The sequence below is a fragment of the Neorhizobium sp. JUb45 genome (genome assembly GCF_004343585.1).
Taxonomy (GTDB): domain Bacteria; phylum Pseudomonadota; class Alphaproteobacteria; order Rhizobiales; family Rhizobiaceae; genus Neorhizobium.
Window position 1 is genome coordinate 57,672 of record NZ_SLYW01000009.1, and the last position, 57,671, is coordinate 115,342.

Annotated in this window: 42 protein-coding genes and 2 pseudogenes (1 of these 44 only partly in view); 31 read left to right on the forward strand and 13 right to left on the reverse strand. The window is 57.3% G+C overall.

Annotated elements, in window-relative coordinates:
* Positions 1–157 carry the 5' portion of a hypothetical protein gene (locus EDF70_RS24505; RefSeq protein ID WP_132279023.1) on the reverse strand. It extends 89 nt beyond the left edge of the window, so the window shows 157 of its 246 coding nt (coding positions 1–157); the start codon lies at positions 155–157; the stop codon falls past the left edge of the window.
* Positions 158–613: 456 nt separating this feature from the next.
* On the opposite strand from EDF70_RS24505, the gene EDF70_RS24515 reads away from it, so the two are divergent.
* From EDF70_RS24515 to EDF70_RS24525, 3 genes are all read left to right on the forward strand, one after another.
* A complete protein-coding gene (locus EDF70_RS24515; RefSeq protein WP_132279026.1) occupies positions 614–1,081 on the forward strand; it encodes an Hsp20 family protein in 468 nt (155 codons plus the stop codon).
* Positions 1,082–1,151: 70 nt separating this feature from the next.
* Positions 1,152–1,529 carry a DUF982 domain-containing protein gene (locus EDF70_RS24520; RefSeq protein WP_245519331.1) on the forward strand — a complete coding sequence of 126 codons (378 nt, stop codon included), beginning with the start codon at positions 1,152–1,154 and terminating at the stop codon, positions 1,527–1,529.
* 101 nt (positions 1,530–1,630) lie between these two features.
* Complete coding sequence (locus EDF70_RS24525) at positions 1,631–2,914, forward strand: sensor domain-containing diguanylate cyclase (protein WP_132279029.1); 1,284 nt, start codon at positions 1,631–1,633, stop codon at positions 2,912–2,914.
* 300 nt (positions 2,915–3,214) lie between these two features.
* Here EDF70_RS24525 and EDF70_RS24530 read toward each other — a convergent pair whose 3' ends face one another.
* Positions 3,215–3,451, reverse strand: a complete 237-nt coding sequence (locus tag EDF70_RS24530) for a hypothetical protein (RefSeq protein ID WP_132279032.1) — start codon at positions 3,449–3,451, stop codon at positions 3,215–3,217.
* Between the two features lie 380 nt (positions 3,452–3,831).
* Between EDF70_RS24530 and EDF70_RS24535 the strand changes: the two genes are divergently transcribed.
* Genes EDF70_RS24535 through ugpC form a run of 6 tightly spaced genes read left to right on the forward strand, consistent with a single transcriptional unit; the run spans position 3,832 to position 10,672 of the window.
* Positions 3,832–4,878 carry a LacI family DNA-binding transcriptional regulator gene (locus EDF70_RS24535; RefSeq protein WP_132279035.1) on the forward strand — a complete coding sequence of 349 codons (1,047 nt, stop codon included), beginning with the start codon at positions 3,832–3,834 and terminating at the stop codon, positions 4,876–4,878.
* Between the two features lie 26 nt (positions 4,879–4,904).
* Positions 4,905–6,506, forward strand: a complete 1,602-nt coding sequence (locus EDF70_RS24540) for an FAD-dependent oxidoreductase (protein ID WP_132279330.1) — start codon at positions 4,905–4,907, stop codon at positions 6,504–6,506.
* 36 nt (positions 6,507–6,542) lie between these two features.
* A complete protein-coding gene (locus tag EDF70_RS24545) occupies positions 6,543–7,814 on the forward strand; it encodes a sugar ABC transporter substrate-binding protein (RefSeq protein WP_132279038.1) in 1,272 nt (423 codons plus the stop codon).
* Between the two features lie 12 nt (positions 7,815–7,826).
* Complete coding sequence (locus EDF70_RS24550; RefSeq protein WP_132279041.1) at positions 7,827–8,759, forward strand: sugar ABC transporter permease; 933 nt, start codon at positions 7,827–7,829, stop codon at positions 8,757–8,759.
* Positions 8,749–9,591, forward strand: coding sequence for a carbohydrate ABC transporter permease (locus tag EDF70_RS24555; RefSeq protein ID WP_132279044.1), 843 nt, complete (start codon positions 8,749–8,751; stop codon positions 9,589–9,591). Before EDF70_RS24550 ends, EDF70_RS24555 begins: the two co-directional genes overlap by 11 nt.
* Before the next feature lie 16 nt (positions 9,592–9,607).
* Positions 9,608–10,672 carry a sn-glycerol-3-phosphate ABC transporter ATP-binding protein UgpC gene (gene ugpC / locus EDF70_RS24560; RefSeq protein WP_132279047.1) on the forward strand — a complete coding sequence of 355 codons (1,065 nt, stop codon included), beginning with the start codon at positions 9,608–9,610 and terminating at the stop codon, positions 10,670–10,672.
* Positions 10,673–10,821: 149 nt separating this feature from the next.
* Here ugpC and EDF70_RS24565 read toward each other — a convergent pair whose 3' ends face one another.
* The gene (locus EDF70_RS24565; RefSeq protein WP_132279050.1) at positions 10,822–11,835 is read right to left on the reverse strand and encodes a LacI family DNA-binding transcriptional regulator; all 1,014 of its coding nucleotides are present in this window, start codon (positions 11,833–11,835) and stop codon (positions 10,822–10,824) included.
* Positions 11,836–12,037: 202 nt separating this feature from the next.
* Between EDF70_RS24565 and EDF70_RS24570 the strand changes: the two genes are divergently transcribed.
* The 8 genes from EDF70_RS24570 to EDF70_RS24605 all read left to right on the forward strand — a co-directional run bounded on the left by EDF70_RS24570 (position 12,038) and on the right by EDF70_RS24605 (position 23,062).
* Positions 12,038–13,966, forward strand: coding sequence for an ABC transporter substrate-binding protein (locus EDF70_RS24570; protein WP_132279053.1), 1,929 nt, complete (start codon positions 12,038–12,040; stop codon positions 13,964–13,966).
* 103 nt (positions 13,967–14,069) lie between these two features.
* Positions 14,070–16,184: a family 10 glycosylhydrolase gene (locus EDF70_RS24575; protein WP_132279056.1), complete on the forward strand. Its 2,115-nt coding sequence runs from the start codon at positions 14,070–14,072 to the stop codon at positions 16,182–16,184.
* A 27-nt stretch (positions 16,185–16,211) separates the two neighbouring features.
* On the forward strand, positions 16,212–17,198 hold the full coding sequence (locus EDF70_RS24580) for an ABC transporter permease (protein ID WP_132279059.1): 987 nt from the start codon (positions 16,212–16,214) through the stop codon (positions 17,196–17,198).
* A 10-nt stretch (positions 17,199–17,208) separates the two neighbouring features.
* Positions 17,209–18,384, forward strand: a complete 1,176-nt coding sequence (locus EDF70_RS24585) for an ABC transporter permease (RefSeq protein ID WP_132279062.1) — start codon at positions 17,209–17,211, stop codon at positions 18,382–18,384.
* Positions 18,385–18,395: 11 nt separating this feature from the next.
* Positions 18,396–20,108 carry an ABC transporter ATP-binding protein gene (locus tag EDF70_RS24590; protein WP_132279065.1) on the forward strand — a complete coding sequence of 571 codons (1,713 nt, stop codon included), beginning with the start codon at positions 18,396–18,398 and terminating at the stop codon, positions 20,106–20,108.
* A gap of 10 nt (positions 20,109–20,118) precedes the next feature.
* Entirely contained in the window at positions 20,119–20,895 is a 777-nt protein-coding gene (gene otnI, locus EDF70_RS24595; RefSeq protein ID WP_132279068.1) for a 2-oxo-tetronate isomerase, read from the forward strand.
* Between the two features lie 12 nt (positions 20,896–20,907).
* Entirely contained in the window at positions 20,908–21,759 is an 852-nt protein-coding gene (locus tag EDF70_RS24600) for a 2-hydroxy-3-oxopropionate reductase (protein ID WP_132279071.1), read from the forward strand.
* 40 nt (positions 21,760–21,799) lie between these two features.
* Entirely contained in the window at positions 21,800–23,062 is a 1,263-nt protein-coding gene (locus EDF70_RS24605; protein ID WP_132279074.1) for a glycerate kinase, read from the forward strand.
* A 113-nt stretch (positions 23,063–23,175) separates the two neighbouring features.
* On the opposite strand, the gene EDF70_RS24610 is transcribed toward EDF70_RS24605, so the two are convergent.
* Complete coding sequence (locus EDF70_RS24610) at positions 23,176–25,938, reverse strand: EAL domain-containing protein (RefSeq protein ID WP_132279077.1); 2,763 nt, start codon at positions 25,936–25,938, stop codon at positions 23,176–23,178.
* On the opposite strand from EDF70_RS24610, the gene EDF70_RS30735 reads away from it, so the two are divergent.
* A complete protein-coding gene (locus tag EDF70_RS30735; RefSeq protein ID WP_348639735.1) occupies positions 25,908–26,525 on the forward strand; it encodes a hypothetical protein in 618 nt (205 codons plus the stop codon). The genes EDF70_RS24610 and EDF70_RS30735 overlap by 31 nt on opposite strands.
* A 138-nt stretch (positions 26,526–26,663) precedes the next feature.
* Here the strand turns inward: EDF70_RS30735 and EDF70_RS30740 are convergent.
* Positions 26,664–27,137: pseudogene (locus tag EDF70_RS30740) on the reverse strand (FecR domain-containing protein); the annotation flags it as partial.
* A gap of 196 nt (positions 27,138–27,333) precedes the next feature.
* A complete protein-coding gene (locus EDF70_RS24620) occupies positions 27,334–27,555 on the reverse strand; it encodes a hypothetical protein (protein WP_132279083.1) in 222 nt (73 codons plus the stop codon).
* 345 nt (positions 27,556–27,900) lie between these two features.
* Between EDF70_RS24620 and EDF70_RS24625 the strand changes: the two genes are divergently transcribed.
* Positions 27,901–28,131, forward strand: a complete 231-nt coding sequence (locus tag EDF70_RS24625) for a CrpP-related protein (protein WP_132279086.1) — start codon at positions 27,901–27,903, stop codon at positions 28,129–28,131.
* A 1,347-nt stretch (positions 28,132–29,478) separates the two neighbouring features.
* On the opposite strand, the gene EDF70_RS24635 is transcribed toward EDF70_RS24625, so the two are convergent.
* Positions 29,479–29,874, reverse strand: coding sequence for a DUF1236 domain-containing protein (locus tag EDF70_RS24635; RefSeq protein ID WP_132279092.1), 396 nt, complete (start codon positions 29,872–29,874; stop codon positions 29,479–29,481).
* 384 nt (positions 29,875–30,258) lie between these two features.
* Here EDF70_RS24635 and EDF70_RS24640 point away from each other — a divergent pair, with 384 nt between their 5' ends.
* From EDF70_RS24640 to arsH, 5 genes are all read left to right on the forward strand, one after another.
* Positions 30,259–30,612, forward strand: a complete 354-nt coding sequence (locus tag EDF70_RS24640; protein ID WP_132279095.1) for a metalloregulator ArsR/SmtB family transcription factor — start codon at positions 30,259–30,261, stop codon at positions 30,610–30,612.
* Positions 30,606–31,049, forward strand: a complete 444-nt coding sequence (gene arsN2 / locus EDF70_RS24645; RefSeq protein WP_132279098.1) for an arsenic resistance N-acetyltransferase ArsN2 — start codon at positions 30,606–30,608, stop codon at positions 31,047–31,049. Before EDF70_RS24640 ends, arsN2 begins: the two co-directional genes overlap by 7 nt.
* 131 nt (positions 31,050–31,180) lie before the next feature.
* Positions 31,181–32,239: an ACR3 family arsenite efflux transporter gene (gene arsB / locus EDF70_RS24650; protein WP_132279333.1), complete on the forward strand. Its 1,059-nt coding sequence runs from the start codon at positions 31,181–31,183 to the stop codon at positions 32,237–32,239.
* A 2-nt stretch (positions 32,240–32,241) separates the two neighbouring features.
* Positions 32,242–32,667, forward strand: a complete 426-nt coding sequence (arsC, locus tag EDF70_RS24655) for an arsenate reductase (glutaredoxin) (RefSeq protein ID WP_132279101.1) — start codon at positions 32,242–32,244, stop codon at positions 32,665–32,667.
* Positions 32,594–33,370, forward strand: coding sequence for an arsenical resistance protein ArsH (gene arsH, locus EDF70_RS24660; RefSeq protein WP_165932126.1), 777 nt, complete (start codon positions 32,594–32,596; stop codon positions 33,368–33,370). Before arsC ends, arsH begins: the two co-directional genes overlap by 74 nt.
* Positions 33,371–33,381: 11 nt before the next feature.
* Here the strand turns inward: arsH and chrA are convergent, their stop codons facing one another.
* Positions 33,382–34,593, reverse strand: a complete 1,212-nt coding sequence (gene chrA / locus EDF70_RS24665; protein WP_132279104.1) for a chromate efflux transporter — start codon at positions 34,591–34,593, stop codon at positions 33,382–33,384.
* 1,577 nt (positions 34,594–36,170) lie between these two features.
* On the opposite strand from chrA, the gene EDF70_RS24670 reads away from it, so the two are divergent.
* The gene (locus EDF70_RS24670) at positions 36,171–36,368 is read left to right on the forward strand and encodes a CrpP-related protein (RefSeq protein WP_132279107.1); all 198 of its coding nucleotides are present in this window, start codon (positions 36,171–36,173) and stop codon (positions 36,366–36,368) included.
* A gap of 107 nt (positions 36,369–36,475) precedes the next feature.
* Here EDF70_RS24670 and EDF70_RS30430 read toward each other — a convergent pair.
* The 4 genes and pseudogenes from EDF70_RS30430 to EDF70_RS24690 all read right to left on the reverse strand — a co-directional run.
* Positions 36,476–36,601 (reverse strand): annotated as a pseudogene (locus tag EDF70_RS30430) (cold shock domain-containing protein); the annotation flags it as partial.
* A 454-nt stretch (positions 36,602–37,055) separates the two neighbouring features.
* Positions 37,056–37,370 (reverse strand): metalloregulator ArsR/SmtB family transcription factor, encoded by a 315-nt coding sequence (locus tag EDF70_RS24680; protein WP_132279113.1) that lies wholly within the window; start codon positions 37,368–37,370, stop codon positions 37,056–37,058.
* A gap of 206 nt (positions 37,371–37,576) precedes the next feature.
* The gene (locus EDF70_RS24685; protein ID WP_132279116.1) at positions 37,577–39,838 is read right to left on the reverse strand and encodes a methyl-accepting chemotaxis protein; all 2,262 of its coding nucleotides are present in this window, start codon (positions 39,836–39,838) and stop codon (positions 37,577–37,579) included.
* A 226-nt stretch (positions 39,839–40,064) separates the two neighbouring features.
* Positions 40,065–42,242: an EAL domain-containing protein gene (locus EDF70_RS24690; RefSeq protein ID WP_245519332.1), complete on the reverse strand. Its 2,178-nt coding sequence runs from the start codon at positions 42,240–42,242 to the stop codon at positions 40,065–40,067.
* 1,086 nt (positions 42,243–43,328) lie between these two features.
* Between EDF70_RS24690 and EDF70_RS24695 the strand changes: the two genes are divergently transcribed.
* The 4 genes from EDF70_RS24695 to EDF70_RS24710 all read left to right on the forward strand — a co-directional run bounded on the left by EDF70_RS24695 (position 43,329) and on the right by EDF70_RS24710 (position 46,671).
* A complete protein-coding gene (locus EDF70_RS24695) occupies positions 43,329–43,583 on the forward strand; it encodes a type II toxin-antitoxin system prevent-host-death family antitoxin (RefSeq protein WP_132279122.1) in 255 nt (84 codons plus the stop codon).
* Positions 43,580–44,002 carry a type II toxin-antitoxin system VapC family toxin gene (locus tag EDF70_RS24700; RefSeq protein WP_132279125.1) on the forward strand — a complete coding sequence of 141 codons (423 nt, stop codon included), beginning with the start codon at positions 43,580–43,582 and terminating at the stop codon, positions 44,000–44,002. The genes EDF70_RS24695 and EDF70_RS24700 overlap by 4 nt, the downstream gene beginning before the upstream one ends.
* Before the next feature lie 444 nt (positions 44,003–44,446).
* The gene (locus EDF70_RS24705; protein WP_132279339.1) at positions 44,447–44,938 is read left to right on the forward strand and encodes an invasion associated locus B family protein; all 492 of its coding nucleotides are present in this window, start codon (positions 44,447–44,449) and stop codon (positions 44,936–44,938) included.
* Positions 44,939–44,952: 14 nt separating this feature from the next.
* On the forward strand, positions 44,953–46,671 hold the full coding sequence (locus EDF70_RS24710; RefSeq protein WP_132279128.1) for a ShlB/FhaC/HecB family hemolysin secretion/activation protein: 1,719 nt from the start codon (positions 44,953–44,955) through the stop codon (positions 46,669–46,671).
* Positions 46,672–47,414: 743 nt separating this feature from the next.
* Here EDF70_RS24710 and EDF70_RS30435 read toward each other — a convergent pair.
* Positions 47,415–47,828: a hypothetical protein gene (locus EDF70_RS30435; protein ID WP_245519333.1), complete on the reverse strand. Its 414-nt coding sequence runs from the start codon at positions 47,826–47,828 to the stop codon at positions 47,415–47,417.
* Positions 47,829–48,083: 255 nt separating this feature from the next.
* On the opposite strand from EDF70_RS30435, the gene EDF70_RS24715 reads away from it, so the two are divergent.
* Together EDF70_RS24715 and EDF70_RS24720 are read left to right on the forward strand one after the other, a co-directional pair.
* A complete protein-coding gene (locus EDF70_RS24715) occupies positions 48,084–56,627 on the forward strand; it encodes a hemagglutinin repeat-containing protein (RefSeq protein ID WP_245519334.1) in 8,544 nt (2,847 codons plus the stop codon).
* A 29-nt stretch (positions 56,628–56,656) separates the two neighbouring features.
* Positions 56,657–57,430, forward strand: a complete 774-nt coding sequence (locus EDF70_RS24720) for a hypothetical protein (protein WP_132279134.1) — start codon at positions 56,657–56,659, stop codon at positions 57,428–57,430.
* The last annotated feature ends 241 nt before the right edge of the window (positions 57,431–57,671 follow it).

Sequence of the window (57,671 nt, forward strand, 5' to 3'; positions counted from 1 at the left end):
AAGCCCCCTTGATTTCGGCAACGGTGAAACCTTCGGCTCCAGCACTCTCTACCAAAACTTTCGCCTGGTCGCGGAAATCGGCCTTGTCATCATGCAAGCCTGGTGAGCGAATGATTTCCGGTACTCGATCATCTAGCCAATCGGCGATAGCAGCCATGTTCATTTCCTTTCCGAAAAAGGTCCCGTTGGGCGATGGAGTTTCAACAATGGTTTCCTATTGGCAGGTCAAGGCGCTAGACACTCATCGCAAATGCCGCAGCCATCTTCGTCCATCATGGAGCGCAGGCGCTGGCGACAACAACAAGCGCAGACAGACGTTTCGCACTCGGTGACATGCTCTGGCGGCAGAATTTCCATGTCAGAATCCGAAAATAGGTCGCTCGCTAAATCGTCCATCTCGATGCTCCCAAGTCGAGGATTGGACATCGAAATAGGATGGCTTTCGCGACGAACAAGATGCCAATAATTCACTCGAAAAATTTCTGCACGGGCTCTTGAACGGAGAAATCTGAGAAACCAAATCAATCGGCGCCGACGGCCCAATGAGGGGGTCGGTTGACCGGGGAAGCGGGTAGACCGCTTCCTTCCATGTTGCTTTACGGAGGATATGGTTATGAGAACTGAACTGGATTTCGCCCCGCTGTACCGCTCAAGCATTGGCTTCGACCGTGTGTTCAACCTGTTGAACAATACGCAGCGCCTGAATGCAATCGATACCTGGCCCGCCTATGACATCGTAAAGACCGGTGAGGACGACTATCGCATCACGATGGCTGTAGCCGGCTTCGGCGACGGCGATCTGGATATCACCCAGGAGCGCAATGTCCTTTTCGTCAAAGGCGGCAAAGCCGAAGAGCCCCAGGGCGAATATCTCCACCGCGGCATTGCTGGTCGTTCGTTCGAGCGGAAATTCGAACTCGCTGATCACGTCAGAGTCGAAGGCGCCGATCTCCGGCACGGCCTGCTGACGATTAGCTTGAAACGCGAGGTGCCGGAAGCGATGAAGCCACGCAAGATAGAGATCGGCGTTGCATCGTCTAGCGAGCCGCTTCGGTTGGAAACTGACCGTCAGGTTGCCTGAGCAAGAACCCGGAAATTGGGGGCATTCGCGAGATAGTCCTCAGGTGGTGATCGGGTAACGTACGACTAGAATGTCTCGTATCATCCATAGCATGGCCGGCCTCAGCAGGGCCGGCTTTCCCCTTACATGCAGAGCAAAGAAGGAGGTTCCAACGTTACTCGCTCTGTTCGACAAACCAATCTATGCGCAGCGCCGGTATTTCGTGCAGGAAATCACCGGGCTGGATGACGTGTTCGATTTCCTAGACGAGTGGCCGCAGGAGAAGCGCAACCTCGCCTATGAGACGCTCATTAGATATTGTCGCGAGGCCGCAAACGGTCGCTGGCCGATCAACGCGGTCCGCGAGAACTTTTGCGTATTTCTGAAACAGAATGGCAGGCTTGCCGAACTCGAAGATGTACCGGCGCATCTGCGGCTCGACAGACACGCCAAGCTCGGCGGACTGTAAATCGCCGGTCTAGCTTATGGGTGCCGGCACTAAACCGGCACCTTGATTATCGTCCTCTAAAGCACACCTAACGCGGTGAGGCTCTTGTCTTTGGAGGAAAGATGGTAGCGGAACCCTACACGGCCGATGATCCCGAAACCCGCCTGGCGCTTTTCGACTTCGCCTTCGAGAGCGCTCCTATAGGTATCGCTCTCGTAGACCTTGAGGGCCGCATCATTCGCGGCAACGCCGCCTTTGCCAAGCTGTTATCGCTTCCTCTTGATAAGGTGCTTGGGACGCATTTCAGGGATTTTACCTACCCGGACGATATCGAAGCAGACCTAATCCTGTTTCAGCAGGTATTGGAGGGGAGGCGGGACGGATACACGATCGAAAAGCGCTACCTGCGGCCTTTCGGAGAGATCGTGAACGTCCTGATCCACATCGCTGCGATGCGCGATCGTGCCGGTAAGGTCGTACGCTTCATCTCGCAGATCGAGGACATCACCCACCACAAGGAACACGAGCGTCAGCTCGCCGAGCGCGCAGCGCAGCTTGAGCTGGCGCTTGAAGCCGTGCGTGGGGGCTTCTGGCAGATGGATATTTTGACAGGCAAGTTCGAGACGTCAGATCGGCTGGCGCAGTTTATCGGTGGGCCGACGGCGGCGCGGCTCGACCTTGAGCGCTACATCAACCGGGTCAACGTAAATGACGGCGCCCAGGCCGATCTGACGCCGCTGATTGCCGGAAAGCTCGATCAGAATGTTGCCGAGTATCGTCTCGATACTGTTTACGGCGAACGCTGGATGCGCTGTGATCGACGGCTTCTGCGCGACGGAGATGGCCGGCCGATCAAAATTGCCGGAATGGCGATTGATTTTACCGAAGAGCGGCGCCGGATCGAGACGCTGGAAGAGACAGCGCGCACGGATGCCCTGACCGGGCTGTTGAACCGGCGCGGGTTGTCGATCGAGTTCGCAACTCTAAAATCTGCGGATGGCTTTGCCATTCTCGCGCTGGACCTCGATGGCTTCAAGCAGGTGAACGATGCTCACGGCCATGCGGTGGGAGATATTGTCCTGCAAACGACCGCTACGCGCCTGACGTCAGCCGTCAGAGACCGAGACCTAGTGGCGCGCACGGGCGGGGATGAATTTGTCGTGGTCGTCGCCGGTGATCGATCTGCAGGCCAGGCCGCTGCTGAACGCATTCTCGAGCGGATGAGGGAGCCTCTTCCGATCGACGATGGAACCGCCGATGTGCGCGTAAGCATCGGTGGGATCTGGACGGGCGAAAAGCGTGAAGTGACGGAGCTCCTGAAAGAGGCCGATGCGCTTCTGTACGAAGCTAAGGCGGCCGGAAAAGACGCCGTCAGGTTTCAGTCGGAATCCCGGCCACTGGGATAAATGGGATCAGTATCGAAACTAGGGATATCGATCTGTTCTGCATCAGTGACGGTCGGTTCCAATGCGACAGGGACAGACCGCGCTCGTTGTGCTCGACGGACTGTGAGGTCGTTGTATCGAGACCTCAGCTCAGAAATGTCATATTCGCCGTCGATCCAGAGCTCGACCCATCCCAGGAACTATGGGTCATCATCGATGGGCATTCCCCGCGCAATCGCTTTATCGCGAACCTGGTCGAAGATCGTCCGCCGTCTGTCGCTATCGATCGCCAATTTGCATCTCCGCCGATGTTGAAACGGTCTAGAGGAAGACCGCGACACCCTCCGTATTGACGACGTAGATGAATTCTTCCCAAGCCTCATGAGCGAAAGCGAAAGATTCATTCCAGTCAGTGACCTGGTCTTCTAGGCTGGTGACCTCCATCCGCCAATCATCACTACCTGAAGGACGGAAAATTTCCACATTCACTGTAATCCCGCCTTCAGTGTAGCGGCCGGAGAGTTCTGAGCGTTCGGATAGCGGCTGGTGCTGGTTCATTGGGTCACTAAAACTGTTGGTTCGTGGCCGATAATATGTTTTGCCGACGAGGTTGCAATACGGAAGGAAACGAAGACCGAGCTCGCCGTCTCGGCGAGGCAGTAATCAAGGTGTCGCGGGTTCGATACTCATCAAGACCGTAATAACCGGCCGATATTGGCGCGGCCGCGCCCACGCACAACGCGGTCCAGCAAAGAAGACGAACCAGAATCCTGCTCACGAAATAGCAGGCTTATTCCTTTCCCTTCATAACTTTCGCTGCAGGCGAGGCAATTAGATCTTTCACAATCACCTCTTGACAGACCGCACGGTTGTTGTGCTAATGCGCATTAGCTGCTAATACGTATTAGCGCATTCTCGGATGTTTGGGAGGGCATCACGTGACCGGCCACAAGCGACTAACTCAGAACGATATCGCTAAACTTGCCGGCGTCAGCCAGGCTACGGTTTCGCTTGTGCTCAACGGCGCGCCTACCGCGTTGGCACGTATCCCTGCCGAGACCCGCGAGCGCGTCCAAGGCGTCATCCGCACGACCGGTTATGTCGCCGACCCGATCGCGAGGCGGATGGCCAAGGGGCTGAACCGCATCCTCGGCGTCTTCACCTACGAGCCGGCTTTTCCGAGCGCGCAGGCCGACTTCTTCACGCCCTTCCTGCTCGGTATCGAGGAGGAGGCGCAGCAGCAGAACTACGATCTCCTGCTTCTGACGAGCGCCGGTGTCGGCAATAACCGCAAGATATTCTCCGAGAACAACCGGCTCCGCATCGCCGACGGCTGCCTCGTGCTCGGCCGCGAATTCGACCGCAAGGAACTCGCCCGGCTGGTGGCGGAGGATTACCCGTTCGTGGCGATCGGCCGTCGCGACGATGCCGGCGGGCCGGTTCCCTATGTCGGCGGCGACTATGCGGCCGGCACCCGGAAACTCGTCGAAAAGGCCGTTTCGCTCGGCCACTCGATGCTTGCCTATGTCGGTCCGGAAGGACCGGCGGAATCCATTGCCGATCGCTGGCGCGGTTTCGGTTCCGCGATGGGTGAGGGGCCGGAGCTTGCCCTGCATGTCGATGCCGTCAACCGGCCGGCCGGTGAGATCGTCGACGGGATCGTGTCGAGCGGTGCGACGGCCGCTTTCTTCATCGAGTTGGCGGATGCGGTGAGAGTCGAGGCTGAAGCGCGCGAGCGCGGGCTTTCCGTGCCGCGGGATTTCTCAATGGTCGTGCTTGGAAGCCATATCCGCGCCGGCCGCAGCCCGGTGCGTTTCACCTCCTACGAAATCCCGCGTGAGGAAATGGGACGGCAGGCAACGGCGATGCTGGTTAACCGGATCGAGACCGGCAGCGCCGGCAGCCAGATCCTCCTGACTTGTGGGCCCGTCGAGGGCGAAACACTGGGACCCTGTCCTTCGGGTCCAGCGAAGAAACGCCAATAGAGAACGGATGTAATGACGTGAAAGAGATGCGAGCAGATATTCTTGTCGTCGGCGGCGGACTTGGTGGCGTCGCGGCAGCACTTGGCGCGGCACGCGCAGGCAAGCGCGTCATCATGACGGAGGAATTCGACTGGATCGGCGGGCAGTTGACCAGTCAGGCCGTGCCGTCGGATGAACACACCTGGGTCGAGCAGTTTGGCATCACACGGTCCTACCGCAAACTGCGCAGTGGTGTCCGGCAATATTATCGCGACCACTATCCGCTGACCGAAGGCGCCCGCGCCTGGGGTGATCTCAATCCCGGCGGCGGCTGGGTGAGCCGCATCTGCGCCGAACCACGCGTCAGCCTGGCGGTGATGGAAAGCATGCTGATGCCTTATATCGGTGCCGGCCGGCTGACGGTGCTGAAACCCTATCGGCCGGTTGCCGCTGATGTCGAGGGCGATACGGTTCGCTCGATTACGGTTCGCCAGCGCGATACGGATGCCGAGATCGTCATTTCCGCCGACTACGTTCTCGACGCGACCGAACTCGGCGATCTTCTGCCGATGACGGGTACGGAATACGCAAAAGGCTTCGAGGCGCAGTCCGACACAGGCGAACCGAGTGCGCCGGCGGAAGCCCAGCCGGACAATGTTCAGGCGGTCTCAATCTGCTTTGCGATCGATCATGTCGATGGCGACCAGACGATCGACAAGCCGGAAAATTATGACTACTGGCGCAAGTACCAGCCGCATTTCTGGGGTGGGCCGCTGCTTGGCTTGACGGCGCCGCATCCGCGCACGCTGGAACATACGACACGCTCGTTCACGCCGAACCCGGATGATGATCCGCTTCTCGTCGATGCAGACCAGCGCAAGGGCGGTGGCGATGAGAACCTCTGGATTTTTCGCCGGATCGCAGCGCGCAAAAACTTTGCGCCTGGTTTCTACCAGTCCGACATCTGCCTCGTGAATTGGCCGATGATCGACTACATGGACGGCACGATTATCGACGTTCCGGACGAGGAAAAGGCGCGCCATCTGAAATCGGCGGCCGACCTTTCTTATTCCGTCTTCTACTGGCTGCAGACGGAAGCACCGCGTCTTGACGGGGGGCAGGGTTACCGCGGCCTGCGTCTGCGTGGTGATATCACCGGCACCGAACATGGCCTTGCCATGGCGCCCTATATCCGCGAAGGCCGGCGCATCAAGCCGGTAACTCGGATCGTTGAACAGGACCTGTCCTTTACAGTGCGCGGGGAAAAAGGCGCGATGCGTTATCGGGACAGTATCGGCGTCGGCATGTACCGCATCGACCTGCATCCCTCGACCGGCGGTGACAATTATGTCGACGTCCCGTCCTGCCCATTCGAGATCCCACTCGGTGCGTTGCTGCCGCAGCGAATGAAGAACCTCATCCCGGCCGGCAAGAATATCGGCACAACGCATATCACCAACGGTTGCTACCGCCTGCACCCTGTCGAATGGAACATCGGCGAAGTGGCCGGCATGCTGGCGGCGTGGTGCCTGGAGAAGGGGCTGACGCCACACCAAGTGCAGGAAGGCGACAGCCATCTGGCGGAATTCCAGGCGGCCTTGACCCGCGAAGGCATCGAAATCCGCTGGCCGGAGATCGCCGCCTACTGATTGTTGATCGAACCCATCTTTGGAGGAGGACTGGGAATGCTTTATCAAAGGACTTTGAAAACAACCGCCTGCGCGCTGGCGATCTTCGGATCGCTTGCGCTAGGCGGAACTGCCGAGGCGCAGGATGCGGTCAATCTTCGGATGACAATCTGGAGCGCCAATGAAGCACATCTGAAGCTGTTCAACGAGATCGCCGCGGGCTTCAAGAGGGATCATCCGAATGTCAGCGTCACTTACGAGTCGCTGCCGTTTGAGACTTACACGACGGCGCTGACGACCCAGATCGCCGGTGGCAACGCGCCCGACATGGCGTGGATCTTCGAGACTTCGGCCTATGACTTCGTCAAGTCGGGTGCACTTTACCCGCTGACCGATACTTTAAAGGCGGCAGAAGGCTATAATCTCGAAGAAGTCGGCACCGGGGCCACCGAACGCTGGACTGAAGACGGCAAGCTATACGCCTATCCGTTTTCGACTTCGCCGTTCGCCGTTTTCGTCAACAATGACCTGATCAAGGCTGCTGGCGCCAAAACACCGGCCGAGATGATCGCTGCAGGCGAATGGACTTGGGACAACGCGATCGGAACGGCCGCCGCCGTCGCCAAATCCGGCAAGGGTGGTCTGGTCGTACGCGACTTCAACTATCAGGCATGGCAATACCTTACCTCTGTGTGGAGCGGATGGGGCGCATCGCCCTGGAGCGAAGATGGCAAGACCTGCACCATGGCCGACAAGCCGATGGCGGATGCGCTGACCTTCATCCACGACGCAGTGTTCACCAAGAAGGCGATCCCCGGCCCGGGCGAGACAGTCGATTTTTTCGCCGGCAATGCGGCGATGACGATCACCCAGATCAGCCGCGCCTCGCTATTGCCTAAGGAGAAGGCGTTCAGCTGGGATCTCGTGCCGCTGCCGAAGGGCTCGGCAGGTGAATATGCGCTGATAGGCCAGGCGGGCATCGGCGTCATGCAATCGGGTAAGAATGCTGAAACGGCCGCCGAATTCGTCGCTTACATGACCAATCCGGAAAACTCGGCCAAGCTCAGCCAGTTCTTCCCATCTGCGCGCAAGTCGCTGCTGAATGCCGATATCCTGAAAAAGACCAATCCGTTGCTCAGTCAGGAGCAGATCGAAAAGGTCGTGATTTCAGGCATCGCCACCGGCAAGGTCATGCCCGGTCATACCGGCTTTGCTCAGATCCAGCAGATGGTTCGCTCCAATCTCGACGCCGTGTGGCGACCGGAGGCGGACGTGCCGGCTACTCTTCAGAAAATCTGCGGCCAGATCGGCCCGTTGCTGAAGCGCTGAAGGAGGTTGGTCATGGCTGTCGCGCAGGAAAACGCTCGTCCGGAAGGCCGTTCCTCATCGCCGTTCTGGACGATCGCGCGGCGCGACAGCCTCGCCGGCTTCCTCTTCATTGCACCACAACTGATCGGGATCGTTGTCTTTGTGCTGATCCCGCTCGGGCTGGTCTTCTGGTATTCGCTGCACGAGTGGAACGTGCTCGCGAATACCTTCACCTATACCGGTGCGCAGAATTACCGGATGCTGATGGAGGACGAGAACCTTCTCGAAGTGTTGGGCGCGACGGCGATCTTTTCCGCCGGGCTGGTGATCTTCAACCTGTCACTGGCCTTGCTGCTGGCCGTGCTGCTGAACCAGAAGCTCGCCGGCATCGCAGTCTTTCGCACCCTGTTCTTTTCTCCAGTCGTGGTCTCGTTGGTTGCCTGGACGATCGTCTGGGGCTTTCTCCTGCAGAAAAACGGCGGCATCAATGGCATGCTCCTGACGTTCGGCATCGAAGGGCCGAACTGGCTCAGGGAAGAGACGACCGCGATGATTTCGGTCATCGTCGTGCAGGTGTTCAAGAATGTCGGCCTGAACATGATCCTGTTCCTGGCTGCCTTGCAGGGCGTGCCGAAGGAACTCTACGAAGCAGCCCGGATTGACGGCGCGCCGGCCTTCAAGCAGTTCCGCCGCATCACCCTGCCACTGATCAGCCCGACGATCCTGCTGACCTCGATCATCACCATTGTTGGCTCGCTGCAGGTCTTTGCCCAGATCGCGGTGCTGACCCAGGGCGGGCCGGGTCTCTCGACGACGGTGCTGGTCTACTATCTCTACCAGCAGGCGTTTCAGTTTCACTTCTTCGGCTACGGCTCGACGCTGTCCATCCTGCTGTTTGCCATCGTCGCCATCCTGACATTCGCCCAGTGGCAGATGCGCAAGAGGATCGTCTTCTATGAGAGCTGATATTTCCCCGCGCACGAAGGTGGCGCTCTACGGAGTGATGTGCGTACTGCTCATCCCCTTCGTCTTTCCGACATGGTGGATGGTGACGTCGTCGCTCAAGCCGATAAGCGATATCTTCGCCTTCCCGCCGCAACTCGTGCCGCAAAGCTACGACTGGACGACTTATTCGAAGGTCTTCGAATTGCAGCCCTTTGTCCAGCAGTACTGGAACTCCGCCTATATCGCGGCGGTGGTGACCGTCGGCACGATGATCATCTCGTCCATGGCGGGTTATGCCTTTGCCCGGATCAGATTTCCTTACGCGAATGCGGTCTTCATGATCGTGCTGCTCGGCCTGCTGATCCCGTCCGAGGTGACGATTGTGCCGTTATTCCAGATGTTTCTGAAGGCCGGCATGGTCAACACTCACTGGCCGCTGATCCTCGTGCCGATCTTCGGCGCGCCCAGCGTATTCGCCACATTCGTCATGCGACAGTTCTTCGTGACGCTTCCGGCCGAACTGGAAGAGGCAGCCCGCGTCGATGGTCTCGGACGGTTCAAAATCTTCACCAGGATCGCCCTGCCGCTGGCAAAACCTGCGCTGGCCTCTGTTGCCATCTTCACCTTCCTGCATTCCTGGAACCTGTTCCTCGAACCTATCGTATTTCTTTCCAGCGCCGAGATGTTCACGCTGCCGCAGGCGCTTACCCAATACACGGATGCGTATGGTGGGCCGATGTGGAACATCCAGCTTGCAGCAGCCACCCTGACGGCGCTGCCCGTCCTCATCGTCTTCGTTATTGCCCAGAAGCAATTCGTCGAAGGCCTCGCCCATACTGGCCTCAAGGGCTGAACAACCGGATCATATCATGGCAGACGTCACCCTTTCCGATATCCGCAAGAGCTACGGCGCAGTAAAGACTATTCACGGCGTCGATCTCGACATCAAAAACGGCGAGTTCGTTGTGCTGGTCGGGCCGTCAGGCTGCGGTAAGTCCACACTTCTGAGAATGATCGCCGGTCTGGAAACAATCACCGGCGGTACCCTGAATATCGGCGATAGGGTCGTCAACGACCTCGACCCGAAGGACCGCGACATCGCCATGGTGTTCCAGTCCTATGCGCTTTACCCGCATATGACGGTTGCGACCAATATGGGCTTTTCGCTGGAGCACCGCGGTGCCAGCAAAGCCGAAATCACCGAGCGGGTGAATTGGGCGGCGGGCATATTGGGCCTTGGCAATCTTCTTGATCGTTATCCGCGCCAGCTCTCCGGCGGCCAGCGGCAGCGCGTCGCCATGGGCCGCGCAATCGTTCGCAATCCGCAGGTTTTCCTGTTCGACGAGCCGCTGTCGAACCTCGACGCGAAGTTGCGTGTCGTGATGCGCGGCGAGATCAAGGCACTGCATCAGAAGCTGAAGACGACCACTATCTACGTCACTCACGACCAGGTGGAGGCGATGACCATGGCCGACAGGATCGTCGTGCTGAACGGCGGCAGGGTAGAGCAGATCGGTGCGCCGCTTGATCTCTACGACCGTCCGGCCAACCAGTTCGTTGCGGGTTTCATCGGATCGCCGTCGATGAATTTTATCGAGGGCAAGATAACGGAGGCGGGCTTCCAAACATCGGGCGTGGTTTTGCCCCTGCCTAAGTCGATAAACACCGCAATGGGGCAGGCTGCCGTCTACGGCATTCGCCCCGAACACTTTCGATTGTCTGACCATCCCGGTCACGCGGGTGTTCCCGCCGAAATCGTGCTCATCGAGCCGATGGGGCCTGAGACGCAAGTGACGATGAAGTTGGGGGGAAATCAGGTAACCGGCGTCTTCCGTGAGCGGATCAATAGTGCGCCTGGCGAAGTGATGCACGTCTCGCCGGAGGTCGGCTCCATTCACCTGTTTTCTGAAGACGGTGATACCCGCCTCAACTAATGACGCGCTCATAACGCGATATGAGTGCTAAGCGAACTTGCGACCGCGTCATACAGCAATCGACCGGTTTGGTGGGGCGATCGATTTCCAATTGCTTAGGGATACTAGGTACGGTCGACAGTTCCAATCCCTTCATCACTGCGAAGCCTCTACGGGCTTGTGCGATCTAACAATTTCGCCCGCTTCGGCGCGGCGCCCGATGATCGCCTCTCGACAAAGGTCGACGCGATCAGGATGCGTCGTGCGTGCACCGGTTGACCCCGCGTTTCGATACGTTCCAGTAGAAGGCGCATCGCTGTCGCACCCATTTCGACCCCCTGGACCTTAATGGTCGTCAGGTGTGGGGAGATCTGGGTTGCCGCGGAGAAGTCGCCGAAGCCGACCACCGACATGTCTTCCGGGATGCGGTAACCCCGCGCCAGGAGTTCGGAAACGGCTGTGAGTGCCAAGCCATCATGGGCGCAAAACAGCGCCGTTGGCGCAATGCCAGCCTTGTGAAGCATTTGCAGCGCGGGGATAAAGCCTCCATCCTCCTTGAACCGCAAATCATGCAAACGCGCATTGGCATGTTGTTCGAGACTTTCGCGCAGGCCGTGATACCGCTCCTTCCGGCCACGAAATCCTTCCTCGCCCTGCAGGAACGCGATGTCCCGATGGCCTAGCCCGTTCAGATAGTCGCCGACTGCGATGCCTGCCTCATGATCCGTTCCCCCGACATGGTCCGCCTGTTCCAGAGGGGAAACCCAGCCGAGCCGCACCACCGGGACGCCGGACAACTTCAGGATATCCAGGGTTCTTTGCTCATGGGGGCCGACGAGAATGATGCCCGCGCTGTCCTTCACCATAGTCTCCACCCTATTGGCGTCGTGCGTCCATTGCAGGCGAACAGGCTGACCGAGACGATGCGCTTCCCGTTGCATACCGTCCTGCAGCATCGTGCGTAGTTCGTAGCTGACGTTGTCGACCCGATCGTGGAAAATCACCGTGATCTCGCGCTGTTCTTCTACAGGCCTAGGGCGGAGATATCCCAGTTTTTCAGCAGCATCTTCGACGCGTTTCCGGGTAGCGTCGCTAACGCCCGGCTTTCCCGAGAGGGAACACGACACCGCGAATTTCGACAAGCCTGTGTGGTTGGCGATGTCCTGCAATGTAATCCGGCCCATGACCATCCTCATCGTCAGACCGGCACGCCGGTCTTGGAAACAAAATTCAACATAACGCTTTACCTAACAAATTACATAATACAAGCTGACAAAAAAGAAGAGATAAAAGCTGCCTTGACAGGGCAATTTGTGGAAACGTGGCGGGACCGATCCTGAGGAGGGGAGGCCATCCTGGCTGCGACGTGAATGGAGGAGGAAAGTCATGCAAGGATTTAGTCGCCGCGCGTTTCTGGCTGCGAGTACTGCCGCTGTTATTCTGCCTGCAATGCCTGCGCTTGCGCAGGTGACTCCCGCCAGGGAGCCGGCCATGCTGGAAGCTTTGGTCAAGGCAGGGAACCTTCCCGCAGTCGCGGATCGCCTGCCGATCAACCCACTCGTCGTAACGCCTCTTGATCGCGTCGGCACCCATGGGGGTGACTGGAACAGCGCGATTGTCGGTGGTGGATCCCTATCAATGCTGTTTCGTTACCAGGCCTACGAGCCTCTTGTTCGTTATGCGCCGGATTGGTCGGGTGTGGTGCCGAACGTCGCAGAGCATTTTGAAAGCAATACCGATGCGACCGAATTCACTTTCAGGCTTCGCAAGGGGATGAAGTGGTCGGATGGAGAGCCTTTCACCACCGAGGACATCCTGTTCTGGTACGAGGATATCTTCGATTATGATGGCCTGAACGACGTTGGCCAGAACCATCTGCGAGCTGGAGGCAAAAAGGCGCGGTTCGAGGCTGTCGACGACGTCACGTTCAAGGTGATCTTCGCGGCACCCAACGGACTATTCCCGCTGCGGCTCGCTTGGGCAAACGACGACCAGACGACGCGTGCACCGAAACATTACCTGAAGCAGTTCCACATAAAATATAATCCGGATGCCGAGCAGCAGGCCAAGGCCAAGGGAGCTTCCGGCTGGATCCAATTGTTCCAGCGTGAAGCTGGTCTCGTCGTCGACAACGAGTTCTTCCAGAACTCGCAGCGCCCGGTCATTCACGCCTGGAAAATGGCAATAGCGCCGGGGCAGAGCACCGACCGCGCGGTTGCCGAACGTAACCCCTATTATTGGAAGGTCGATACCGAGGGCAATCAACTGCCTTACCTTGATCGCATCGTTTACCAGATGGTGGCCGATGCACAGGTCTTGCTGTTGAAAGCCATGCAGGGTGAGATCGACCTGATGGACCAATACATAGCCACCCCAGCCAACCGTGCCGTCCTTTACGACTCCCAGGAACAGGGCAAGTTCGGCCTTTATACGCTGACCTCGACCGAGACCAACGAGATGGTCTTCCAGCTCAACCTCAACCATCCTAACGAGGCCAAGCGAAAACTCTACAACAACAAGGATTTCAGGGCGGCGCTGTCTATGGCACTGGACCGTCAGGCTATCATCGACACTGTGTTCATCGGCCAAGGAACGATCTCGCAGCCCGCCGTCCGGGCGGAAGATCCACTCTACAACGAACGCCTGGCTACACAGTTCACTCAGTACGATCCCGATGCTGCCAACGCCCTGCTGGACAAGATCCTTCCGAACAAAGACGGTGAGGGTTTCCGACAGGATGAAAGCGGCAAACGGGTGACGATCATCTTCGAGATCGATCAGGCGCGCGCAACGTTTCTTGACATCTTCCAGCTCGCGTTGCCAATGTTCCAGGCGGTCGGCGTGGATGTGCAGATGCGAAGCATGGACCGCTCCCTGTGGGAGGTTCGGGTTCGCCAGGGCATCGAGTTCGATGGCACAGCGCATCGCTTCGGTGGCAATGGCGGTATCGCAGCCATCCTCGACCCACGCTACTTCATCCCCAACACGACAGAAGCCCTCTACGCTAAGGGGTGGCAGTTATGGTACCGCGACCCCGCATCCAAGGGAGCGGTCGAACCACCCCAGCCGGTCAAGGACGCGTTGGAACGATATGACCGCGTGCTAGGCTCGCCGGATCCAGAGGTACAACGTAAGTTGATGGCAGAAATTCTCGAGATCGCCGCCGACCAGTTCTATGTCTTCGGCGTCTGCCTGCCGAGCGACAGTTACGGCGTGGTGCGAAACGACATGCAGAACGTCCCCAAGACGATGCCGAACTCCTGGGGTTATCCGACGCCGGGACCTGCGAACCCCGAGACCTTCTTCAAGGCCTGATCACACTGTCTCGTCCCTGTCCTGGAAAGGTCCGGGACGCGTACTTCAACCTGTTGCACGTGCCCCACGGCGCGAAGGCACCCTATTGCCATGGAAAGCCCATATGCTGCATCGACCAAGCGAAGCCGTTGTTTCCACCGATCGTTCTCCTGAATGGTACAAGTCCGCCACCCGCTGGACACAGCTGACATTCGCGGAAGATGATCCCGATAAATACGATCCGGAATTCTGGATCGACGTGTTTCGGCGCACCAAGTCGAACGCAGTGTGCCTCTCGGCCGGCGGCTACATTGCCTACTATCCCAGCGAAATCCCGCTGCATTACGTGTCGAAATTCATCGGCGGCACAGACCCATTCGGCACCATCGTCGAGGGAGCTCGCAAGCTTGGCATGCATGTCATGGCGCGTGTCGACCCGCATGCCATCCACGCGGACGCGGCGGCTGCCCATCCGGAGTGGGTAGCGATCAACCGGGACGGTACGCCACGCGAACACTGGGCCTTCCCCGGCATCTACGTGACCGACGCGCTGGGAAGCTACAACCGCGACTTTACCACCGAGGTCATCCGGGAGATCGTCACCAAATACGATATCGATGCGGTGTTCGCCAACCGCTGGCAGGGGCACGGCGTTTCATACAGCGAAGATAATCAAAGACGTTTCAAAAGCGAAACCGGCTTTGACCTTCCCGCGAAAGCGGATGCCACCGATCCCGCATGGCAGGCATGGGCCGCATGGCGCCGGCGGGTACTCACGGACCTCGTGGTCTACTGGGACGAGACGGTGAAGGCCATCCGCCCCCACGCGAGCTTCATCCCCAACATGAGCGGTTCATCGCTCATGGAGTTCGACCTGTCACTCATCCAGAAGCATTGCCCGATCCTGTTCGTTGACCACCAGGCGCGCCAAGGCGTCGAGGTCGGCTGGTCTGCCGGCCGCAACGGCAAGCGCATCCGCGGGACGTTCCGCGACCGTCCGGTCGGGCTGATCACCTCCATCGGGCCGGAGGAAGAATATCGCTGGAAGGACAGCGTCCAGAGCGGCGAAGAGATCAAGCTGTGGATCCATGATGGCATGGCGCAGGGACTGTTTCCCTGGTTCACAAAATTCAACGCCTGCGTTCCGGATGATCGCTGGGTGCAGCCGGTCGTCGAGGCATTTAACCTGCATGCGGACATCGAGCCACAAATCGAGGGAATGCAGCCGACAGCCGAGATCGCCATCATCGATCCGTCGACGACGCTCAGGCACTGGGCACCAGAAGAGCGGCACATCGCCGAACACAACGATCTCGGTTTCTATCACGCCCTGGTCGAAGCGCGCATTCCGTTCGAGTTCCTCTCCGACCAAGTGATGACCCCAGAAGCACTCGACCGCTTCAAGCTGATCGTACTGGCCAACGCTACATATCTATCCGACGAACAGTGCTTGGCGATTGAGCAATATGTCCAGCGCGGCGGTTCGGTCGTGGCGGCAAGCGAGACCTCGCTCTACGACGAAGTTGGCACTCGACGGGATGATTTCGGTCTCTCGCGGGTATTCGGCGCATCTCTGACATCGGCTCCACGCGGTCCTGTCAAAAACACCTACGTGGCGCTGTCCGGCTCGCACCCTGTCAACAAGGGCTATGAGGGCGCCTCTCGCATCATCGGCGGTACACGTCTGATCGCTGTCGATGCAGATGCGACGGCAGACACCCCGTTCCTCTACGTGCCTGACTTTCCAGATCTGCCGATGGAGGAGGTCTACCCCCGGGAGGCGCCGACCGGAGCCGCCGTCGTTGCACGCGACACCGGCCACGGAGGACGCGTCGTCTACATCCCGTGGAATATCGGCGAGGTCTTCTGGAAGGTGCTTGCTCCCGATCACGGCCGATTGATCGCCAATGCGGTGAACTGGGCGATCGGCAAGGATCATCGCGTCCGGGTCGAGGGCAAAGGGATCATCGATATCGCCGTCTACGAGAGTGAGGACGCCATGGCGATCTTCCTGGTCAACCTCACCAACCCGATGATGATGAAGGGTCCCTTGCGGGAGGTCTATCCGATCGGTCAGCAAAACCTGTCGATCGAACTGCCGAAGGGGCGCAAGCCGGGGGCGATAAAGCTGCTCGTTGGCACTGAAGCGGTTTCAAGCCGTATCGTGGGGAACCGTGTCGAAATCCTGGTGCCTACCATTGAGGCTCTTGAGACGGTTCATCTCACCTGGCAGTCGTGAGCCAAGCAATAGCAGCGGGAGGAGACCATGCTTGCTTATGTGGCGAAGCGCGTTCTGTACATGATACCGACCTTGTTCGGCATGTCGCTGATCGCCTTCATGATCATCCAGTTGCCGCCCGGCGACTATCTGACGTCACTTCTGTCCACCATGGCCGATGGGGGACAGAACCTGGACGAGGCCACGATCGCGCGGTTGCGCACACAGTACGGCCTCGACCAGCCGGTCCATGTTCAGTACTTTGTCTGGATTGGCGGAATACTGACCCGTGGCGATTTCGGCTACTCATTCGAATGGAACCAGCCGGTTTCCACCCTAATTTGGGACCGGATGGGATCAACTTTGCTGATCTCGCTGGCAAGCCTTTTAATGGTATGGGCGATCTCGCTCCCAATCGGCATTTATTCGGCGGTGAGGCGGCATTCGTTCGGCGACCACGCCTTCACGTTGCTGGGATTCATCGGGCTTGCCGTGCCGAACTTCATCATGGCGCTTACCTTGATGTATGCCAGCTATCGGTTCTTAGGGCAAAGCGTGGGCGGCATCTTCTCTCCCGCCTTCGTTGATGCTCCCTGGAGCCTTGCCAAGCTCACGGATATGCTGAGCCACATGTGGATCCCGGTGATCGTCATCGCCATGTCCGGCACTGCCGCCATGATCCGCATCCTCCGAGCGAACCTCTCCGATGAACTAAGCAAGCCCTATGTGATCACGGCTCGCGCCAAGGGACTGCCCGAGCACAAGGTTATCCTGAAATATCCCGTGCGCATCGCGCTCAATCCGTTTGTCAGCTCTATCGGCTGGGTGCTGCCGGACCTCGTCTCCGGTGTGACCATCACAGCGATCGTTCTGAACTTGCCGACCGCCGGTCCTTTGCTCCTGCGCGCGTTGGTTGGCCAGGACATGTATCTGGCGGGCAGCTTCATTCTCCTGATGGGTGTGCTGACGTTGGTTGGGATGCTGATCTCCGACATTCTTCTGGCGGTGCTTGATCCGCGAATTCGGTTCAACTGAGGGGGGCGCCATGTTGATCGACAGAAATTCTACCGCCGTACTCGAGACTGGTCCCGCCGTCAGCCCGCTGAAGTCGGGAGGGAAGGTCAAAACTCTGGAAGCTGCCGGACAGTGGACCCTCATCCGCCGGCGCTTCTTCCGCCACAAGGTCGCGGCTGTCGCCGGCGGCATCATTGTCGTGCTCTACTTGATCGGCGCCTTCGCCGAGTTCCTGGCGCCCGGCCTGCCCAACACGTCCCGGCCCCAGTTCACCTTTGCACCACCTCAGAGGATCTCACTATTTGCGCCGAATGCTGATGGCGAGACCAGGTTCCTGCCACATGTCAAGGGCTACAAGATCGAGATCGAGCCTAAGGCGCTACGCCGTAGCTTCGTTGTCGACCAGACGAAGGTCATACCGATCGGCTTCTTCGTCAAAGGTGCGCCTTACAAACTCTGGGGTGTCATCCCGATGGAGACTCATCTGGTCGGTCCACTGGATGCGCGCGAACCAATGTATCTGCTTGGTTCCGACCGCCTCGGTCGAGACCTGATGAGCCGCCTGATCTACGGAACGCGGGTCTCTATGTCGATCGGGCTCGTGGGCGTGGCGATTTCGCTGTCGCTTGGCGTGATCATGGGAGCAGTTTCCGGTTACTATGGCGGTTGGGTCGATACACTCATTCAACGGATCATCGAGATCGTCAGCGCTATGCCGACCATTCCGCTCTGGCTCGGGCTAGCGGCTGCAATCCCGCTTAGCTGGTCGCCGCTTTCTGTCTACTTCATGGTAACGCTGATCGTATCGCTTCTGAGTTGGACGGGGCTCGCACGAGAGGTCAGGGGGCGCTTTTTCTCGCTGCGCGGCGATGACTTCGTCACTACTGCGAGGCTGGATGGGGCCGGCGAGCGGAGGATCATCTTTCGCCACATCTTGCCGTCGCTCACTAGCCATATTCTCGCAGTCGTGACGCTCGCCATCCCGACAATGATCGTAGCGGAAACGTCCTTGTCATTCCTCGGCGTCGGCCTGAAGCCGCCGGTCGTCAGCTGGGGTGTGTTGCTTCAGGATGCTCAGAACGTCCGCACGGTCGCAACCGCGCCGTGGTTGCTCATCTGGCCCAGCCTCGCGGTCGTGCTCGCGGTGCTGTCCTTCAATTTCTTCGGCGACGGCCTGCGTGATGCAGCCGATCCCTACGACACTTGAGAGGAAGTTCGATGATGAAGCCCAATGCGCTGCTCTCGGTCCGCAATTTGTCGATCGATTTCCACCTCCGGACACATGTGCTCCACGCTGTGCGCGACGTCACCTTCGACCTGAAGCGCGGAAAGACGATGGCGCTTGTCGGCGAAAGCGGTTCGGGAAAATCTGTCACGGCCCGCGGCCTGATGCGGATCATCGACAAGCCCGGCCGTATGACCGGCGGCCAGATCCTGCTCGACGGCCCGGACGGGCCTGTGGATGTCGCCCAGTTTAAGGAGGGGAGCCGCGAGGTGTTGGGCATCCGCGGCGGTCGGATCGGACTGATCTTTCAGGAGCCGATGAGCTCTTTGTCACCGGTTCATACGATCGGCTCGCAGATCGTTGAGGCGGTTCGCCTGCACAAGCGGGTCTCGAAGAAAGAGGCGCGCGTTCGTTGCATTGAGCTGCTGCGCCAGGTCGAAATCCCGCAGCCAGAACTGATGACCGATCGCTACACGTTCGAGTTTTCCGGCGGCATGCGGCAGAGGGCCATGATCGCCATGGCGCTCGCCTGTGATCCGGAAGTGCTAATCGCCGACGAGCCGACGACGGCGCTCGACGTCACGACGCAGGCGGAGATCCTCGACCTCATCAAGCGGCTGCAGGACGAGCGCGGCATGGCAATGCTGCTAATCACCCACGACATGGGGATCGTCGCCGAAGTTGCGGATGAGGTTGCCGTTATGCGCTTCGGCAAGATCGTCGAGCAGGGGCCGGTCGACGACATCTTCCACGCAAGCCGGCATCCGTATACGCGACAGCTTCTCGATGCGACGGTCAAGCTGGAAAGTGGCGCGGCAGGGCGCGCGTTGCCGGCATCGCTCGCTCCGACCGTCGCGCCGGTTCTCTCCATCAGAAACCTGACCAAGATCTACGGCGCACCGTCACGCATGTTTTCGCGCGGCAGCGGTCGCGGCCTGGTCGCCGTCGATGACGCCGATCTTGATCTCTTCCCCGGCGAAAACCTCGGTATCGTTGGGGAGAGCGGCTCGGGCAAGACGACGCTCGGCAGGATGATCCTGCGCATCGTAGAGCCGACGTCGGGTAGCGTCACATACCGTGCCGACGAGGCGGCCTCACCGGTCGATGTCACGACGCTCGGCAAGGCCGATCTGCGGCGCTATCATCAGGATGTGAGGCTGATTTTCCAGGATCCGTTCGCCTCGCTCAATCCGCGCATGACAGTCAAGCAGATCATCGGCGATCCGCTCGTCATCTCCAAGGCCATGTCTGGCAGGGCCCTGGAGGCGCGCGTCGCCGAGTTGCTGGGCAAGGTGGGCCTTGATCCTCTTGCCATGGAACGTTACCCGCACGCGTTTTCAGGCGGTCAGCGCCAGCGCATTGGTATCGCCCGGGCGCTCGCGCTCAATCCCAAGGTGATCGTCGCCGACGAGGCGACCTCCGCGCTCGACGTGTCAATCCGCAGCCAGATACTCGACCTGTTGCTCGACATTCAGAAGCAGTTGCACCTCAGCTTCGTCTTCATCTCTCACGATATCTCGGTCGTGCGGTACTTCTGCGACCGCGTGGCGGTCATGCACAGGGGAAAGGTCGTTGAAGTCGGCGATGCGGAGTCAATCTGCACCAACCCGTCGCAGCCCTACACGAAGCGGCTGATTTCCTCCGTCCCCAATCCGGATCCCCGCAACAAGCGCATGCTTCACCGCCTGCGCGCAGATCAAGTTTGAGCCGTTCAGCATGCCTAAGTTCGCAGCCAATCTTTCCATGCTCTACACCGAGCATTCCTTCATCGACCGCTTTGCCGCCGCCGCTACGGATGGCTTCCGGGCGGTAGAATACGTCAGCCCCTATGAGGAAGCCCCTCAAGCGATCGCCGCCGAGCTGGCACGCCATGATCTGCAGCAAGCCCTGTTCAATCTGCCAGCCGGCAACTGGGCAGTAGGCGAGCGGGGCATAGCCTGCCTGCCGGACAGGGTCGCGGAATTCCAGGCATCCGTGACCAGAGCGATCAAGTACGCGGACGCACTCGGCTGCCGCAAGGTCAACTGCCTTGCCGGCATCGTGCCCGCCGCCGTTGAGCCTGACGTAGCCGAGGCGACGTTCGTAGATAATCTGCGCTATGCTGCCGAACAGTTGGCCGATGCCGGAATCTCGCTGGTCTTCGAGCCGATCAACACCCGCGACATCCCCGGCTACTTTTTGACAACGACGGATCAGGCTGAGCGGATCATGGATCGGGTTGGCCATTCCAACCTACTGATCCAATACGATTTCTATCACATGCAGATCATGCAAGGTGATCTCGTCTCCACCTTCGAGAGGCTGCGGGGCAAGATCGGCCATGTTCAGATCGCTGATAATCCTGGACGCCACGAGCCGGGGAGTGGGGAGATCAACCATGACTTCATCTTCAGGCGCCTGGATGAACTCGGCTACGACGGCTGGGTCGGGTGCGAATATCGACCGGCCGCCGGCACCAGCGAAGGACTGGGCTGGATGAAGGCATATCAGTAAGGAGATTGAGCTTTGAAGATCGGATTTATCGGACTGGGCGTCATGGGCCGCCCGATGGCGCAGCACTTGATCGAAGCGGGCCACGAGCTTTACCTACATCGGGTGAAGCCTGCTTCGACGCATCTTGTCAAGCATGGCGCGACGGCCTGCGCTTCCGCCATGGAGGTGGCGCAGGCTGCCGAAGTCATCATTCTCATGCTGCCCGACACGCCTGATGTCGAAACCGTGCTGTTTGGAGAAGAGGGGGTTGCGCAGGGTCTTAGCAGCGGCAAGCTGGTGATCGACATGAGCTCGATTTCGCCGCTGGCGACCAAGGATTTCGCCGCCCGTATCGAGGCCTGCGGTTGCGACTATGTCGACGCGCCTGTCTCGGGCGGAGAGGTCGGCGCAAAAGCCGCCTCGCTCACGATCATGGCCGGCGGAAAGCCGGAAGCGTTTGAGCGCGCAAAGCCCCTGTTTGAAAAGATGGGCAAGAACATCACGTTGATCGGCGGTGTCGGCGATGGTCAGATCGCCAAGGTCGCCAACCAGATCGTCGTCGCCCTCAACATTCAGGCCGTATCGGAAGCTATCAGGTTTTCCAGAAAGGCGGGCGCCGATCCGACCGTCGTTCGCAAAGCCCTGTTGGGCGGTTTTGCAGCGTCGCGGGTTCTCGAAATTCACGGAGAGCGGATGATTAACGAAGCCTTCGAGCCCGGCTTCCGCATGCGCTTACATCATAAGGATCTGTCGTTGGCGCTGGAATCCGCACGCCTGCTGGAGATTATGCTGCCCAATACCGCAATGGTGCACCAGTTGATGAACAGTGCCCTGGAAAAAGGTCTGGGTGACACGGACCACTCGGCGCTCATTAAGGCATTATGACGTTGCCACCGCGAAGTTCGACCGACAGGAGCAACGCACGATGATCGCAGACCCCCGACTGTTCTTGACATCGCTATATGAAGCGGCGGTAGAGGCCGCCGATCCATTGAGCAGGATCAGGGACCTTCTGCCACCTCCGCCTGTTGGCGGGCGTGTGGTCGTCGTCGGCGCCGGAAAGGGCGCAGCACAGATGGCGCGTTCGCTGGAGAGCCTTTGGTCTGGCCCTCTGACAGGTGTGGTGGTTACGCCCTATGGTTACGAATGCGAGACGCAGTGCATTGAGGTTATCGGTGCGGCGCATCCGGTCCCGGACCAAGCGGGTCTCGATGCTGCCGAGCGATTGAAAGCAGCAGTATCGAACCTCTCGAACCAGGATCTCGTGATTGCACTGATCTGCGGCGGAGGTTCGGCACTCCTGCCCGCGCCGCCGGACGGTTTTGCTCTTGCCGACGAGATTGCCCTGAACGAGCAACTGCTGGTGTCAGGTGCTCCGATCTCAGCGATGAACGGAGTTCGCAAGCATTTCTCGACGATCAAGGGAGGAAGGCTGGCGGCTTTGACAAAGGCGCGGGTGGTGAGCTTCGTGGTGTCAGACATTCCTGGAGACGATCCGGCATTGGTGTCGTCTGGCCCAACAATCCCTAATTTCGGCAGTCGTCATGATGCCCTGGAGATAATTGCACGGTATCGGCTAAAGCTCCCGCAACGAATGCTCGACTTCATTGGATCGGACGCCGCTCGCGCACCGAGCCCGGCGGATGCACCCTTTGCCAGGCACAGCCACCACCTCGTATCCTCCGCCCGCATTTCGCTCGAAATGGCAGCAGCATCTGCCCGCGCCTCAGGAGTAACACCCTTAGTGCTGTCGGATTGCATCGAGGGCGAAGCGAAAGATGTCGGCCGTGTGCACGCGGCCATCGCACGCGAGATCGCATTGCATAATAGCCCGTTTATCCGGCCCTGCGTGCTGTTGTCGGGTGGCGAGACGACGGTTACACTTCGGTCAAAGTGCGGCAAGGGCGGACGGAACGGAGAGTTCGCGCTGTCTCTCGCGCTTGCGATCGATGGTCTCGATGTGTTCGCACTGGCCGCCGACACCGATGGTATAGATGGCTCAGGGGATAATGCTGGGGCATTTGCTGATGGCACCAGCGTCGCCCGCTTCATCGCGAAGCATGTAAACGGCGATGCGAAGCTTTCGGCCAATGACAGTTATGCCGCCTTTGCGGCCGTCGACGATCTTTTTGTCTGCGGACCGACTGGCGTCAACGTCAATGATTTCAGGGCTATACTGGTCCGATAAGGCTCGTAGTGAGTATGGGTCGCAGGTTCGAATCCTTTCAAGACCTTCTGAACTCGAACATTTTTTGGATAGCGATCCTGGAAAGACCCATCTGTTCAGTGCTCCATAAGTGGTTAGGCAGCCTCGTTAACATTCCCGATTGCTAGTTGCTGCATAATCTCTTCAGCACTCTGCGGTCTCCCAAACAGGTAGCCTTGTCCTTCCTCGCATTGCAATTCGGCGAGAATCCGCCGCTCTTCTTCGTTCTCAATACCTTCAGCGACAAGCTTCAGCCCGAGGCCCTGAGCGAGAGAGATTACCGCTTTTACGATCAGAAGAGACTGATGGTCGGTCGTCAGCTTGCGGACAAAAGACTGGTCTATCTTCAGCTTGTCCAACGGGAAACCAGCCATGTAGCTGAGGGATGAATAGCCAGTGCCAAAATCGTCGAGTGCTATGCGAACACCAAGGCTGCGCAACTGCGATATCACGCCCAACAGACGCTCTGTGCCTTCCAGAAATGCGGATTCGGTCATCTCCAGGTGAAGCCGGTGCGCGGCCAACCCGCTTTCCGCCAAAGCTCTCTTAACCTCCGCCAGGATATCCGTCTTGGCAAACTGAATGGGGGAGACGTTAACGGCCACCGTCATATGAGGTGGCCATGTCATCGCAGTCGCGCAGGCATTTCGAAGCGCCCATGTGCCCAAGTCGCACACGACACCACTGCTCTCCGCAACGGGGATAAACTCACCTGGCGAAACCAGGCCAAATTCTGGATGCCTCCACCGCATGAGCGCCTCAGCCCCTACCATCTGTCCCGTAGCGAGATCGACCTGCGGCTGATATGCGAGGAAGAATTCGTCCCGCCTCAGGCTCGAGCGCATCGCCTGTTCGAGCTTTCTGGCTCGAAGTTGATCCTGGGCACGTTTTTCATCGTAGACGATCCAGTTGGAATTGGGGTTAGACCTCGCGTCGATAAGTGCTGCTTCGGCGTGATCCACTGCGGACGCGGCCGGAAGCCTAATGTCGTCGAACAATGAAACGCCCAGACGAGCGTCAACGTAGATTTCGGACCCATCGGCTTCAAAAGGAAGCGCGAACTGTCTCAGGACGGCTTCCGCTTGAATCTCGTGGAAGTCCCGAGTGGGCAGGCTCAGTGACATCGCAAAGCAATCACCATCGACACGGCCCAAATGCGAGACGCGCGAGACGCTGGACAAGCGGCCAGCGATTGCACGCAGCAGCTGGTCGCATGCTGGGCGGCCCAGAGTCGCACTGAGTTCAGGAAATCTGTGCAGTCCAACAGCGACGACAACCTGCGGTTCGATCATGGACTGAAGGCGATTGATGAATTCTCGACGGTTGAGCAGCCCAGTTAATTCATCGACCTGGGAAATTCGAAGGAGGTCCGCTTCGTACTTTCGACGGACGGTAACGTCTCGAGCGATGACGCTTCCCATAAACCCGTAGATTTGCTCGCCCCTATCGTCGAGACGTTCTGAACGAGAAATTGTAATTGATGCTTCAAAACGGGCCTCGAAGCCGCCGCGAACCACTTCGAAGTCCGCGGAAACCGAGTAGGTGGGCGAGTGGCCTGCTCTGAAACGATGGACGGCCTCCTCGACATGCCGCATCAACGCGCTTGGAATAGTATGACGGTGGTCGTCACCTTCCTCATGCTCTAAGTCGAGGTCATCAGCAGACGCACTCCGATCGAGAACGCGAAGGTTTTCATCGAAAACGAGGACGACGTCGTTGCTGTCCGCGATTATGGACTGAAGTGTGTTTTTTGAAGTTTGAAAGTCAGCAACGGCGATCCGGCTTCGAACGTGGGCGAAATTACTTCTCTCGCTGAGGGCGAGTAAGAGAGAGAGCCCGACAAGTAACCAACTGTTTGCTGTTCGCAGTGCATAGGCATCATTGGCTTGCACAATGAATGCGATAGTTTCCATTGCTGAGATGGTTATGACGGCAGTCGCGAAAAAAGCGACGGGACGATACACTTTGAAAGCTACAGCTAGCCCTATGAGCGCCGCTGCGAGGATCAATTCTGGTACTGTCTGATCGACGCCCGAACCCAATCGATGCTGCAAAATCGTTTCGGTCGCCAGGATATGGATCAGGGGGCCCGCCAGAGGGCCGTACATTGGTACTGGGTAGACATCCTTCAGTTCAGTAGCGTAAGCGCCGACAACCACCGCTTTATCGGCGAAAACGCTCGGTGGAACCTTTCCATCTATTAGCTCAGAGGCAGAAAAAGCGGGGATTGTTGAAGGGTCGATGGAATAATCTATGAGATAGGTACCAGCGGTGTCGTCGACTTGTGCCAAGACGGCAGGTACGGACTGCGTCACCCTTCCGTCCAATCGGTCGGCCATTTTGAATGTCGTTATCAGCCCACTTTCCGCAAGTTCAACGTTAGCGAACGCGAGCCAAGCATTTGAGGCGAGGGCGGGGATAGGCCTTGTTACGCTTGTAGACGATCCGGGTACGGCGCTTTCGTGTTGCCGGAATACGGGCAACACAGTGCCTCCGCCGGCAGCAATGAGTGATAGCCTGAGCTTCTCATCTTCCTTGGCGGACGACGGGTTGCTGAAGTCAATATCGAGAAAAACGTCACGAGCACCCGCCGCTGTCAGTCGATCGATGATCTCCGAGTGAATGCCTCGTGGCCAAGGCCAGACGCCGACCGCATCAAGACTTTTCTTATCGATTGCCACGAAGACAACGTCGCCACTCGCCGGCCGTTGCAAAGCTTTGAAACGAAGGCTGGCAATGACATTGTCGACGTAATCGGTGAACGGCTTTACGGCCGTCCAAACTGGCACGGCGCACATAAGAGCGACTAACGCGGCGCGAACAGCGAGTGACGTTTGTACTTTTCTCCAAAAACCCATCACGTCCCCCTAGACACCCGATAGCGACTTTAGTCGTTCCCGTTCCCGTTCCCGTTCCCGTTCCCGTTCCCGTTCCCGTTCCCGTTCCCGTTCCCGTTCCCGTTCCCGTTCCCGTTCCCGTTCCCGTTCCCGTTTCCGTTGCCGTTGCCGTTCCCGTTGCCGTTGCCGTTTCCGTTTCCGTTGCCGTTGCCGTTCCCGTTGCCGTTGCCGTTTCCGTTGCCGTTGCCGTTTCCGTTGCCGTTGCCGTTGCCGTTGCCGTTTCCGTTGCCGTTTCCGTTTCCGTTTCCGTTGCCGTTTCCGTTGCCGTTTCCGTTGCCGTTGCCGTTTCCGTTGCCGTTGCCGTTGCCGTTTCCGTTGCCGTTTCCGTTTCCGTTGCCGTTTCCGTTGCCGTTGCCGTTGCCGTTCCCGTTTCCGTTCCCATTGCCGTTCCCGGCACCATCGTCACTGCTTCCGCTCTTCGAATGGCCAGCACTGTCGGCGCGATTGCTGTTCGTCGAGCCAGACGTCGTAGAGTTTTTTCCAGCGGCCGTGGACTGCGGTTGGCCGTTGAGCGCTGTTGCGCCAACAGCCCGCACGCTAGCCACTGATGGTTCCACGGCACTAATAGAGGGCTTTGAAACAGCCCCGGCGACCGTCATCCCTTTCACCCCATCTACTGCGGCACGTTGACCAGGCCCCAACGACGAGCGTTGACCACTGGCGAATGAACTCACTTGAACGAGGCCACGCGTTACAGAAACGCTCGCAGTTGTCTTTGTGACTGACACGCGAAACGCTGTACCTTTGACGACAGCGGCAAGGTACGGCGTCTGGACTGTCGTATGAGGCCTGCTGCGCTTCTCGATTTCGAGGTCGAGAGTACCGGTCTGTTGGCGAACCTCGGTGGTCTTTTGAAAAAAACCGGAGGTGGTAATGCTTGCCAACGTGTTCGGCTGAAAGGAAACAGACTCCACGCCTCGAGAGAGCTGGACCCTTCCCTTTGGTCCTGTGGAAACCCAAGCCTTATTCGGAATTACATCGCCGACTCTGACTGCGAGCCAAGTTTTCGAATCGGTCGTGTAGTTCACCTGTCTTGTCGTCATAGTGACTTGCCACTCCGTTGGTGCGGCGTGGACAGATTGTCCCATAGCGAAAAGGAAGCTGAAAAGAATGAAAAAGCGATGCATGTATGGTCCCCCGCGGTCGAAGCAGGGAGCCATAGTTAGATTAACAGCTGTTGAATTAGCTCTTTGGAGAAGACGCTAGCCTTAACAAATCGATAGGAAGTTCAGCCCATAGAGCGGCGAAATTTCCGTGATCAATCCGGGGCACACGCTGACTATGCGGGAACGACAGAGCAGGGCGTTTCTGGATAAGAGGGATACGCTATTTACTGAATGCGTTTACCGCCTCATTTCATGTGAGGGCAGAAGAAGGCACACGATTTTGCCCAATCTCAAGATCGTCGGACGGCACAATGTTTCCGTCAGGGGCATTCGCGTCGAGCCTGTTCTTTTCGCTTTTCTTTTTGTTGGTGCTTGCAGGCCGCGTTCCTCGCCCCTGAAGCCTCTCAGATTTTTTCTCGGCCACGCTGTCTAGGGCCTGCTGGACCCGATCATTTCGAATCTCTCTTACCATTTGCAATTCCTAGATGGACACACGGCCAAGCGCGTGGTCGGTCGGCACCGAGGCCTATATCGTCTTCGGCAAGAGGAGCGATGTCGCGAAATTAGCCCATTGTTGCCCGTTAATACTCGCGCAGACACTTTGACCGGTCTAACGTCGTAACGCCGCAGGAGTTGAGAGGAGATCGAAATGCCCGCTAAATGCTCGGGAGTTATCTGTACGCTACCGCACAGCTCAAGAGCCAGTTTCAACTCGAGGCTTCCTGAGATTTCAGATAGTCTCCATGCAGGCTCGATTCGAAGACTGTCGCAGCAGACAACGTTCGCGAATGAAACGCGACGATAATGAGGATCGGAAATGAATTTCGACATGGAAGCCCTGATTGATTGGCAGCAGCTTGGAATGAACGCCCGTGTGCTGGGCCTGTCTAAGGGTGATAATCCCATAGCGGCTCGTATCGCGAACGCGAGCTGTTTACTCGAAAAGGATTCCTGGTTGCAAAAAGCAGAAGCCTGGATATTTGGCTGGAATATCGAAAACGCCGCACGCGCATTTTCTGAAAAGGTGTCCATGGCCGCGTCTACGTAAGCCCCGGATTTTGTTTTTGCGGTCAGAGAGACGGCTTCCCCGACGTCTCGGAGGAATGATGACCTTTGACAGTGTGCCTGCCGCGCAGGTCAATCCTTGTCCTTACTCTCGATTAAAGCGTAGACGTCTTCGACACCGCGACCAGCGTTAGTCAAACCATACGCAGTGGAACCACTTGATAGCGGCGACATTTTCGTACGCAAAATCATCAGGTTGTTCTCATGCGCGAACTTTTCACAAGTCTCTTGCTCGCTACGTGTCTGCTTCCAGTCGCCGCCGGCGGATTAAAGGTAGCGTCAGAGGTCGCGCAGCAGTCAAAGCCTCATTCGTTCACCAATTTGCATGACGAGCCCCTTTGGCCATCCGAGGTAAAGCGAGTTGATCGCAACCAGCAAGCTTACCAACGCCTTCCCGCCGCCCAGTCGGGTAATACGATCATCGCCGAGCTCGAACCCGTTGAGCGCACAACCCGGACGCTCGGGTCGCCAACAGATATTAGCACATCTGACGAACAAAACACATTGCCGAAATCCCTCTCTGCCGAGCTACAAGCATTGAAGTCGCGTGAATGGTGCAGCGCGCGGTACCGCTCCTTCGATCCGGTCAGCAACACCTACCAGCCCTACGGTGGAGGATTCCGCCAACCCTGCTTGCCTCCCACTCCAATCGTACCTGCGCAACAGGTAGTGGGTAATAGTAGTGCTGAAGAGATGAACTCGAATGCGCGTTGGTGTATGCAGAAGTATAGCTCGTATCGTCCCGACGACAACACGTATCAACCCTTCTCGGGAGGCAGAAAACAGTGTGAGCGCCCTGAAACACAGTCTGCTAGCAATTCTGTCCAAAACCCTAGTATCGCACGGTTTTGACGGTTGATACTTATGCTGTGAAACACACCTACATTCAGAATAGTGTGAAAGACTATCGGGAAATTGCGGCTCTCGGCAGCACATTAATGAACTATGGATGAGAAACCCATTGGGGCCAGGGCAAGGTCAGCCACAATTGCTGCCAATCATCTTTTTGGCCACTTGGCAACTCGGACTTTTATCGCCAGCAGGGACTAGACCGAGTTCCGAGACATCTCAGTGATACTGTCGTCAGCATCGTGCAATGCATGGAAGGGAACGCGGTTAGTGTGTGAATCGCATCCGCTTCTGACGCGGACTGGCAGACGCCGTTGCGTCTGCAATGGCGTCATTATTCCCTGTCCGCGATGCACGACTGACGTTGAATAGAACAGCTCGCCGCAAGTTCACGACAATCCTGTCGACAGGCTGATGACGCAAAATTGACAGTGCCACCTCACCGCGATGGCACCGTCCCGTCCGTGCGGCAAAGCCAGGATCAGTCAATAACCTGCACTACACGGCGGCTCGAAGGCTCAATGATCACACGCCGGTCATTGACCACCGCGTACCCGTAGTTCGGATTGTCAGGCACCTGCTGAACAACGATCGTCTGAGGAAGTGGCTCCCCGACGACGACGCGCTCTTCGACGACAACCTGTTCCGTTGGGGCGGGCGCTTCGCGAACATATGTGACTACACGCTGCGGCGGCGGATCGATCGCGGTGCCGACGATCGCGCCAGCAACACCGCCTACAGCGGCACCGACCGGGCCGCCCACGATAGCGCCGGTGACCGCTCCACCGGCGGCGCCATTCACCGTGGACTCCTGTGCAAAAACTGATCCTGCGACCAGAAGGGTGGCGCCGACCAAAACAACCTGTCTCTTAAACATTGCGTTCTCCTCCTTGCGCTATTTGCGCGTCTGAGAACGTTGAGCCGGGTAGTTGGTTCCCGTATCTGTTTACTTGTAGACTACAGTCGGCACGTCAAAAGTTAAGGGGTTTCTTCACTGCACAGCCAAAATGTTAGGAACGCCGCAAATGTTCATTTGTGGCGCGGATATATGGCATTTGCCAAGTTCGTCCTCTCGGGTACGATCGACAAAATTGCTGCCTTTTTTCCACGGCGGAAACAGTTTCACTGTCCCGGCACGGACGATTAATAGCTTTCGCAGCGCTACTGCAGTATGTCGACGCTTTGAATCTCATCAAGAGCTGATATGGGCATCTGGCTCATTCGGTTGACAAGGCTACAATACATCCATTAATCTGGATATATGGAAAATAACGACGCAATTGCCGCCCTTTCTGCCTTGGCTCAAAACACCCGCCTTGAGACGTTTCGTCTGCTCGTGCGTCACGAACCAAATGGCGTCCCAGCAGGCGAACTTGCCCGGCTGCTCGATGTCCCGCAAAACACTATGTCCGCGCATCTCGCGACCCTGTCTCGTGCGGGGCTGGTCAAAAGCGAGCGGCAGAGCCGGTCAATCATTTACCGAGCCGACCTCGACGGACTGCGTGACCTAACCTTGTTCCTGGTTAAGGACTGCTGTGGCGGTTCGACTGAGCTTTGTGCGCCCCTCATCGCCGAGCTCACGCCCTGCTGCGAACCGCGGGCGAAGCCATGTTGAGCACGGTCACCCTTATCGAGGTGCCCGGTCAGGACGAGGGCTTCCGCGTGGCGCTCCATGCCGCGGGCTTGCCTACCGATGACATCGAGGACGAAGGTCGGACGTTTTTCAGAGCCGTTTCCGACGCTGGCCATACGATCGGCTATGCAGGTATCGAGCGCTGCGCGGGCGACGCTCTATTGCGATCTGTCGTCGTGCTGCCTGAACATCGTAGCCATGGTCTCGGACGGGCGATCATCCAGGAGACCTTGCAGAGAGTCGACTGCATCGGCGACGTTTTCCTCGCGACGACGAGCGCCGCGCCGTTCTTTTCTACTCTCGGATTTACCGAGGTGCCTCGGACCATCGTGCCGGCAGCGGTACTCGCGACCCGCCAGCTGTCTTCTATTTGCCCGTCGTCGGCGACCATCATGAGGTTCAACCGGCCCCCTACCTAACGCGGACAATGACCATGACTGACAAGACCTGCAACGTGCTGTTCGTCGGCACGAACGATATCGCTCGCTCTATTTCCACCGACGCCATCCTCGGCGGACGGCCCGTCACTACCGCAAGGAAAGTCCACCTGATGTCCACTTTCGAACGATATCTGACCGTTTGGGTCTTCCTCTGCATTGCGGTGGGCGTTGCCCTCGGCCACCTGATGCCCGGCGTCTTCCAGGTCATCGGCGGCGCCGAGATCGCCAAGGTCAACATCCCCGTGGCGATCCTGATCTGGCTGATGATCATCCCGATGCTGCTCAAGATCGATTTCCGGTCGCTGACGCAGGTCGGATCCTACTGGCGCGGGATCGGCGTCACGCTGATCATCAACTGGGCGATCAAGCCGTTCTCGATGGCTCTGCTGGGATGGTTGTTCGTCGGGTGGCTCTTCCGACCCTATCTGCCGGCCGACCAGATCGACTCCTATATCGCGGGTCTGATCATTCTTGCCGCAGCGCCCTGCACGGCCATGGTCTTTGTCTGGTCGAACCTGACACGGGGCGAGCCGCTGTTCACCCTCTCACAGGTTGCCTTGAACGACGCGATCATGGTCGTCGCCTTTGCGCCAATCGTCGGCCTGTTGCTCGGCCTGTCGGCCATCACCGTGCCCTGGGGGACGCTTGTCCTATCGGTCGCGCTTTACATCGTGGTTCCCGTTATCATCGCACAGGTGCTGCGGAGCTACCTGACGGCCGATGGCACAACAGGCGCGCTCGACCGCTTGCTTGGGAAGCTGCAGCCGGTATCGCTCGTCGCGCTCCTCGCCACGCTCGTGCTGCTCTTCGCCTTCCAGGGCGAGCAGATCATCGTCCAGCCGACTATTATCGCATTGCTGGCCGTGCCGATCCTGATCCAGGTCTACCTGAACTCGGGGCTGGCCTATCTTCTGAACCGCCTCGCGGGCGAGCGCCACTGCGTCGCCGGACCCTCCGCGCTCATCGGTGCTAGCAACTTCTTCGAGCTCGCAGTCGCCGCCGCCATCAGCCTGTTCGGGTTTCAGTCGGGCGCGGCACTTGCCACCGTCGTCGGTGTCCTGATCGAGGTGCCTGTGATGCTCTCGGTCGTCTGGATCGTGAACCGCTCGAAGGGTTGGTATGAGGCATCACCGGCCGTCTCCCGCAACACCATCATCGAAAGGTCCTGACCATGGACGCCACCATCTATCACAATCCCGCCTGCGCCACGTCTCGCAACACGTTGGCGCTGATCCGCGCCGCCGGGATCGAACCCACCGTCATCGAGTACCTGCAGAACCCGCCGTCGCGCGAGCAGCTCTCGAAGATGATCGCAGATGCAGGCCTGACGGTCCGCGAAGCGATCCGTGAGAAGGGTACGCCCTATGCGGAACTCGGCCTCGAGAATCCGGACCTCACCGATGATCAGTTGCTGGACGCGATGATCGCCACCCCCATCCTGATCAACCGGCCACTCGTCGTCACGCCGCTTGGCACCAGGCTCGCTCGTCCTTCTGAGTTCGTGCTCGACATTCTGCCGGTTGATGCTTTCAAAGGACAATTCACCAAGGAAGACGGCGAACAGGTCCTCGACCAGGAAGGAAAGCGCATTGTCTGAGACATTTCCCGCACTGCACGACGACCATCTTCAGCCGATCGCGCCAGAATCGCTGCGGCCAGCATTCTCGACGCACAAGCCGAGAATCCTGATCCTGTATGGATCGCTTCGGGAGGTGTCTTATAGCCGTCTCCTTGCCTTCGAAGTCCGTCGGCTGCTCGAACGCCTTGGATGCGAGGTACGGATATTCGATCCGGCCGGATTGCCGCTCCCGGACGAGACACCCGTCAGCCATCCCAAGGTTCAGGAGCTGCGCGACCTGACGCAATGGTCGGAAGGCCAGGTCTGGATCAGCCCAGAGCGACACGGCGCGATGACCGGGATCATGAAGGCGCAGATCGACTGGATCCCGCTGTCGCTCGGCTCCGTCCGCCCGACGCAGGGCAAGACGCTGGCGGTGATGGAGGTTTCAGGCGGCAGCCAGTCCTTCAACGCCGTGAACCAGTTGCGCATTCTCGGCCGCTGGATGCGCATGATCACCATTCCCAATCAGAGCAGCGTTGCGAAGGCGTTTCAGGAATTTGACACCGATGGCCGTATGAGGCCGTCGTCCTATTACGATCGCGTCGTCGATGTCTGCGAGGAATTGGTCAAGTTTACCATCATGACCCGCGATGCGTCGTCCTACCTCACCGACCGATATAGCGAACGGAAGGAAGAGGCGGCAGAGCTGGAGAAGCGGGTTTCGCTCAAGTCGATCTGATAGCTCGGGCGTCAAAGCATCTGAAGGAGAACGGTGACAGCCGCCATAAGCACCACGACGATCCATGGAGATGTTCTCCAGACAACCAGCAGCAAGAAGCCGGAAAGTGCTTTAGCAAAGTCCACCGGCGTCAGTACGGAGCTCGTCCAGACTGGATTGTACAAGGCAGCGCCCAGCACGCCGACGACTGCGGCGTTCGCACCGCGCATCGCAGCTTGTGCCAAGGGTAGCCGGTTCAACGCTCCCCAGAAGGGAAGAACGCCAACCAGGAGCAGGAAGCCGGGTAGGAAGATCGCTACCAGGCAGATCATGGCCCCGATAAGCCCGCTAGGAGCTGGGTCCATAACAGCCCCAAGATAAGCGGCGAACGTGAACAGCGGGCCGGGAACCGCCTGAGATACTCCATAGCCAGCAAGGAAGGTGCTTTCGGGCACCCAGCCCGGATGAACGACCTCCGCTTGTAAGAGCGGCAGAACGACGTGTCCCCCGCCGAACACCAGCGAGCCCGACCGATAGAAAGCGTCGAAGAGGTTCAGCGATTGCGAGCCGCTGCTGGCCGCAATTACGGGCAACAAAAGGAGGAGCGCTGGGAATGTCACCAGGCAGACAACACCTGTCGTCCTTGGGATAGGGAAGGAAAGGTTTCCGATTGTCTTGCTGTCGGGCTCACGACAGAGGACGAGACCCGCCAGCGCGCCGACTATGATGGCGATAAGCTGTCCGAACACGCCGGCGAAGGTGACGGCGATGGCTGCAGCAAGAGCTATGCCTGCGCGTGTGCGATCAGGCGTCAGCGATTTTGCCATTCCCCAGACGGCTTGGCCGACGACTGCCACGGCGACCAGTTTGAGACCGTGTAGCAAGGCGTGGCCGACTGGTTTGTCGAGCGCGGTCGCAGCCATCGCAAACAGGACAAGGATGATCGCTGACGGAAGAGTAAAAGCGCTCCACGCGGCGAGTGCTCCCAGTGGGCCGCCGCGCATGAGACCGAGCGCAAATCCGACTTGGCTTGAAGCAGGTCCGGGAAGGAACTGACAAAGCGCGACAAGATCGGCGTAAGCCTTCTCATCTAGCCACTTTCGACGAATGACGAGTTCGTCGTGGAAATAGCCGAGATGGGCGACGGGGCCGCCGGAGGATGTCAGGCCTAGTTTCAGGAATGCCCAAAGCACTTCGGATGCGGACCCATGAGGGCGTAAAGCTGTTTGATCCTCAGTTGCCATAGCGTCCAATCCCACAGCCCCAAAATTCCGATGTGATGGCTCTACAACTTTGCTGATGACAGAATTACGACAGCCTTGTCTCCTGCCAACTTGCGCTAGCAATGGGCGAACGAAGACAGGGCCACAGCATGGATCAACTGCTTCACAAACGAATGCTGCAGCTCCTTCGTTGCTGCTAACAGCGGCGCCGCCGCATTCATTGAAGGCTGGCCCACTCCGTTTCCGTTTTCGAAGAGATAGTTAATCAGTCCGTCTGATGTTCGTTAGCCGGACGATCTGCCGATATTGGCCATCAAGACTTCGGCAGCGAGACAAAAAATGATGGTGGACGACTACCGCCAGAAATCTGAGACGGCTCTTCCTTGCAACTTAAAAAGCGACGGCGACTGCATAGAGTATCCACATGTCTGAGTATCAGTTTCGGATACTTCAGATGAGATTTGCATTGTGCTACGGCGAGCCACAGCTCGGTATCCGCTGAGATCGTTACGGGTGATATGCATCGCTGCTCACGATCCAAACGACAACCGAGCTAGATGCGCAGACAGTCAGCCTATCCCGGGCTAGTTTATCCTAGCTGGCGGGAGCGAAACATCAGATACCGTCTGATCGTGGTCCGTCGTGCGTTGCTGCCCCGCCTTGTGGAGGCTTATGGCCCCGGCCGTGACGACGACAATTGCAATCAAACCGATGAGATAATACTTCCGGTCGTTTTTCACTGCGTGGGCTCCCGTGAACTGAGACGGTCGGGACGGTGCAACATGCGCCGGCCGGGTCAACGCGCCTTCATTGGATCTGCGGTGTTCTCCGCAACCCGAAGATCGATGCACCGATCTTCAACACACCCTCTCAGCGCTAAGGCACGAAAGTCCTAATCCTCCTCTGGGGGAGGATTCCTTAGAGAAAGGCCTATCAGACCAACGCCGACCGCCGTTAACAGAGCGGCAACCGTGACCGCCAAGATGTTGACCAACATCGTGATATTTCCAGTTGGGACGTGAAGTAGGACAACTCAGGTTGAAGTCTCCTGTTCCCCCCGTAGTCTCAGCATGAATAATCACTTCTTAAACTGAGGCTGGGGAAAACGGCTCTTTGTGCTGGAAGGCGCTCGATCAATAGTGGAAACTGGGTCGTCCACCCTCTGGGCAGGGCGCAACCCGCACGTCCCGCGGCGTTGATGAAGTATCGGCTGGCAGCTTGTACTTTATTGTGGAGGAAACCTGCACTTCGCCGCCCGACTTTAAGAAAACGGAGATGCCTGCCGCCGAGAGTGGTTCGATGGAAATTCTCGAACTGAGATACGTGGCAGAGGGCGTCTATGAGCCAAATCTCCAGCGGGGGCGCATTTCGACCTTCCGGGCTCTGCACCTAGTTGCTAACTCAACGAAGCGAGACTGCTTTCGGATAGGCGGGATCCCCACAGCTGAAGCAGATTTTTCATGGAAACACTGGATCTGCTTGTGCATAAGCCGAAACGTGATCCAGACAGATGGACAAACTGGCAAGCTCCGCGCAAGCTTCGATCTGCAGAGAAGGCTTAAGCCTTATATGGGCGCCGCTCGCAAATGAGGATCGATATGAAGTTCGATGAACAAGTCATTCTCGATTGGCAACAGCGCGGCATGAACGCGCGAGTGCTCGGGCGTTCGACAGCTGAGAACCCCATCGCTCCATACCTGAACAAATCAACATGTCGATATGAGCGGGACAGCTGGTTGCAAAAAGCCGACGCCTGGCTTTTCGGTTGGCACATTGAGAACGCTGCGCGCGGATAGCTACGTGCAGATTTCGCACATGATCAGCGATCGAATGTCTTTCCGAGAAATGGTTGGTATTGGAAACATGAACCAGCTGCCTTAGAGCTGATTCATGGCCGCTGCTATCAAATGACCGAAACGTTTTCCGCCTTTGATTTGCCAGTCCTCTGGTCCTGACCAATCTCGTAGCTGACCTTGTCGCCTTCCCGCAACGAGCCGCAGCGTTGAATCGCAGAGACATGGACGAATACGATCCGCGCTTCCACGAATATGAACAGCGTGTGGTTGTTCTCCGGCCCCACCAATTGCAAGCGCGACGATCGATACATCTTCCTCAAAGGAGGTGACGTATAGGACGTGTTCTGGATTCACGTATATAGGCTGGTCGTGGGTGTTTCTGAAGCGGATCATGCGGCGCAGGGAAGGGTAGGAGAAAGGCGGCAATAATCATGATTGCAGCCTTTCTCAATGAGCGAGACGAGTGGCGTCATGCCAGCGTCCTACACAAGTTGCGCATATTCGATTCGACTAAATTTGGTCAAGGCAGCATCGACCTCAAAAGATTGCGGCCAGTCGTTTTCCATAGCAATCGAAGGACCGCCACAGCGGCCCCACGTTGATGGAATATTTTCGGCAGGGCGATGCTATTCAGCTTTTCAAAGACAGCGCGGCTGTCACCTGGCCCGGTGATCTACTGTAACTCTTTCACGCGGCTTGAGACGTATCCGCTTGAACGTGGAAGTTCGACGCGAGCAGCATCAAAATTTCGTTTACGGCTTTGGAGTTGCAACGATACCAAATCGTTTGAGCTTCGCGCCGGATGGTGACAAGACCTGCGGCTTTCAGCTTTGCCAGATGTTGGGACAACGCAGATTGAGACAAACCCACAGCGGCGGCGAGTGATGTCACGTCCCACTCAGCTTGATTGAGCAACGTCAGGACATGGAGCCGACGGCCATTTGCGAGGGCCTGTAGGAAAAGTGCGGGCTCATTGAACATCGACCCGGGATCATCACGCATATGAATGATTTGACCTTATCTTAATTAGAGATGCCTGCAATGGCTGGGAGGCTATTCGCAATCAAATGTCCAGGCACATCTAAGAGCTTGATATGGTGGAACGCGAGAGTAATTGATTGTGAAGGTGCGTTAATGCTGATGCATACCAGTCGTGAACTGGTATGGAGGCCGCGCTAGCAGTCGACCTCCATTGGCGCCGTCGGTGTTCAGAATTCTTCCCAGTTATCTGTCGCCGCCGCGGTCGCCGGACCACCTCGGCCTGTGAAAGCTCTGGCAATCTTGCCGACCATGCCGCGAGCCGGGGAGGCGGCCGGTGCTGAGCGGGATGAGGCTGCCATGATCGCGGCAGTCTGGCGCAGGGCAGACGAGGGGTTGGCCATGCCTTGGCTCTGACCAAGCTGGAATTGGCCAATCAGCTCGCGCAGGCGGCCCGCTTCTGTGGCAAGCGTTGCGCCGGCCGCATTCGCCTCTTCCACCATGGCGGCGTTCTGCTGGGTCACCTGGTCCATCTGGTTGACGGCGGTATTGACCTCGGAAAGGCCGACCGACTGTTCGCGTGACGATGTGGCGATCGAATCCATATGCTGGTTGATCGTGACGATATGGGATTCGATGGCGCGCAGAGCCTCGCCCGTCTCCCGCACTAGCTTGACACCAGTGCCAACTTCGATCGAGGATTTTCCGATGAGATCCTTGATCTCCTTCGCAGCTTTGGCCGAACGCTGGGCGAGTTCACGCACTTCCTGCGCGACGACAGCAAACCCCTTGCCAGCTTCACCGGCGCGAGCCGCTTCAACACCGGCGTTGAGCGCCAGAAGGTTGGTCTGGAAGGCGATGTCGTCAATCACACCAATGATGTTGGAAATCTGCCCTGACGATTCTTCGATACGGCCCATGGCCTGCACGGCATCGGCAACCACGGCGCCGGACTGGCGGGCGCTTTCATTGGCCTGGATTGCCACCGTGCGGGCCTCTTCGGCGCGCTTGGAGGAGTTGGTCACGTTGACGGTGATCTGGTCGAGGGCGGCCGCTGTCTCTTCCAGCGAAGCCGCCTGCTGCTCAGTACGCTTTGCGAGGTCGTCAGCGCTATTGCTCACTTCCCGAGATCCGCTGTCGATCGAGGTGGTAGCTTGTGCGACGGAGCCGAGCGTATCGCGCAGCTGCTCCACAGTTGCGTTGAAATCGGCGCGCAGGCTTTCGAAGTCCGGTGCGAACGGCCGATCGAGCTGGAATGTCAAGTTGCCCGAAGACAGGTGTTTCAAGCCGGTTGCGAGACCGTTGGTGGCTTCCGCCATCTGCTCGGCGCGAATACGCGCTTCCTCGGCATTCTGTCGGCGCTGTTCCTCGGTCATGTTACGCTGCTCGTCGGCTTGGCGCTCAAGTTCCTTGGTTTTCAGCGCGTTGTCCTTGAACACCTGCACCGCACGCGCCATCGCGCCAGTTTCGTCCGGGCGATTTTCGCCTTCGACGTTTGCCGTTAGGTCACCGGATGCCAGGCGTCCCATCGTGGAGGTGAGACGGCCGATAGCGTTGCCAAGCGACTTGGCGAACACGAAGAACGCGGTCAGGGCGAGCAGCGAAATGACGAGAGTGACACCCAGCATGGTCCAAAGCGAGGCTCGGGCACCTGCAAGGATCTCGGTCGCGTCCGTCCCCACCTCAATGACACCGATCTTCTCGCCGGCGAATGAACTGAACGGAACGGCTTTGATGAACATGTCACGGCCTTCGAGGACGTCCTGTTCAAAAACCGATTGACCCTCGAGTGCGGCTTGAAGGGATAAGTTGTCTAGGAATGCTTGGTTCCCGTCGGTCGAGGATTGGTTTACGAGCTTGCCCTCAGACACGACATTGACCGAAATTTCGGCGCCAAGTCGTTCTGCCAATGGCGTGAAATATGGGTTCGAGAGCTCTGTTCCGATATCGATTACGCCAACCACTTGGCCGTCAACAATGACTGGGGCGACAGCATAGATGCCGATCCCGGTTCTGCCGGGTTCTATACCAGCTGCAAGCTTGCCGGACGTGATGGCCGATGCGACCGTCTTGCGGCGACCCATATAGTTGTCACCGAATTTGTCAGGGGCGTGCATGCGGGCGATAACGTTGCCGTTAGCATCTGCAATCGTGACAAGTTGCAGCCCACCGGCTTGCGCGATGGCAGTAAGATTTTTCGAAAGTTTGCTGATTAACCCTTGGCGATCATTGCTTGCAATCAGTGCTGGGGTATCGGGCTCGCCAGCAATGACGAGAGCCAATGCCGTGGCAGATCGTTGGATAGCATCCATGTCCGTCTGGATGACTTGCAGGTCGCTCGCTGCCTTATTGTAGAGCGCCTTATCGTTCAACGTTCGCTGCTCATACCAGGCGACGCCGCCAATGGCAGCGCTGGTAAAAAGCACAGCCCCGCATCCATAAAGGGTAATCTTGCGCCAGAGAGGTTTGGTTACGGTCGTGGTGGCAGTCATAATTCATTTCGCTCGCATTGCTTTGGCGATGACCGTTAAATCAGAATGTTGAATTTTAGCTAAATATTATCGGTCCGTTGGCGCTCTTGGCGAGCTCACAATCCAGTATCAGCATCAGTGCGCGTTTCTGGATTTACAACGATGATGAGAGATCGCTACTACGCGCACGGTCGAGCAACGACTCTCGCAATCCATATCCTTACTGGGGCCGAGCCCCGTTGAGCGCTCAGGCAGTTGCACATTCATATGTGTGGTTAGCAAGAAGCGCTCTAGCGGCGGCGGGACTAAGAGGACGGGAGAGAAGGAACCCTTGCAGGTGATCGCAGCCAAGTTTCATAAGTTGCTCTCGCTGCTCATACGTTTCGACACCCTCTGCCGTGATCATCAGCCCTTTCGCCTGCGCCATGGTGATCATCGCGATCACCAGCGCTCGGCTGTCATCCTTATGCATCTCGTTAATAAATGAACGGTCGATCTTTATTCTGTCTGCCTCGATTTTCTGGATTCGAGAGAACGACGAATAACCCGTTCCAAAATCGTCGATTGCAAAACGGATGCCAGCACTGCGCAACGTTGATACAGCCTGTGCCACGCGGCCGTTCTCATCTGCAGCGGCACTCTCCGTCAGTTCGATCTCCAGTCGGAACGGTGTTATCCCTGCCTTGGCTAGCGCTGACAGAACTCGGAGGGGGTAACCAGGCGCGGAAAGTTCGGTCGGCGATGCGTTGATCGCGACCTCGATGTCCGGAAACTCGGCCATGAGGGTGCATGCATCCTCGAGGACTATCGCACCGATCTGATTGATCGCACCACAATCCTCAGCAACAGGTATAAAAACGTCCGGGCTTATGAAACCGAAATCCGGATGTTGCCACCGTGCCAACGCTTCGAGGGAAACAATGGCATTCGTCTCTGCTGAAAAGACCGGCTGATAGTGAACTTCAATGCCGATCTTGTTCTCGACTGCCTCGCGAAGATCGTGCTCCAGAGCGCGCCGCTTCTTCAACAGTTCGTCCATATGGGCGCCGAAAACCGCGTAGGTGTTTCTACCGGCGGCCTTAGCATGATACAAAGCTATATCCGCATGTCTTGTCAGCTCGTCACCATTGGCGGGGCCGACAGAGGTCGCTAACCCAACACTGGCCCCAACGCTCACGAACACCCCGTCGATCAGGAAGGGAGTTCGCAGAGCTGCGACCACAGCTTCAGCAGTTTCCTCGGCCTTACCGGATTCCTGATGCGCCAGATGAATCGTGAACTCATCACCGCCGATCCGGGCGATCAGTGCGGTCGGGAGAAGTTCACGAAGTCGTTGAGCGGAATCAGCAATCAGCCTGTCGCCCACCGGATGACCTAGCGTGTCATTGACTTCCTTAAATTTGTCCAGATCGATGAACAGAACGCTGTGGGTCTCGTGTTGACGGGCATTTTTGAGATCTGTGTCGAGATGCTGGGTGAAGTACGCGCGGTTGGCAAGACCTGTAAGTGCGTCATGAGTCGCCTGATGTCGAAGTTCAGCTTGGCTTTCCTCAAGGCGTGCAGATCGTCTCCAAAACATACCTCCCGCAAGACTGGCCGCTGTGAATATTGCCACGAAGACAAAACCCAACATTGGCCTTGTCGCTTGCAACACGCTCTGGCCAGGCCGGAAAGGGATCCAATGAAAATAGCCCATAGTCCCGCCCGAGCGCGCCGTTAGCGCAACAAAGGAAAGTTGGTCGTCTTTAGGTTTCGAGACGCTAAACGAAAGGTTCTCAACGCCATAGTCTCTGGAAATCAAGGTCGGCAAATCGCCGTCTAGGAAACGCACTGCGACGTGCAGATTTTCCGAGCCCGGCGCCTGCTCGATATCACCAGTGTCCGACACGATTGGCTTTACGCTGACGACAGCGGGACGAAAGCCAACGAACGCAACATCAGCTTCCCCAATCGACAGCGTTTTGTTGTTAACGCCGCTGCGATCGCCGGAGGCGAGGCGGCTTTGTAATTTCTCTGCTAGTGGTCGGTAAGCCTTCTCTAGTTGATTTGTTCTGGGTGCATTCGGGCCGTTGGCTATGAATTGGTATATTGGCTTAAGGTTTTGACCGAGCACCACTGCTGCATCGTGATCGAAGTAGCTGTGCATCCAGGCGCCGAGATTGGTGTCGAGCCAATCCATGTTTCTTTCAGACGCGTTCCGCACCGCGTCGTCCCACACGGTCGCACTTTCCTGATCATGTGCAACAGAAGCCTCCAGCTTCGCGACCGTCAGGGTTACCAACACACGCTGACGTTGGGCGGCAACCTCATCGATGGCCTGACTTGCCAATGCTAATGCCAGAAGAAGAGAGAGGGAAATGATCGCCGCGGCGGTTACTGGTAAGGCTAATGTCAAAAACCGTCTTGACTGGATGTTTATATGCACTGCGAACCGCCCCATTGTTTCGAAGACGGTAAATCAGCAGTGCTTAATACGCGTAGAACACCTATGGTTAAGGGACCAATATAGAGCAAGCGTAGCGTACGCTGCCGGACACAGGACATGAATACGTCAATATGTCATGTTTCTAATCACGCTTTTGTTGATTCGGAGTTCAATATGCCATTTTCGACAATCAAGACGCCAGTACAGCCGGCTGAACTGGACCTTTTGCAGCGAGTATTTGACGGCATATGTGCAGAGCATCAGCTATCCAAGATAGGTCCAGATGCTGAAGCTCTCGCGCTCATACTCGTGAGACAGCTGCAAAATGGGGTGAAAAATGAGAGCGAACTTGCGGCTTTGGGGTGTGGGTTAATGCATCACGCCTGAGCTCGTTCAGCGCCGGTTCCGAATTCATTACGCGCCCTTGCTGCAAATCACTTTCTTGTCTACCTGAGATCAGAAGGCTCCGTACGAAAGCGATGGGCTCGAATTCTCAGGATATCACGGTGATACTGTCGGTCGCACCCTGCAAAGCTTGTAAGGATACTCACTTCGTGTGCGAGGCCCACCCGCATCGGGCGCGGACTGGAAGGCGGCCATGTGTTTGTGTGAGCGTAAGTATCCCTTGCCCGGCTTGCACCAGCGACGCCGAGTGGGATAAACCCCCACAAGCATTTAGTCAGTTCGCTGCCATTGCAGTCACAGGGTGCAACTGACTGTCGGTCCAAACGCAAGGCCGGCATCACACGAAAATTTGCTTTCCCCAACGGGTGGAAGGTTCGGTGAGCCCGCCGCGATTGCTGATACCTACACGCCCGTAGTTGGATGTCTACTGGGAAGACAGTCGCGCCACATTCGTCTCTCTGAACGCGATTTAGAGAATAACCGCCTGCGCTCACGCGCAGAAAAATCTTGGCTGACATCTTGCGGCAGCATCATTGATTTCGCTGCGGTATTTCAATGGGTCGTTGGTTCGATCCTCATCAAGAGCTTGAAAGCTCAAGTCGGGACCCGAAGTGCATTCAGAGCATTGCACATTGGATGCGAGCGGGCTATATGTAGGTATGTTCCTACATGGAGGGGCGTTTGGGTACCAGCAGCTTGACCAGTCGCGAATTGAACCACGATGTCGGCAGAGCTAAAAAGGCTGCTGAAGCGGGACCCGTGGTCATCACTGATCGAGGCCGACCGTCACATGTGTTGATGACATATGGTGAGTTCGAGCGCCTGATAGGTAAACGTCACAATCTTGTTGAAGCCCTATCAATGCCCGGCTTGGCGAATATCGATTTCAATCCGCCCAGAGCGATCATAGCAGCTCGCGAAGTTGACCTGTCTTGAAATATTTGCTCGACACAAACGTCGTTTCCGAACTCCGGAAGGTTGGTGACGGTAAAGCAGATTCGAACGTGACGGCCTGGATAAGCGGGCAGGATGCCCGAGATCTGTACATTTCTGCGATAACAATACTAGAGCTTGAGCGCGGGATCCTCGGCATCCAACGTCGTGATGTTACGCAGGGTTCTCGCCTGCGGGCATGGATGGATAGCCGGATTCGACCAGAGTTTTCTGAACGTATCCTACCTATCGACGATGCCATTGCGACGCGCTGCGCGCATTTACACGTTCCAGATCGCCGCAATGAAGCTGATGCAATCATTGCCGCTACAGCGCTCGTGCATGGGCTTGTGGTCTTGACGCGCAACATTCAGGATTTTCAGGGAACCGGCGTTGTGCTGGTGAATCCCTGGCTGGCCTGAGATCGGGCACTTCTGGTGTGTCGGAGCTTCGCGGCTATCTCAGCAGATTCTTGCTGTGTCTTCGCAGGGTGCTGATCGGCCGTTTGAAACTCTACAAGCCAACGGTCGCGATTCGAAAAAATGCCGCCCGATGATCAGGATACGGTAAATATACCTTGATAGTCTTGTCGTAAAAATACCCATTTGGCGATTGATCCATGATGGATAATTTAAATTATCAGCGAATAGAACGTATATCTGTTGATGAAACCGTTTGTTCACTTCGTTTATATTGTGATTGCACGCCTGCGTTGACATTTTCATCCCGTTCTCAGTAACTGAATTCGAATATTATTATTCGCGTTTTTCTAATATGTGATTGCGGGGGCGGTCGTGTTGAATAGGGGATTTGTATTCGGATGGCTTTTGCCATTCGGATTTCTTTCGATTTTCGCTGTACAAGCAATGGCCGAGCAGCCTGCGCCCGATGGGGCAAAGATCGCGCATGCCGTCGAGCGATTTGGCGCCTGGAACGTCAGATGCACGGATACTCAGGGTGCCACAGCGAAACAATGCGAAGTCGTACAGGTCGCCACCATCAAGCAGGCGGACCAGGACGTCACGATCATGACCTTTGCCGTTGCGCCGGCGGCTGCCGTAAAAGGCGCAAACGAACCGGCGCATTCCCTTACCATGCTGGTGCCGCTCAACGTGCTTCTGTCCGCAGGGCTTTCGATCTCTGTTGATGACAAACCTGCGGCGAAACTGTCCTATCGCAACTGTAACCAGTCGGGATGCTGGGTCCAAAGCCCGTTGAATACAGCATTGCTGGCTCAGTTGTCGAAGGGCCGTTCGGGCAGTGCAAAGCTCGATCTTGTCAATGGACAGACAGTCAACATTCGCTTTTCTCTGGATGGCCTGACGGCTGCGATGAAGAAACTCAACGCCGCAAGCTAAGATCCGGTCACCTCATGATTTCGCATTCTACGACCTGGCGCGGCGCGCTGTTGGCTCTTGGCCTGTTCTATTCAAGTCAAGCCATGGGTCAAAATCCGGCCGATGATTTCGCTCGCCAAAAAAGTGAAGCGATGCGCAGCGAGCGCATCGAAACGCTGACCAGGCAAACGCCACGATCCGACGCACCAACTGTGCAGCCAGTCCCCGTTGGAGAGACCTCGGCAGCCTGTTTCGAGATTACCCGCGTGGTTGTTGAAGATGCGGCACGACTCGGTTCTCAAATTGATGCTGTCACGCGTCCTTATGCGAATACCTGCATTGGCCTTCCCGGCATAACCGAGTTATTGCGGGCCGTCACAAACGTCTATCTCGATCGCGGTTATATCACATCGCGTGCATATGTGCCTGAGCAGGACCTCGTTGCCAGCCGGATATTGCGCATCAAGGTCGTCGAAGGTGTCCTCGAAAAAATCGAGATCAACGGCAAGGACGGAAACGGCAGCTCAACGCTTGCAACGGCTTTCCCGGGAATGTTGGGCGAAACCGCGAACATGCGGGACGTGGAGCAGGGGCTCGATCAACTTAACAGGCTCCGCTCCAATAAAGCCAAATCAGAATTTCTTCCTGGCACTGCTGAAGGGAGTTCAACGCTCAACATCTCGTTGGAGCAGAGCCGCCCGTGGCATGTGACCGTCGGCAATAACAATCTGGGACAGGAATCGACCGGATACTCGAAATCGTCCGTGGCAGTTACTTATGATGGCTTGCTCGGTCTGAATGATATGATGTCGTTCAGCTACGAGCGATCCGGGCCGGACTATCCCGGCGGGGGCGATGGGCGCGGATCCAGCAACAGCTATTCCGGCAACGTGAGTATCCCTTGGGGCTACTGGACTGTTTCGCTGAATGGCTCCTGGTATGATTACAAAAGCATGGTTCCCGCGGCATTTTCCGACGTCGAGACAACCGGAACGTCGGGGCAGGCCGGATTTGACCTCGAGCGAGTTGTTCAACGCGGTGCGGACAGTCTGACAAAGGTTCATGGAGGACTGCTCTACAAGGAAACCGACAATTTTCTTCTGGGCCAGAAGCTTGAAGTTGGCAGCCGCCGTTATACGGTCGGCTCGTTCGGCGTTTCGCATTCGCAGCGCATGTTCGGCGGCCTCTGGAATTTCGATGCGCAGATTGATCAGGGGCTCGGCATCCTCGGCGCGATAGATCCGGGCGCACCTGCGGCTGGAGAGGCGGAACCTCGTTTTACCAAATTGTATGCCAGCCTGTCGGCTGCCCGGCCGATAGACCTTGGCTTCACCGCCTTCGAAGTAAATTCGCAGGTCAATATGCAGCTCTCGGGCGACAATCTTCTTGGATCCGAGCAGATGGCGCTGGGTGGCTGGTCGACGGTGCGTGGCAGCCGGGAAAGCAAGCTTTTCGGCAATAACGGCTTCTTTGTGCGCAACGAAGTCTCCTGGCGGACCAATCCATGGCAAGCCAATGAGGTGATGACCTCCTACCTTGGCGAACTGCGGCCCTATCTCGGCTTCGATTATGGGCAGATATTTCGCCAGACACGTTTCGATATCGGTGGTGGTGAGGCCTATGGCTTTACCGCCGGAACACGGCTTGGCGGTGGCCGCATCAATCTCGATACGGGGTTTTCCGCTCTGCATGTCAGCCGCCGCAATGGTGGCAATGAGCAGCTTCTCTTCATCAATTTATCGACGCAGTGGTGACAATGGTTAAGGTGGCACGCATGCAGACCCTGAAGGCTTCCGCCAGCCGCGGTCTTGTTGTTGCATTCAAGCGGACAGTCAGCACGGTTCTGACCGTTGCCATGCTCGTTCAACCGACGCTGGCGCATGCGCAGGCGATTACGCCAGGAACGCCAACCGGTGGCCCGGGCATTTCTGCGGCGCCGAACGGCGTTCCCATGGTCGATATCGTCGCTCCAAACGGCGCCGGCCTGTCTCACAACCGATACGGCGACTTTAATGTCGGAACACCGGGCCTGATCCTCAACAACCATAATGGTGAGCTTGGCACATCCAATCTTGGCGGTGTTGTTCCCGGCAATCCCAATCTTCGCGGCAAAGCTCCCGCCTCCGTCATCCTCAACGAAGTGATCGGCGGCAATCGAAGCCGTCTCGAAGGCGCAACCGAAGTGTTCGGCGGGCGCGCCTCGGTGATTATTGCCAACCCGAATGGCCTGACCTGTGACGGTTGTGGTTTCATCAACACGCCGCGGGCCGTCCTGTCGACTGGCGTACCAGTCATCGGCGCCGATGGGTCGCTGGAAGGTCTGACCGTCCGTAAAGGTGATGTCACTATCGGCAGCCGCGGCGCAAATCTTGCCAACGGTGCCGGTGCCGTCGATATCTTTGATATCGTTTCGCGCACCATCCGTATCGACGGACCGGTTTACGGCAAGGATCTCCAGCTCACTGCCGGCTCGAGCGATTATGCCTACGGATCGCGTTCATCGACCGCCGCTGGGGGCGACGGCGACGAATATGCCATCGACGGTTCTGCACTCGGCGCAATGCAGGCCGACAGTATCAAGATCATTGTCAATGACAAGGGCGCCGGCGTACGCATGCGTGGCGACATGGCGGCCAATGTCGGAGAGCTGTCGCTTTCTGCCGATGGCAAGATCAGTATTGGCAAGGCCTCCGGCACCGGCGGCGTGAAGATTCGATCCGGCGCCGACATCAAAGCTGCCGAGATCAAGTCCGCCAAGCGGGTCGAAGCCCGAGCCGCCAAAAGTATCACCCTCGACACGGTCGCTTCGAGCGGTGACATTGCCCTGTCGGGTGGGGCAGGCCTCATTACAGTGACCGGTGCTCTTGAAGCTGCTGGCACGATTGCGCTTGATGCCGACGGTGGTATCCACCTTGGTAGCGCTCAGGCTGGCAATGATATTCGAGCGGTAACCGGTGGATCGATAAACGCCCAGGGCGCGCTGACCGCAGCCAAGGAGATTGTCGTCACGGCGAGCTCGGGTTCAATCTCCGCGCAATCTGTCGTGAGCTATGACAATCTCACCCTCACGGCAGGTGGCGCGCTCAATATCGCGCAAGACATTCTGGGTGGCGCGGATGTCCGCATTGCCGCAGGCACTCTTAACGCCGGCAACGTGATGGCAGGCGTGGCGCTTGATGTTTCGCAGGCGGGAACCGTCCAATTTGCGCCACGTGGCAATCTGGATATCGCGGCATCGGATACAGTCGAGGCTGGATCCGTCGCAGCAGCCGGTAATGTCACCATCAACGCAGTCATCGGCAAAATCGACAATCTGACTGCAAACGACAGCGCCAGGATCAATGCTGACCTTGCCGCCAGCGGTGAGATTTTCGCACAAAACCGTGTTGATATTGCCGGCGATAGCGTTGACGTTTCCAGGCTTTACAGCGGCGGCAATACCGTTATCGATGGTCGTCAGATTACAATCGACCAGCTTCTGACCGGCGTCGAGCGACTGGCGGATGGTACAGCCGTCCTTTCCAGGGACGGAGATCTCACCATCCGCGCATCGTCCGGCAATGTGATTGCGGGCACGATCTTTTCTTCGGGGCTTCTGTCCATCGGGGCGGGCAACATCGATGCAAGCAGTCTCAGCGCACGAGGCAGCATTGATATCGATGGATCGATCGACGTTGCGGGTTCGATCTGGAGTTCCAACAATGTCGATCTGAGTGGCAACACAATTCGTGGCGCCAACATCGCCTCCGGCGTTGTGTTCGATTCCCAGGGCAGGGCTACAGGCGCGCGGGAAAATGCATCGATCACGCTGACGGCAGATCACGGTTCAGTCGAGGCCGGTACGGTTGACGCCTATGGTTCTCTGCAGATCGATGCGAACCAGCTTGTGGCTGGCAATGTTCGCGCACGCGGTGGGATCACTATCGATGCAGCGACTGATGTCTCTCAAGATATCCTGTCTGGTGCAGACATCAACCTGACGGGCAATTCGATATCGGCTGCCAAGATCATCTCGGGCCTCGATTTCGACCGAACCGCAACAGAGGGAGGAAGTCCCCGTCTAGCTGCAAGCGGTGATCTTACGATCGACGCGACATCGGGAACGGTCGAGATCGGATCGGTACTGGCGGCCGGTGTATTCGACAATCGCGCAAGCAGCTACGTCGGCCTGGATGTTCTTGCGAACGGTTCCATCAATATCATCGGTTCTGCCGATATCGGCGGGCAGCTCCTCTCGGCTTCTGACGTCACGGTCAAGGGTGGGCGAGTGACGCTGGGCACCGCCGCTTCCGGTATCGGCGCACTCGCCGGCGGCACAAAACCGGCAAATGCCACCGGTAATATGGTGATCGAAGCAACACAGGATCTCAGCGCCGGCAGCCTTCTTTCCGCCGGATCGATGGCATTGTCTGCATCAGGTTCCGTCACAGCGCAGGCAACCAGTCATTCTTCGTTGAAGATCGAAGCCGGCAACAGTGCACGCCTGACCGGGCAGACGATTTCGGCTGGTGATCTCACCATTTCCGCAAGCGAAATCTCTGCCAACGACCTGATCGCCGGTGTTGATTTTTCTGCGAATAATGCAGGCCTGCGGCTCGGCAATGTTGGCCAGTTGCGTCTTCAAGCTCTGTATGGTGCCATCAATGCCGGCGGCCTGACGAGTGCAGGGGAGCTCATCGCAAATGCTGCCGGCAACGTTTCCTATGCCAGCATGACATCGTTCGCCGATGCAAGCCTCAGCAGCAGCAATGGTGCGATCTCGATCGACAACCAGACCCGAACAGTCGGTAATCTTAGCCTGGCAGCTCGAAACTTTGATCTCAGCAATAACCGGGCAAAAATTCAGTCGTCTGGCCGGCTGACGATGACCGGTGAAACGGCAACATTTGCCGGCAGTACCTACGCTTTCGGTGGCCTCGATCTCAATTTGAGCGGCAATGCCAATCTTGCGAATGCGAAACTTCGGTTCATCGACCAGCCGGGCGTGTCCGGTGATCTCGGTCTTCGCGCCGGAACGATCACAACGGACGCCTCGACCGCAATTCTCGCCCAGCGTGATATCGCTTTTACGGTCGGTGATCTTGACAATCGCGGCCAGATTGCGGCCGGCCGCGATCTGCGTGTCGATGCCAACAACCTTACCAACCGGGCAAGCGGACTTGTCTATTCAGCTGCCGATCAGAAACTCTACATTCGAAACGCGCTCGTCAACGAGCAGGGCGCGATCATGTCGGAACGGGACCTCGACATTGCCGCAGCAGCCGATGGCTCGGCATCGCAGCGTGTTGAAAACCTCTCCGGTCTCATTCAGGCCGGTCGCAATATCGCGCTCAACGCTGCAGTCTTTTCCAACCGCCGACTGGTGAACCCGACCTGGACGACAGACAATCTCGTGTCGTCACAGACAAGCGGGGCGTTCAGACTGAACGCTGCCGTCGCTGCGCGACCGTTCATGCATCTGTTTTATGGTCCAAATAATGACTCGCAATGGCTCTATCAGGACCTGCCTCGTCAGAACTGGGACGACTACAAGGACGATCTCTGGTCTGAAGTTCGCCTGGCAGACGGTTCGTCTTTCCGGGCCTGGACGTGGATTTCCAGTGAAGGTCCTACGAAATCTGCCAATATCCTCAATTGGGTCCGTTCGCACGCGCCGCGCGACGCCAATGGTAATCTCGTCATCGACCCAAACAACCCATCGAAGATTTTCGTCCAGCAGGCTGAGAGCAGCAAGTGGGACTACGCCACGATCTTCAATTTCGACGAAAACGCGTACATTCGCGAGACGGTAACCGAGGATCGCTTCGTTGACGGCGGCAGCGCGCAATCCATGCTTCGTGCCGGCGGCAATATCGCGCTGACCGCGCAGCAGCTGTCGAACTCCTTCAGCGCCATCGAAGCGGAAGGCGATATCAGCCTACGTGGGCAGACGCTCAACAATGACGGCGTCGCGCTTTACAGAAAAACCCAGACCTACTGCCAGGCGCAGGGTGCCTGTGAGGCCTACGATGCTCAAGGTAACCGCGATGCATCGCGTGATGTCGCGTCCGGCACTTCTACCCTGACGAAAATGGAAGTGGTTGGCGCGGCAAGCGGCACCATCAAGGCACGCGGCCACCTCGACATTGCCGGCTTCAAGTCTATCAACAATTCTGCAGTCGATGGTTCAGTGGCAGGTGGTGCAAGCGTTGGCACAGCATCCGGTTCGACGGATCCTCTGGCCGGTCTTGGCGGGATCACAGGCGGGGGTGCTCTCTTTACCGGCAACAGTGCTCTTCCCGGCCTCAACCTCGCAGACATCGTCATCTCGTCGCCCGGTTCTGCCAATACCGGCTCTGAGGTCGGCGGCCAGGCGGGCCCCGCCATCAATGCCGGCGGCCAGAATGGCAGCGGCTCGCTAGCCGATACCCTCAAAACCAGTGGTGACGCGCTTGCCGCAGCCGCCAAGCCGAATTCCGGCGGTTTCGGAGGCACCATCCCTGGGCAGGTATTCCTGTTTGAAACGCGTGCGGAATTTCTCGACGTCAGCAAGTTCTATGGTTCAAGCTATTTCATCAGCCGTATCGGCTATCAGCCAAACTCCCAAATACCGTTTCTTGGCGATGCCTATTTCGAAAACCAGCTGATCGAACAGCAGTTGCGCCGACAGACCGGTTACGGTCTCGGCAACAGCTTTGCGCCCGGCAAGGATGCGATCCAGGAGATGAAACTCCTGCTGGATAACGGCATCGACTACGTCAAGGCCAACAACCTGTCGATCGGTGAGCGCCTGTCGGATGACCAGATCGCCAAGTTGACGCAATCGATCGTGGTCTATGAAAAGCGTATCGTCGAAGGTGCCGAAGTCCTTGTCCCGGTCGTCTATCTCGCGGCGGCAGACAAGGCACAACTCACCGCTTCCGGAGCGCTTCTGTCCGGTGGTTCCGTGTTGGTTCAGGGTGACCAGATCGCCAATTCAGGGGCGATGGTCGCAAGTGCCGGCATGTCTGTGCAGGGCACAGACATTATCTCGCAGGGCGGCAGCTTCATCTCCGGCGACAGTTTGCAGCTTTCCGCAACGCGCGACCTGACACTCAACGCCCAATCCTTCAATATCGGAGGGCAGGAGGTCGTCAACACGAACCTTGCGATCTCGGCGGGCGGCAATGCGCTGATCTCGGCGGGAAGCGCTCTGGCTCTTAAGGGTGTTTCTGGAGACATTGGTGGCTCAGCATCGCTCTCCGGCAACAAGGTCACCATCGGTGCCGCGACGGTCGGTGAACCTGGCCAGGAAAATGCCGTTGGCTCGAATGTGTCCGCCGGCGGCAATCTCGTTATCAGCGGCGACCAAGGCATCTCTGTTTCCGGAAGCGATTTGAGTGCTGGCGAAGCGTTGTCGCTGTCTGCGCAAAACGGATCCGTGGATATCGGGACCGTGGGTGTCGACCGGACCGTCAATGACGGTTACCGGACCACGACGAGCACCTCGCAACAGGGTTCGAAGCTCTCCTCGGGCGGTTCGACCGCGATTGTCGCAGGCGAAAACATCGGCGTTTCGGGATCGACGATCGATAGCGGCGAAAGCGTAATCCTGAAGGCCGAGAAAGACGTAACAATCGGTTCCGCCCAGGATGTGGCATCGGCGACATATGGCCGTAACAAGATTGAAACGGTACGCCAACAGGGTTCGTCTATCACCGCAGGCGGATCGATCATTGCCGAAGCCGGCAACGCCAACCAGTCCGGCGATCTGACAATCATTGGTTCCAAGTTGGCAGCCGATGAAAAGGTCGATCTGCGCGCAAGTGGCGATCTTACCATTACCGAGGCACGCGATGCCGAGGTGGCCGACCTCGCCTCCAAGGGACGCAAGTACAGCACGTCGAGCCATATCGAGCAGAACCAGTCGGTTTCTTCTTCCATCTCGGGCGGGAATGGTGTCGCACTGACGTCCGGTCAAGACACGCTGATTTCCGGTTCCGATCTGAAGGCTGGAAACGAAAATCAGGCTGCTGATCTCTCGATTAACGCGGGCCGGGATCTGACCATCGCGGCAGCCACCGACACGGTCGAGATGCATGAAAAGTCGTCCGCCAAGGGTTTCCTGAAAAAGACCAACAGCAGCATCGACTCCTATGACGAGACGACGATTGCCTCGAACCTTTCGGCGTCGGGCAATGTCGATTTGTCCGCAGGACGGAACGCTGTCGTGGTCGGCTCCGGTATCGAGGCGGGTCAGAACCTTGCAATCGAAGGTGACAATGTTGCAATCCTGGGCGGCCAGGAAAGCCATTCTTATGACACGGCCAAGAAGTCTTCAGGCCTTTTCGTTGGCTCGGGTGGTGGCTTCTTCTCGGTATGGGGCAAGGCCCAGAACGAAAGCGAAAACAGCTCGACCCAGAACGTCGCCTCTGCACTGAAGGCAGGGCAGGATATCGATATTACGGCCCGCAACGGCGACGTGTCCGTGATCGGCTCTGATATTGCCGCCGAGCGTGATCTCGCCATCGACGCCAGCCGCGATATCAACGTCACGCCGGGCGCAGAAAGTTTTGCATCTCGCGAAATGGAGAAGCGATCCGGTATCGGTGTGTCCTTCAAGTCGGGCAATGGTGGTTTCTCGATCGGTGTCGGTTACAACGCCGTCAAGGATGAAACCAGCCAAACCGGCGAGCTAAATTCCGCATCTCAGCTCTCTGCCGGTCGTGATGCCAGCTTTAACGCTGGCCGCGATGTGAACTTCCAGGCAGCCAATGTCGAAGCCGAGCGCCACTTGAGCATCGGCGCATTGCGTGACGTCAATCTCCTGTCCGCTCTCGACCAAACTAACTACGCTCGCCAGCACGAAGAGCTGTTTGCAGGCATTAGCGTCTCCGTTTCCTCCAAGCTTTTCCAAGCTGGAGAAAAGGCCGTGAGCGCCGCAGGCGGTCTTGGCGGAAAGAATGGCGATTACGCAATTGCACCGACTGCGCTTGCGGCCAGTAAAACAGCCCAGGAACTCAAGGATGTGGTCGGAAATAAATCTCCGATTGCGTCAGTTAATCTGAGTATCGGAGCTAGCACCCAGAAGATTGAGCAAAGTGCATCGTCTTCAGCTCCCGTCGTCACCGAGCTCCGCAGCGGGCGTTCGACGGCGATCGTTGCTGAGCAAGGATCGATCAACGGAAACGGTGTGCAGATCAATACTGGCATAAGCAGCGACGGCATACCTATTGATCTGAACGTTCCGTCCGCTGGGAACGTGCTTCTCTCTGCGGGGCAGAACATTAATCTTCAAAGTGTCGAAGCAAGCTCAACGTCCAACAGTTCATCGAAGTCTTTCAGTGCCGGCGTCGGCATTGGATTAGATCTCGGGCTTAATGGATCTGTCTCGGTCGGTCCGAAATTCGATGCAGCCGCTACATCCGGCAATTCGGCAACCTCATACACTCAGCAAGTCAACAGCCACGTCAACGGAACCGGCAGGGTCGCGATATCGTCGGGCAACGACACTAACCTTAATGGCGCGGTCATCTCCGGTGAGTCCGTCATCGTGGATGTCGGTGGTGACCTGAACATCGAAAGCCGTCAGGACACAGCGCGTTACGACGAAAAGACCACGGGCGTTTCCGTTGGTATCTCCTCCGGCGCCGTCGCGAGTGGTAGCAAAGGCACCATCAAGGGGGATTTTGCCAACGTTGCCGAAAGCAGTGGCATTGTTGCCGGCTCGGGCGGGTACCATGTCAATGTCGAAGGTGGTGTCGATCTCAAGGGTGGCGTGATTGCGTCCACAGCTGACAAGGAAAAGAATTTCCTTTCAGCCGATCATCTGACCTATTCGGATATCGAAAATCGCTCTGAATCATCGACATCCAGCATGGGCATTTCGGTCGGGATAGGAGCCGATGGAAAGCTCGGTTTACCAACGCCTTCTGTAGGGCAGCCGGCAAACGATGAAGATGCGGGTAGCGCTCGCGCGACTGTTACACCGGGCAATCTCGCCCTGGCCAATCAGAGTCAGGATCTGGTTGGCCTGAATACCGATCTGTCGAAAGCCAACTCGACAGTCGATATGTTCGACATCGAGCGGCTGAAGGCAAAACAGGAAAGCGCTGCGGCCCTTTCTGAACTGCTCAATACCGCGGTCGGCGATATTTCTAAGTCGTTCGGCTTTGAAGAAGGTAGCCCTGAAAAGATTGCCCTGCATACGGCCGTAGGAGCTATCACGGCGATGGTTGCCGGCGGTGATGTAGCACTTGGAGCACTGGCAGGCGGCGGCCAAGAGCTGATCGGGGCGATTGTCAGCAAAGCGCTGATGGACAACCCAAACCTAACCCAAGAGCAACGGAACGCACTTGGCCAGTGGACGGCTACCCTCGTCGGGGCTGCGATCGGTGGAAACCAGGGAGCCGCTGCCGCTCTTGATGCCGAAAAATTCAACCGTCAGCTCCACATCGCAGAAGGAGAGCTCATCCGCGCAAACGCAGCCCGCTTTGCCGTTCAGCAAGGTTATTGCGTGAGTGTTAGCACCTGCTCAGCGGAGGCCACTGCAAGAGCTGAGGCTGAGCTCACGATGGAGGCACTAAGGCGCGTTGATAGCCTCTTTGCAGATATCAATTTATCGAGCGCGGCGACCAATTTTCTTGATGAACTGGCGGAATCTAGTTCGCCAAATCTGCCCGGTGGACAAAGCCCATTCTCTGCAACTCCTGAGCAATACTCCAACCACGTGATGAACATCGAGTACTTGTTCCAGAACAAGGATCTCTACGAAAAATTCGGAAACCAAAACGAAAGCAAGTACTACACTGCTTATGTCCATGCCCTCTTGTCCGCGGCGAATGATACCGAGGACATGAGGAACGCAACACCTGCTCAGACATCCGCCGTTCTAAATGGCCTGAAAGATGCCATCCATGTCATCGAAAAGGGACAGGCCAGTTCAACGGGCTTTGGAAACACCATCAGTGGAGCTGAAAAAACCTACATCAACCTGCTCGACGGGATGATCAATGCAGTAACGGTTGCAGCGGGTGCCAATAACTCGGCACTTCAACAGTTCATCACTGAAAACCATGCGTTGGTCGACGGACTAATGAGCAATGTCGCTTTCGAAGCAAAAGTCGGAAAGCTGATCCAAGTTGAGTACTTGCTGGCTGTCGCTGGTCCCGCTGCAGCATCCATGACCGCCGAGCTTGCCGCTGCATGCCGACTGGGATCTCAGGTTTGCCTCACGCAAATCAACATGCTCTTCCAGGAATTGGTCGCTTTGATGCCAGAGCTGGGAGGTACAGGCGTTGGGTTATCCGCGCTCACGGCTTTGGACAGAGCAGCCATCGAGCAGGCCGCTCTGAAGGTTGATATTAAGATCCTCAGCCAAAAGGTTTGGTCGCTGAATCCCATCGAGAGAGGCATTTCAATCGAGAAGTCCCTGGCGCAAACGGAATACTCTCTTGCGAATGGCTGGTATAATATCGGTGCGACAAAAGGTGGGTATTTTCCTCTGATCGATTTCCAGGGTGGAAATACGGTTATCAGTCTGAAAACCGTCGATACCACCGGCTCAACATGGATGTCTCGTATGGAAAGAACGATTGACGAGCTCCGTGACAGCGGCATAACGGTCAACGGCATTACTCCGAACAAAGTTCTAGATATAAGGGTTCAGCCAGGTGGTGCCGAAGCTGCGCAAGCTCTGCAGCTCTATGGTGAGCGAAATGGTGTAACCGTTATAGTGAAGGAATACCCCTAATGAGGAGAACTAGAACTGAAAAACTAGAGTTGATCTTTACGCTGGCTCCGAACGATGAGAAAATAACGCTCATCTCCGAAAAGCCGAGAATTGAAGTGGGAGCGCGCAGACACGGTGCATTGTCCGCTCTTGAAGCGATAGAGACAATTCTCCAAGTGATGCGGACTCTGGGAATTGAAGAAAAATTTCAATCTCATGGTAAAATACTGCCCCTCACGAAAATGCTGACGTCTGCCCGGAAGACCGATCGACTAAGCCGGTTTGAGACTGAGGGACTGACTTTTCAATACGGCCCAATAGCCGACCACAACCAATGCTATATACAAATTGCAGAAAAGCTTCCGAGTGCTGCCGTCGATTGGGAACAGTGGGCGAAGCCTTTTGTTATGTCCCCCCATTTTGTACAGGCATGGCTTGCAGATGTCGAATACGACAAGTGGCAAAATGCTAAAGACCCTTTGATTTATAAAGCCGCCAATCGAGATTATTCCTCTTTGCCGATGCGTTCCAATGGATTGCCGCCACCAGTCGAGCAAATGGTTATTGATATTTCGCAAAATCCCGGCCGCTGGTGGCTGCGCTCTGGGTATGTGGAGGCGGTGGGATCCGTCATGTGGCTTAGCGATATATTCTGGCACTACGTTGGTGCTCAGCACAAGGAGCGGCTGGAGACAATTGATCCAATCGAGATCAAACAGATAACGGAAAAGGTTATACGTTTATCTGTCTCAGACAGCACGTTTACGGAAACAAGCTTTCGCGAGGTGCAGGATCGCTTGCGAGATGCGCTTTATACCCCGTGATGTGGCCTCGGCCTCCTTTATTCATAGCGAGGACTACTTAGGCCGGCGAAATCATTAATGAGGCATTTTGGCTTTCAGTCTCAACTCTCTTCGGAATGATTAACGCTGATATTTCCCGCTTGCGTTCCAAAACCGACCATGAGCGACGCCGCCCGTTGGCACAGGGTAACCGTCCGATTGGCACCGCCTGCCGCCTAGCGCCCTGATGGCCTAAGACACGTATTTAACGACGTCGTTAGCG

Coding starts and splice junctions, on each gene's coding strand:
- EDF70_RS24515 (WP_132279026.1), top strand. CDS start 614: ATGAGAACTGAACTGGATTTCGCCCCGCTGTACCGCTCAAGCATTGGC.
- EDF70_RS24520 (WP_245519331.1), top strand. CDS start 1,152: ATGTCTCGTATCATCCATAGCATGGCCGGCCTCAGCAGGGCCGGCTTT.
- EDF70_RS24525 (WP_132279029.1), top strand. CDS start 1,631: ATGGTAGCGGAACCCTACACGGCCGATGATCCCGAAACCCGCCTGGCG.
- EDF70_RS24530 (WP_132279032.1), bottom strand. CDS start 3,451: ATGAACCAGCACCAGCCGCTATCCGAACGCTCAGAACTCTCCGGCCGC.
- EDF70_RS24540 (WP_132279330.1), top strand. CDS start 4,905: ATGCGAGCAGATATTCTTGTCGTCGGCGGCGGACTTGGTGGCGTCGCG.
- EDF70_RS24545 (WP_132279038.1), top strand. CDS start 6,543: ATGCTTTATCAAAGGACTTTGAAAACAACCGCCTGCGCGCTGGCGATC.
- EDF70_RS24550 (WP_132279041.1), top strand. CDS start 7,827: ATGGCTGTCGCGCAGGAAAACGCTCGTCCGGAAGGCCGTTCCTCATCG.
- EDF70_RS24555 (WP_132279044.1), top strand. CDS start 8,749: ATGAGAGCTGATATTTCCCCGCGCACGAAGGTGGCGCTCTACGGAGTG.
- ugpC (WP_132279047.1), top strand. CDS start 9,608: ATGGCAGACGTCACCCTTTCCGATATCCGCAAGAGCTACGGCGCAGTA.
- EDF70_RS24565 (WP_132279050.1), bottom strand. CDS start 11,835: ATGGGCCGGATTACATTGCAGGACATCGCCAACCACACAGGCTTGTCG.
- EDF70_RS24570 (WP_132279053.1), top strand. CDS start 12,038: ATGCAAGGATTTAGTCGCCGCGCGTTTCTGGCTGCGAGTACTGCCGCT.
- EDF70_RS24575 (WP_132279056.1), top strand. CDS start 14,070: ATGCTGCATCGACCAAGCGAAGCCGTTGTTTCCACCGATCGTTCTCCT.
- EDF70_RS24580 (WP_132279059.1), top strand. CDS start 16,212: ATGCTTGCTTATGTGGCGAAGCGCGTTCTGTACATGATACCGACCTTG.
- EDF70_RS24585 (WP_132279062.1), top strand. CDS start 17,209: ATGTTGATCGACAGAAATTCTACCGCCGTACTCGAGACTGGTCCCGCC.
- EDF70_RS24590 (WP_132279065.1), top strand. CDS start 18,396: ATGATGAAGCCCAATGCGCTGCTCTCGGTCCGCAATTTGTCGATCGAT.
- otnI (WP_132279068.1), top strand. CDS start 20,119: ATGCCTAAGTTCGCAGCCAATCTTTCCATGCTCTACACCGAGCATTCC.
- EDF70_RS24605 (WP_132279074.1), top strand. CDS start 21,800: ATGATCGCAGACCCCCGACTGTTCTTGACATCGCTATATGAAGCGGCG.
- EDF70_RS24610 (WP_132279077.1), bottom strand. CDS start 25,938: ATGGGTTTTTGGAGAAAAGTACAAACGTCACTCGCTGTTCGCGCCGCG.
- EDF70_RS24620 (WP_132279083.1), bottom strand. CDS start 27,555: ATGGTAAGAGAGATTCGAAATGATCGGGTCCAGCAGGCCCTAGACAGC.
- EDF70_RS24625 (WP_132279086.1), top strand. CDS start 27,901: ATGAATTTCGACATGGAAGCCCTGATTGATTGGCAGCAGCTTGGAATG.
- EDF70_RS24635 (WP_132279092.1), bottom strand. CDS start 29,874: ATGTTTAAGAGACAGGTTGTTTTGGTCGGCGCCACCCTTCTGGTCGCA.
- EDF70_RS24640 (WP_132279095.1), top strand. CDS start 30,259: ATGGAAAATAACGACGCAATTGCCGCCCTTTCTGCCTTGGCTCAAAAC.
- arsN2 (WP_132279098.1), top strand. CDS start 30,606: ATGTTGAGCACGGTCACCCTTATCGAGGTGCCCGGTCAGGACGAGGGC.
- arsB (WP_132279333.1), top strand. CDS start 31,181: ATGTCCACTTTCGAACGATATCTGACCGTTTGGGTCTTCCTCTGCATT.
- arsC (WP_132279101.1), top strand. CDS start 32,242: ATGGACGCCACCATCTATCACAATCCCGCCTGCGCCACGTCTCGCAAC.
- arsH (WP_165932126.1), top strand. CDS start 32,594: ATGCTTTCAAAGGACAATTCACCAAGGAAGACGGCGAACAGGTCCTCG.
- chrA (WP_132279104.1), bottom strand. CDS start 34,593: ATGGCAACTGAGGATCAAACAGCTTTACGCCCTCATGGGTCCGCATCC.
- EDF70_RS24670 (WP_132279107.1), top strand. CDS start 36,171: ATGAAGTTCGATGAACAAGTCATTCTCGATTGGCAACAGCGCGGCATG.
- EDF70_RS24680 (WP_132279113.1), bottom strand. CDS start 37,370: ATGCGTGATGATCCCGGGTCGATGTTCAATGAGCCCGCACTTTTCCTA.
- EDF70_RS24685 (WP_132279116.1), bottom strand. CDS start 39,838: ATGACTGCCACCACGACCGTAACCAAACCTCTCTGGCGCAAGATTACC.
- EDF70_RS24705 (WP_132279339.1), top strand. CDS start 44,447: ATGGCCGAGCAGCCTGCGCCCGATGGGGCAAAGATCGCGCATGCCGTC.
- EDF70_RS24710 (WP_132279128.1), top strand. CDS start 44,953: ATGATTTCGCATTCTACGACCTGGCGCGGCGCGCTGTTGGCTCTTGGC.